The 46,106-nt window shown below is 63.2% G+C and carries 28 protein-coding genes and 5 pseudogenes; 10 read left to right on the forward strand and 23 right to left on the reverse strand.

Translation table 11 applies throughout. From position 1 onward, the window contains the following. Positions 1 to 179: 179 nt before the first annotated feature. Both NCS02_RS34470 and hpxZ read left to right on the forward strand, forming a co-directional pair. Positions 180 to 461: pseudogene (locus tag NCS02_RS34470) on the forward strand (helix-turn-helix domain-containing protein); the annotation flags it as partial. After that, a pseudogene (gene hpxZ, locus NCS02_RS34475) lies at positions 461 to 813 on the forward strand (oxalurate catabolism protein HpxZ). The pseudogenes NCS02_RS34470 and hpxZ, both read left to right, overlap by 1 nt. Before the next feature lie 219 nt (positions 814 to 1,032). Here hpxZ and NCS02_RS34480 read toward each other — a convergent pair. Together NCS02_RS34480 and NCS02_RS34485 are read right to left on the reverse strand one after the other, a co-directional pair. After that, the gene (locus tag NCS02_RS34480; RefSeq protein ID WP_350029914.1) at positions 1,033 to 1,587 is read right to left on the reverse strand and encodes an N-formylglutamate amidohydrolase; all 555 of its coding nucleotides are present in this window, start codon (positions 1,585 to 1,587) and stop codon (positions 1,033 to 1,035) included. Between the two features lie 93 nt (positions 1,588 to 1,680). Continuing rightward, positions 1,681 to 2,790 carry a porin gene (locus tag NCS02_RS34485; protein WP_284504562.1) on the reverse strand — a complete coding sequence of 370 codons (1,110 nt, stop codon included), beginning with the start codon at positions 2,788 to 2,790 and terminating at the stop codon, positions 1,681 to 1,683. Between the two features lie 352 nt (positions 2,791 to 3,142). Here NCS02_RS34485 and NCS02_RS34490 point away from each other — a divergent pair. Continuing rightward, a pseudogene (locus tag NCS02_RS34490) lies at positions 3,143 to 3,334 on the forward strand (RND transporter); the annotation flags it as partial. A 315-nt stretch (positions 3,335 to 3,649) separates the two neighbouring features. Here NCS02_RS34490 and NCS02_RS34495 read toward each other — a convergent pair. The 9 genes from NCS02_RS34495 to NCS02_RS34535 all read right to left on the reverse strand — a co-directional run bounded on the left by NCS02_RS34495 (position 3,650) and on the right by NCS02_RS34535 (position 13,817). After that, positions 3,650 to 4,975 carry an MFS transporter gene (locus tag NCS02_RS34495; protein ID WP_250520573.1) on the reverse strand — a complete coding sequence of 442 codons (1,326 nt, stop codon included), beginning with the start codon at positions 4,973 to 4,975 and terminating at the stop codon, positions 3,650 to 3,652. A 28-nt stretch (positions 4,976 to 5,003) separates the two neighbouring features. Continuing rightward, positions 5,004 to 6,233: an MFS transporter gene (locus tag NCS02_RS34500; protein ID WP_250520574.1), complete on the reverse strand. Its 1,230-nt coding sequence runs from the start codon at positions 6,231 to 6,233 to the stop codon at positions 5,004 to 5,006. Continuing rightward, positions 6,230 to 7,516, reverse strand: coding sequence for an MFS transporter (locus NCS02_RS34505; RefSeq protein ID WP_250520575.1), 1,287 nt, complete (start codon positions 7,514 to 7,516; stop codon positions 6,230 to 6,232). The genes NCS02_RS34500 and NCS02_RS34505 overlap by 4 nt, the downstream gene beginning before the upstream one ends. Next, positions 7,513 to 8,559: an amidohydrolase family protein gene (locus NCS02_RS34510; protein ID WP_250520576.1), complete on the reverse strand. Its 1,047-nt coding sequence runs from the start codon at positions 8,557 to 8,559 to the stop codon at positions 7,513 to 7,515. The genes NCS02_RS34505 and NCS02_RS34510 overlap by 4 nt, the downstream gene beginning before the upstream one ends. Before the next feature lie 13 nt (positions 8,560 to 8,572). Further along, on the reverse strand, positions 8,573 to 9,724 hold the full coding sequence (locus NCS02_RS34515; RefSeq protein WP_502800924.1) for a porin: 1,152 nt from the start codon (positions 9,722 to 9,724) through the stop codon (positions 8,573 to 8,575). A gap of 43 nt (positions 9,725 to 9,767) precedes the next feature. Beyond that, positions 9,768 to 11,147 carry an MFS transporter gene (locus tag NCS02_RS34520; RefSeq protein ID WP_250520577.1) on the reverse strand — a complete coding sequence of 460 codons (1,380 nt, stop codon included), beginning with the start codon at positions 11,145 to 11,147 and terminating at the stop codon, positions 9,768 to 9,770. Positions 11,148 to 11,230: 83 nt separating this feature from the next. Then, positions 11,231 to 12,157, reverse strand: a complete 927-nt coding sequence (locus tag NCS02_RS34525) for an SMP-30/gluconolactonase/LRE family protein (RefSeq protein WP_250504630.1) — start codon at positions 12,155 to 12,157, stop codon at positions 11,231 to 11,233. Positions 12,158 to 12,177: 20 nt separating this feature from the next. Next, positions 12,178 to 13,125 carry a hydroxyacid dehydrogenase gene (locus NCS02_RS34530; protein ID WP_250520578.1) on the reverse strand — a complete coding sequence of 316 codons (948 nt, stop codon included), beginning with the start codon at positions 13,123 to 13,125 and terminating at the stop codon, positions 12,178 to 12,180. After that, positions 13,125 to 13,817: an RraA family protein gene (locus tag NCS02_RS34535; protein ID WP_250520579.1), complete on the reverse strand. Its 693-nt coding sequence runs from the start codon at positions 13,815 to 13,817 to the stop codon at positions 13,125 to 13,127. The genes NCS02_RS34530 and NCS02_RS34535 overlap by 1 nt, the downstream gene beginning before the upstream one ends. Before the next feature lie 166 nt (positions 13,818 to 13,983). Between NCS02_RS34535 and NCS02_RS34540 the strand changes: the two genes are divergently transcribed. Continuing rightward, positions 13,984 to 14,706: an IclR family transcriptional regulator gene (locus NCS02_RS34540; RefSeq protein WP_250520580.1), complete on the forward strand. Its 723-nt coding sequence runs from the start codon at positions 13,984 to 13,986 to the stop codon at positions 14,704 to 14,706. An 11-nt stretch (positions 14,707 to 14,717) separates the two neighbouring features. On the opposite strand, the gene NCS02_RS34545 is transcribed toward NCS02_RS34540, so the two are convergent. Next, positions 14,718 to 14,966, reverse strand: coding sequence for a hypothetical protein (locus tag NCS02_RS34545; protein WP_250520581.1), 249 nt, complete (start codon positions 14,964 to 14,966; stop codon positions 14,718 to 14,720). A 637-nt stretch (positions 14,967 to 15,603) separates the two neighbouring features. Beyond that, the gene (locus tag NCS02_RS34550; protein WP_250520582.1) at positions 15,604 to 16,500 is read right to left on the reverse strand and encodes a LysR family transcriptional regulator; all 897 of its coding nucleotides are present in this window, start codon (positions 16,498 to 16,500) and stop codon (positions 15,604 to 15,606) included. A gap of 93 nt (positions 16,501 to 16,593) precedes the next feature. Here NCS02_RS34550 and NCS02_RS34555 point away from each other — a divergent pair, with 93 nt between their 5' ends. Further along, a complete protein-coding gene (locus tag NCS02_RS34555) occupies positions 16,594 to 17,592 on the forward strand; it encodes an NAD-dependent epimerase/dehydratase family protein (protein ID WP_250520583.1) in 999 nt (332 codons plus the stop codon). A gap of 516 nt (positions 17,593 to 18,108) precedes the next feature. Here NCS02_RS34555 and NCS02_RS34560 read toward each other — a convergent pair. Together NCS02_RS34560 and NCS02_RS34565 are read right to left on the reverse strand one after the other, a co-directional pair. After that, entirely contained in the window at positions 18,109 to 18,534 is a 426-nt protein-coding gene (locus NCS02_RS34560; protein WP_175983202.1) for a cupin domain-containing protein, read from the reverse strand. Between the two features lie 75 nt (positions 18,535 to 18,609). Then, a complete protein-coding gene (locus NCS02_RS34565) occupies positions 18,610 to 19,437 on the reverse strand; it encodes an AraC family transcriptional regulator (RefSeq protein WP_250520592.1) in 828 nt (275 codons plus the stop codon). A gap of 685 nt (positions 19,438 to 20,122) precedes the next feature. Between NCS02_RS34565 and NCS02_RS34570 the strand changes: the two are divergent. Together NCS02_RS34570 and hutG are read left to right on the forward strand one after the other, a co-directional pair. Beyond that, positions 20,123 to 20,395 (forward strand): annotated as a pseudogene (locus NCS02_RS34570) (formimidoylglutamate deiminase); the annotation flags it as partial. A gap of 28 nt (positions 20,396 to 20,423) precedes the next feature. After that, positions 20,424 to 21,242, forward strand: a complete 819-nt coding sequence (gene hutG, locus NCS02_RS34575; protein ID WP_250520584.1) for an N-formylglutamate deformylase — start codon at positions 20,424 to 20,426, stop codon at positions 21,240 to 21,242. A gap of 189 nt (positions 21,243 to 21,431) precedes the next feature. Here hutG and NCS02_RS34580 read toward each other — a convergent pair. The 8 genes and pseudogenes from NCS02_RS34580 to NCS02_RS34615 form a co-directional block, all read right to left on the reverse strand. Beyond that, positions 21,432 to 21,578 (reverse strand): annotated as a pseudogene (locus tag NCS02_RS34580) (SDR family NAD(P)-dependent oxidoreductase); the annotation flags it as partial. A gap of 271 nt (positions 21,579 to 21,849) precedes the next feature. Continuing rightward, positions 21,850 to 22,869, reverse strand: coding sequence for an ABC transporter substrate-binding protein (locus NCS02_RS34585; RefSeq protein WP_250520585.1), 1,020 nt, complete (start codon positions 22,867 to 22,869; stop codon positions 21,850 to 21,852). A gap of 24 nt (positions 22,870 to 22,893) precedes the next feature. Continuing rightward, on the reverse strand, positions 22,894 to 23,802 hold the full coding sequence (locus NCS02_RS34590; protein WP_008345503.1) for an SMP-30/gluconolactonase/LRE family protein: 909 nt from the start codon (positions 23,800 to 23,802) through the stop codon (positions 22,894 to 22,896). 27 nt (positions 23,803 to 23,829) lie between these two features. Beyond that, on the reverse strand, positions 23,830 to 24,816 hold the full coding sequence (locus NCS02_RS34595) for an ABC transporter permease (protein WP_175983205.1): 987 nt from the start codon (positions 24,814 to 24,816) through the stop codon (positions 23,830 to 23,832). Beyond that, complete coding sequence (locus NCS02_RS34600; protein WP_250520586.1) at positions 24,813 to 25,763, reverse strand: ABC transporter permease; 951 nt, start codon at positions 25,761 to 25,763, stop codon at positions 24,813 to 24,815. The genes NCS02_RS34595 and NCS02_RS34600 overlap by 4 nt, the downstream gene beginning before the upstream one ends. Beyond that, on the reverse strand, positions 25,760 to 27,241 hold the full coding sequence (locus NCS02_RS34605; RefSeq protein WP_250523642.1) for a sugar ABC transporter ATP-binding protein: 1,482 nt from the start codon (positions 27,239 to 27,241) through the stop codon (positions 25,760 to 25,762). The genes NCS02_RS34600 and NCS02_RS34605 overlap by 4 nt, the downstream gene beginning before the upstream one ends. Positions 27,242 to 27,274: 33 nt before the next feature. Continuing rightward, positions 27,275 to 28,309, reverse strand: a complete 1,035-nt coding sequence (locus NCS02_RS34610; protein ID WP_008345492.1) for a substrate-binding domain-containing protein — start codon at positions 28,307 to 28,309, stop codon at positions 27,275 to 27,277. Positions 28,310 to 28,519: 210 nt separating this feature from the next. Next, positions 28,520 to 28,942, reverse strand: a complete 423-nt coding sequence (locus NCS02_RS34615; protein WP_250520588.1) for a hypothetical protein — start codon at positions 28,940 to 28,942, stop codon at positions 28,520 to 28,522. A gap of 558 nt (positions 28,943 to 29,500) precedes the next feature. Between NCS02_RS34615 and NCS02_RS36570 the strand changes: the two genes are divergently transcribed. From NCS02_RS36570 to NCS02_RS34630, 3 genes are all read left to right on the forward strand, one after another. Then, complete coding sequence (locus tag NCS02_RS36570; RefSeq protein ID WP_175983208.1) at positions 29,501 to 29,680, forward strand: MbtH family protein; 180 nt, start codon at positions 29,501 to 29,503, stop codon at positions 29,678 to 29,680. A 39-nt stretch (positions 29,681 to 29,719) separates the two neighbouring features. Next, positions 29,720 to 30,601 (forward strand): cupin-like domain-containing protein, encoded by an 882-nt coding sequence (locus tag NCS02_RS34625; RefSeq protein WP_250523643.1) that lies wholly within the window; start codon positions 29,720 to 29,722, stop codon positions 30,599 to 30,601. A 200-nt stretch (positions 30,602 to 30,801) separates the two neighbouring features. After that, positions 30,802 to 46,106 (forward strand): non-ribosomal peptide synthase/polyketide synthase (locus tag NCS02_RS34630; protein WP_250523644.1); only part of this gene is annotated, 15,305 nt, incomplete at its 3' end.

Genomic DNA, 46,106 nt, shown 5'->3' on the forward strand with positions numbered 1-46,106 from the left:
AAACAGAGCCAATCACACATCAAAAACACGACATCTGTATTTAGCCGGTGGTACGACATTTCAATTTTGCTTTGACATTAAGTGTAGGTCCCAAGTTCAAATGTCGTGTTTCTGCTAAGTAGAGATGTCGCGTTTTGGCGTAGGTTCGTCGCCACACAAGCGTTTCAGGAGCGCGGGCGATGAACACGATTGGGATCATCACGATGTCGATGCGTGAACTGGACCGACTCAAGGCGATTCAGGCGGTCGCCGACGCGCGACTCAAACCCGAGCGTGCGGCCGAACGGCTGAACTTGAGCGTACGGCAAGTCGAAGGCCTGGTGTGGCGTTACCACGCGGCCGGCGTGGCCGGTCTGGTGTCAGGCAAACGCGGACGCCCGAGCAACCATCAATTGCCCAACGGCGTGGCACAGCGCGCGCTGGCGTTGATCCGCGAACGCTACGAGGACTTCGGGCCGAGCTGGCCGAGGTCGAAGCGGCCTTCGACGCGTACGAGACCGCACTCGTCACGAACGACGTCGCGATGCTCGACGCGCTGTTTTTCGATACGCCGCATACGCTGCGCTACGGCGCCACGGAAAACCTCTACGGTTACAAGGCGATCCGCGCGTTCCGGGCTGCACGACCGGGCAAGACACTGGCGCGCACGGTGACCGCGCGCGTCGTGACCACATGCGGCGATGCCTTCCCGTCGCGAACATCGAGTTCCGGCGCGATGGCGATCCGCGCATCGGCCGGCAGACTCAAACGTGCGTGAAGATGCCCGAGGGATGGCGCGTCGCCAGCGCGCATGTAAGCTCGATGGGCGCGTAGCGGCGCGCCTGGCCGACTGCCTGACCAGCAGCGGCCGTTGCGCATCACCGTGAAATGCGTCATTGCGAGGTCAATTCCGTTCGCGCGACGCAACCCGATGAATATTCGATCTGCATCGGAAGCACGTCACTTGCTGCGCAAAGTCCAGCGACGATCGGAAAGAGGGTCGACGTCCGGCAAGTCACGTCGATGCTGTGGCCGATGACCGGCTCGCCGACGTCAATCCAACGCCACGACCGCATCGAGCGCGCCGCCGACCATCGCGCGCAGCGTCGGCTGGATAGCGTCGGCTTTCTCCGGCAGATACACGAACGGCGGCGCTTCATCCATATACGCGGACTGACACATTTCCAGTTGGACCGCGTGAATCCCGTCCTGCGGCGCGCCGTAATGGCGCGTGATGAAGCCGCCCTTGAAGCGCCCGTTCGCGACCCACGTGTAATCGCTTTGCGCGGCCGCATCCGTCACCGCCCTCGTCACCGATTCCGCCGCCGTCCTCCCGTCCTGCGTGCCGATGTTCAGTTCTGGCAGCTTGCCGTCGAAAAGACGCGGCAGCACGCTCGCGATCGAGTGTCCTTCCCACAGCAGCACGTTCCCGTGCATCTCGCGCAGACGCACAAGCTCGGCGGCGATCGCATCGTGATACGGCTGCCAGTACGCTGTCACGCGACGCTGCTTTTCGGCGGCATCGGGAGCGCAGCCTTCGCGATTCACCTGCTCGCCGCGAAACGTCAGATCGGGGCACAGGCCGGTCGTCGTCTGGCAAAACCTCATCCCGCAGCCACGCCTCGATTGCGCGGTCACGCTCGCGTAATGCACCAAGCGCAAGGCACATGACTACTTCGGCCGAAAAGAAACGTCGGCGCGTCAGAAAATATGCATCATGCCGATGTACGCGCCCGTCTGGGATTGCCCCGCGAGCGGACTCGTGCCCGGATCGGCGTCGCGCGGCGTGGCGAAGACGGAGAACGTACCGTTCGCGCTGTTGCGCACGTAAGCGACCGTGCTGTACAGAAATGTGCGCTTGGTGAAGTTATAGGTCGTGCCGAGCACATAGAGCATCGCGTGGCTCGCCGGGTCATGCGATGCGTCGCCGCCGCCCTCGCCCACGTGGACATAGAAGCCCGCCGCCGTGACGGCCCAAGCGGGCGTCGCCTGATAGGTCGCGCCGAGCCAATAGTGATCGGCGGTGCTGGAGAGGCCCGCGGGCGTGTCGGGCGCGGAATAGTGCGTGTAGGCGGCCTGCACTTTCCATCGATCCACCTTCAGGTTCGCGCCCACGAAGAGTTCGCGCGACGCCTGAAATACGTTGTTCATCTGGCCATTCTGGCTGCGCAGTTCGTCATAGATGCTGCGCACGTCGAAAAGCGGCGAGTGGTAAGTCAGCATGATGCCGTCCGAGCGGCCGAACTCGCCCGCCGCGCCGGAGTTGAACGCGCCCGCCTGACCGCCCAGCGAGTACTGTCCTTGCACGTCGAACCCATGAAACACGGGGCTGTGATATTCGACGTTGTTGCTCGTCTGCTGCCAGTTGCGTCCGCGCACGAGTGATGCCGATGACACCGCCTGTTGCACGAAGGGATCGAATTCCCAGACGCCGTCGCTGTCAATGAACAGATTGCGGCCCGCCTGCAACTGCCCGTATGTCTTCGAGCTCAGTCCGACATAGGCGCGGCGCGACCAGAGACGTCCGCCCCCCGTGGTGCCGTTCATGATCTGGATCGCAGTTTCGAGATTGAACACCGACGTCAGGCCGCCGCCTAGATCTTCGTTGCCTTTGAGGCCCCACATGCTGGTGCCCCAGTCGCCGCCCTCGGCGCTCCATCGCGCGGATGTGCCGCCGGTACCGTTCGCGATGTGATTCAGATATTCGATGCCCCCGTCGAGGCGTCCATACATCGTGACGCTGGATTGCGCCATGGCGCCCGACGCGACAAAGGTGAAACCGACCACCGCTTTCCGTATACAACCTTTCATGTTCGGTTCGACTCCGTTGGGGGCCCGCTCGGATGCGCGGAACCGATGCACGCGAACATAGCACCATCGCGAGAACTCGGCACAGATCCAGTAACCGCAACGGTCAAGAACTGGAAGATGATCTCAATCGAAATCCGTTTGCTGCGTCCCGCGCAGCTAGCGATCCAACGGGCAGCCGCGAGCAGCCATACTTCAGCCGGTCGAGGTCGCCATCGGTGATGCTACTTGTTTCGCCAAGCCGGCTCGCTTTCAGTCCCGAACGTCGCTAAGACCTTAGCGCGCACGTCGGACCTCATAGTCGACACAGCTACGAAGGTAAGAACGTTCCATCCACCCTTTCGTGCTCAAGGGGACGAACCGCTATCAGGCCGGCTCGGTTGACTATCTCAATGTCGCCAGCGCGCAGACCATTGCGCTCGAGAACCAGCGCAACGGCGAGACGATCGAAGCGCGCCGACTGAATGCTAGCGTTCGACTGCTCAAGGCGCTCGGAGGCGGCTGGGATCGCACGGCGCTGCGCGACACGGCGGCCGCAGCGCAATGACACCGTTGTCGTTTTGGCACTAGCTTCTCCGACCTTCAAACCTCCGTACAGACAGGAATTAGCAAATTCCTGCTGTACGTGGAATCGAGGCATGGTCATCGGATCGACGCCTGCATTCGCGTACGCCCTGATGCGCGCCAGCGGCCTCTGACTAAGCAACCTCGGCTTTCGACGGCGCCTCAAAGAAAGACCGTTGATATTGAGGGAATGAAGGCGATCGCGATCAATCCGAGAAGCAACATACCGAGGTAAATCCAGATTCGCCTCGAAGCGCAGGCGAGCTCCAGAAAGCCGCGCCGCGCGAGATTTTCATGCTCAGGCTGCCTCCGTCTTGCCGACCATGTGCCCGGATCGCCCTTTGCGCGTCAAGAGCAGCAACGTTGCGACACTGACGAGCGTAAGGATGGCAAGCGGCATGAGCGCGAGGGAGTAACTGCCCGTTGCCTCCTTAACCCAGCCGTAGACGTTCACCATGAGGCCGCCACCAAGCAGATTTGCGATCGCGTTAATCGTTGCGAGGCCCGCCGCCGCCGCGCTGCCGGAGAGCATGTCGCCAGCGAGCGCCCAGAAAGGCCCTTTGAACGCATAAGCACCGACCAAAACGGCACAGAGCAGGCAGATCGTCGGGAGCAAGGCGCCGCTAAGCGACGTGGCGAATAGGCCCATACCGATAAGAAGCATCGGAATGACTGTGTGCCAGCGACGTTCCTTTACTCGGTCAGAGCGTCGGCCCCAATAGACCATCAACACGCACGCCAACGCGTAGGGTACGGAGTTAATGAGGCCTGTCTGCATAACGGTCAGGCCGTACGACTTGAGCAATTGTGGCTGCCACACGTTCAGGGTGCTACCCGCAGCCGACGCACAGGTATCGACAAGAGCAAGGCAAAGGACGTAGCGGTTTCGGAAGAGCTTCGTCAGCGGCATATCCAAGACTTTTTTTGGCGCCTTCGTCTCTGTCGCAAGTTCATTGGCGAGCCACGTGCGCTCTTCCTCCTTGAGCCATCTCGCTTGCTCCGGCTTATTCGTCAAGAAGAACAGGCACATCAGACCAAGAAGCACAGTCGGCAGGCCTTCAAGGATAAAAAGCCAGTGCCATCCGCGCATCCCTGCGATTCCATCCATTTGCAGAAGCAGTGCGGACAGTGGTGAACCGACGAAGTTACCAAGCGGGATCGCCACCATGAATATAGCAACGATGCGAGCGCGGTACGACGCCGGAATCCAGTACGAGAGGTACAGTAGGACCCCCGGAAAGAAACCAGCCTCGGCAGCACCGAGCAAGAAGCGCAGGACATAGAACATCGTCGCGTTTTGCACCAGCGCGGTGGCGGCAGAGACGATGCCCCATGTAATCATGATGCGGGAGATCCAAAGCCGGGCGCCATACTTTTGAAGCGCGAGATTACTCGGTACTTCACAGAAAAAGTATGAGATGAAAAACAGACTGCTCCCGAATCCGAATACTTTTGCTGACATCGCCAGGTCATGGTTCATCTGTAGCGATGCCATTCCGACGTTGCCTCGGTCAATGTAGGCGAACAGATAGCAGATCATCAAAAATGGAACGAGCCGCCATACGACCTTCCGTATGGTTTTCTGCTCAAGCTCGGATTTCGCCATGGCGCCACTAGCTTGCATTTCCGTCTCCCGATATATAGTGCGCCTTTTAGCGCTGTTCCCTAAAGCGTTGCCAGGCAACGATGGACATGATGCCCACTGCGAGCACCACGGCCATCGCCGCGAATGTGTGACGCACGCCGAGCGCCTCCGATACGGTGCCCACGAGCAGATAGCCGAACGGCATCGTGCCGTTGTAGGCCATGCCGTACATGCCGACGAGTCCGCCGCGAACGTGCTCGGGGCAGCGGCGCTGGATCGTTGCATTCGTCGATGTCGCCGCGAACGTGAGGCTGAAGCCGAGCGCGTAGAACGCGGGCATCGACGCCCCTACCGCGCTCGTCGTCGCGAGCACCATCAGCGCGACGATCGCGGTCCACGGCACCCACGCGATGAACCGCGCCGACGCGCGCGGCCCCAGCGCCGACGAGAGCAGCACCGCGGCACTCAGCGAGCCCGCGCCCGCACAGGCGAAGAACACGCCCGTAAAGCGCGCGGCGTCGTGAAACGCACGGTCCGCCAGAAGCGGCACGAGCGTCTGATAGCTCGCCGCGAACAGGCCGATGCACGCGAGAATCGGCAGATAGCGCGCGGAAAAGGCGTCTGACATCACGTAGCCGACGGCGTCGCGCAAGCTGCTGTCGGGGCGCGCGGCGCGTACGTTTGTGGACAGCCGGATCGATCGCACGCATATCGCCATGAAGCAGAGCGCCAGCGCATAAATAGCGAACGATGCCCTCGGACCCAGCGTCGGATACACGAAGCCCGCAATCGTCGGGCCGACCATGCGGCCGACGTTATAGACCATCGTATTCATCGCGACCGCGTTCGATGTCAGGCTCGTATCGCGCAGGCTCGTCAGCAGCAGCACCTGACGCGCGGGCACTTCGATCGCGCTCGAAATGCCTATCGCCAGCGCATGCGCGAGAATCAGCGGCACGTTCAGCACGTTCAATGCGGACAGCGTGATGAGACTGCCCGTCAATACGAGCGATGTCGTCAGCACGCACAGCGTCACGCGGCGCGCGTTCTCCGCGCGAATACGCGATCCGGCCACGGGCGCGACCACCAGTTGCGGCCCGTACAACAGAAAGTTGAGCAGCGCGAGGATCGCCGCCGATCCCGACAGGTGATACACGAGCAGATTCAGCGTGACGTTCTGCGTCCAGCTTCCGAGCACCGACGCAACCTGCCCGCTCAGATAGCGCCGCAGCGGCGCTTCGTTGAGGGCGGGAAAGAGCCTGCCGATCCATCCCGGCTGATTGGCGGCCGTCGTCATGCGAGCGTTTTGCCGCGCGTCTCCGGCGCGAAGTAGACGACGATCGCAGCTGCGATGAACGCGACGATGGTCGTCGACAAGCCCAGCACGAATCCGCTCGCAGTCGACGCCAACGTTCCGATGACGAGCGGCGCGATGAATCCGCCGAGCCGTCCGCCGTTGTAGGCGAGGCCCATGAGAAAGCCGCGCGAAGCCGTATTGCCGATGATTTCGGCGAGAAACGGTCCCGCGCCCGCGAAGATTCCGTTGACGCTGAAACCCGTGAAGAAGATGGCGACCATCAGCACGAGCGCATTCGACGACAGGATGTAGCCGAACACCGCCGCCGCGCCCACGAGCAGATACGCCATGAACATCGGTCGGCGGCCGAGGCGATCGACGAACGCGGAAAACAGCAGAAAGCCCGAGATTGCGCCGAATTGCAGCGCGAGCACGAACTTGAGGCTATGCACGAAATCGAGGTGCTTTACCGTGATGAGGAACGTCGGCGTCCATGTGAACACGCCCCAATAGAGGTATTGCAGAAAGAAGATGAACGTGAACGCGGTGAGAAGACCGCGAACGTTCAGCTTCGCATCGACGGAAACGGTCTTGGCTTGCGCTTTCGCCTTCTTGCGCTCGAGCCAGATGGGCGATTCGGGCGTCTTGCGCGCGACAAAGAACAGGATGAAGAAAGGCAGCGCGCCGATCAGGAACAGCACGCGCCATCCGTGGCCCGCGAGACCGTCGTTGACGCCGCTGACGATGCCCGAGATCGTGATCGCGAGAATCGCGCCGACGGGCAGGCCCATCTGCATCAGCGCGCCGCCCTTCCCGCGGCGGCTCGCGTGCCACGTTTCCGCGATGAGCGCCGCGCCCGCCGTCCACGTCCCGCCCATGCCGAGCGCGCCGAAGAAGCGGATCGTCGCAAACCAGTGCTCGTTCGGCGCGAACGCGAGCAGTCCCGAGAACAGCGAATAGATGCCGATGCAAAGCAGCGCCGTGCGAACGCGCCCCAGCCGGTCCGACACGTAGCCGAACAGGATGCCGCCGAGAATCTGCCCCGCCGCCGTGATGCTCGTGAAAAGCCCGAGCTGCGCTTTCGTCAGACCGAATTGCAGCGCAAGCGTCGGCAAAAGAAGCGAGAGCAGGAACGAGTCATAGCTCTCGAACGTCCAGCCCAGACCGGCGAGCGACAGCGAGCGCCACTCCGTGCGCGTGATGTCCTTGTAACGCTTGCCTTCGGCTTCGCTGCCGATTTCACTGCCGATGTCGCCCGATGCAACGCTAGCGCTCGTTTTCATGACTCGTCTCCTTGTAGCCGCAAGCGATACGTCGCCGCAGCGGTGCCGCTGAACAGCGCGGCTTTTTCATCCGCCGACACGGATTGCGCCAGCCGCTTGAAGGCGTTCCATAGCACGGCGTAGCTGAACATTCCTTTATCGACGGGAAAGTTGCTCTCGAACATGCAGCGCTTCGCGCCGAAAAGTTCAACGCACGTTTCGAAGTAAGGACGCCATGCAGCGGCCAATTCCTCCGATGTGGGCGGCGTTTCGCGCGACGCGAAATCGAAGCCGAACACGGTCAAGCCTGCACCACCCAGCTTCATGCGCGTGTTGGGCAGGCTCGCGAGTCGCGCGAGCTGCCGCCGCCATTCCGCTGCGACTTCCTCGCGGCTGTTCGCATACGGTCGGACGCCGAGCGGCCCGCCGAAGTGATCGATGACCACGGTGACGTCGGGCACCGCGCGAGCCAGCTCGTAAAGTTCGGACAGCTGCGTGTGATAGACCCACGCGTCCAGCGACAGGCCATGACGCGCCAACGTCTTCACGCCTTGCCGGAAGCCTGCGTTCGCCATGAGATCGCGCGGCGGCGTCACCGGGCTCGAACTCACGTCCGGGCTCGAATGCCACGCGAGCGGATTGCGGATGCCGCGCAAGCGTCCGCCCGTCACCTCACGCATCGTTTCGAGCACGGGCGCGACTGCATCGCCGAGCGCGAGATCCGCGCCGCCTACAATCGCATCGCAGGCTCGCGTCGGTCCATACGCCCCGCTCGCGAACATCGCGGCGATGCCATTGGCGAACTCCGCTTCGCCGACGGGCTTCATCGCGGCGGGACCGTGCTCGCGCAGCATCGAGCGGCACTGCACATACACGCTCGATACGATGCGATGCCCGCTGCCGACATCGCGCGCGAACTCCTCCGTCAGATAGCGTCCGCTCTGCCGGTCCCACAGATGATGATGTGCATCGACGATGCAAAGATCCGGCTCCAGAATCGGCTCCTCATGGAGCGCGAGCCATTTTTCGCGGACAGGCAAATGAGGCGCATGGACGATCTGCACGGCGGTTTCCTCGTCAGAACTTCTGGCGCAAGCCGATGGTCACGCCGGTCTGGTCATGCCCCGGCGCCACCGTACCGTAGCCGTTCACACCGAGCGCCGAGTTGTCCTTGTTGTGCGCGTAAGCGACGGTCGCATACAGGTCGGTGCGCTTCGACAGGAAGTAATCGGCGTTGATGACGGCGAGCCACGGATCCGCGCCGGTCGAATGAACGTCGTGGTAGTACCCGGCCGCAGTCAACTGGAACGACGGCGTGATCAGATACTGCGCGCCGAGCCAGTACAGGTTCGCGGCATTCGCTTCGGAGCCGTTGGCCACGGCGATGGGATTCGTCGGCAGAAATGCGTTCGATGCCCGCAGATAGCGGTAGCCGGCATAAGCCGTCACCGGACCGAAGTTGTACGTCGCGGCGGCGAGCGCGCGGCGCTCGGTGCTGGTGTTCGTCGTCTGCGTGTTGCTGTTGCGCTGTTCGTAGACTGCGGTCGCCGCGATCGGGCCGCTGGAATACGTCAGCGCGCCGCTAAAGAAGCGGCCCGTGATGAGCGCGCCCGGCACTTCCGCGCCATAGCCCGTGTCGTAGCGCGTGCTGTACATCGCCTGAGCCGTCAGGGGGCCGAACTTGCCTGTGTATTTCGCAGAGTTGTCGATGCGAGCGGCAAGCGCGTAGTCGAGCGACAGCGCCGAGTACCTCGACGAGACGCCCATCGGATCGAACGTCACCGACTGTTCGTAAATCAGTGCGTTCTGGCGGCCGAGGGTCAGCTGCTGCCCCTTGTAATTGAGACCGACCCACGCCTGGCGACCGAACAGACGCGACGTCGTAGTCGGATTCGGGCCGAGGCCGCGCGTCGATTGCGAACTCGTCCCGTCGTTGATGTTGAAGCCCGCTTCGACGTTGAAAATCGCCTTGAGCCCGCCGCCCATGTCTTCGACGCCCTTCAGCCCCCAGCGCGAACCCGACAGATTGCCGGACACTTCTCTCACCTGAGAACCGCCAGCGCTCGTGTTGTTGAGATACTCGGCGCCGACATCGGCGATACCGTACAGCGTCACGCTGCTTTGCGCACGGGCAGCGCCGGACGCGAACGTCATGCTTGCGACTACGACCGTCCCAAGCGCAAGACTGGTTCTAAGGTTGGCTTTCTTGGGAGCCTTCTTCACGGACATTTCGTCTCCGAATAGTGGTTATGAATCGATTTGATGCGTAGCTTCACGACTTACGCGCGGCGCCCGCTTCGCCGGCATTCGCGCCGGGGTCGCCGAGCCATGCGATCGTCAGCGCGCCGATCAGCAGCACGGCCGAGACCGCGAGCAGCGGCACGGTGAAGCCGCCGGACATCTGCTTGAGCGCGCCGATCATCGACGGCCCCGCGAAGCCGCCGAGATTGCCGACAGACACGATCAGCGCCAGTCCGCCAGCGGCAGCGCGGCCGGTGAGGAAGCTGGAGGGAATCGCCCAGTACGTCGCCTGGAACGCGAGAATTCCGCTGACGGTGAAACAAAGGGCGATGAGCTTCAGGAGCGGCACGTCGGTCAGCGCGCTGCACGCGAGCGCGGCGGCGGCAATCAGCAATGCGACGGCAACGTAAGGGACACGCTTCTGCGACTTGTTCGCCACGCGCGCCCACCACAGCATGGCGAACGCGCCGATGAGATAGGGAACCGCCGTCAGCCAGCCGACGACCGAATGTGCGACGCCGAACTGCTTGATGATCTGCGGCATCCACAAGCCGACGCCCACCGATCCGACGATCCCGCAGAAGTTGATGAACGCGAGCACGAACACGCGCCAGTTGGTCATGGCATCGCGCAGCGTGCTGCCGTGCTTGCTGCCGATATCCTTTTGCTCCGCGGCGAGGCGCCGGGCGAGCGTGGCCTTCTCTTCATCGCTTAGCCAGGAAGCCTTGTCGGGGCGATCGGCGAGGATGAACAGACATGCGATGCCGAGCAGCACTGCGGGCAGGCCTTCGATCAGCAGCAGCCATTGCCAGCTTTTCAAGCCGTGCAAGCCGCCCAGCTGCAGCAGCGCGCCCGATATCGGCGAGCCGATCATGTTCGCGACAGGAATGCCGACGAGGAACGCAGCCGTCACCTTGGCGCGCCACTTGCCGGGAAACCAGTGCGTGAAATACAGATAGATGCCGGGCGTGAATCCCGCTTCCGCGATACCGAGCAGAAACCGCGCGGCGGCGAAGCTCTTCGGCCCGACGACGAACGCCGTCAGCATCGAGCACACGCCCCAGGTGATCATGATGCGCGCGATCCAGACGCGGGCGCCCACCTTCTGCATGATGAGGTTGCTCGGAATCTCGAACAGGAAGTAGCCGATCGAGAAGAGTCCCGCAGCGAAGCCGAACTGTTCGCCGGTGAGACCGAGGTCCTTGTTCATCGTCAGCGCGGCGAAGCCGACATTCGTTCTGTCGAGGTAGCTGACGACGTAGCACAGGAAGATGAACGGCAGGATGCGCCGGAACGCCTTCGCGAGCGTGCGTTCGCTGGCGGCGAAATCGTCGCTCGCGAACGCGGCGCCGCTCGTCGCGTTCGTCGAGCGCTCGGCGCGCGTGTGATCGATGGTTTCCGAGAGATTCATGCTTGCTCCTCCACTGCGCTGCTTCGGCGCAATGTCTCGATAGACGCCGCGCGAGCCTTTTCGGTCCCGCGGCGCAGTAAGCCTCAGTGGGTCTTTGCCCGCTTGGGAAGCGGTCCGGGAACGGTCATGTCGGCCTTCAACATGAGCCCGTTCGTCGATTCGGTCATGAAGAGCGTCTTCATGTCCGCGCCGCCGAAACAGAGATTGGTGAGCGACACGCCTTCCTGCGCGGTCAGAATCTCCACCGGCTCGGCGCGGCGATTCAACACCCACACGCGACCGAGCCCCGGATTCGCGATGAACAGCCGGCCTTCGGCATCGATCGTGAGTCCGTCGGGGCCGCTCGGACCGTACGACGTGAAGAACTGCCCGACCTTGCTGACCGAGCCGTCCGCTTGCAGCGGAACTCGCCACACGCAATTGCCCCGCGTCATGCCGACGTAAAGCACATTTTCGTCCGGCGACAGCACGAGTCCGTTCGGGCTCGGGCAGTTGCCGAGCAGCATGTCGAGCTTGCCATCCGGCGACAGCCGATACACGCGGCCCGTCGGATCGTGCAGGCCCGACTGGCCCTGATCGGTGAAATAGAGGTTGCCGTGCGAATCGAAGGTCAGGTCGTTCACACCCTTGAAGCGCTCGGAGTTGCGGCGTTCGAGGTAGGGCTTCACTTCCCCGCGCTCGATGTCGAGCAGCATCAGGCCGTTGCGATAGTCGGTGATGAGCAGATGCGCGTCGTCGAACAGCTTCATCCCGTTGGGCTCGCCGTCGTACTGCGCGACGAGATCCCACTCGCCCGAAGGCGAAATGCGAAAGATGCGGCCGTAGGGAATATCGGTCACGTACAGATGGCCGCGCGGATCCCAGACCGGACCCTCCAGAAACGAATCGGTGGTCATGCCGCCGCGATTGGCGCGTGCCCAATCGCTCTCTGCATCCCGCTTGCGGTATTTCTCCGGCATGCGCGTGAACACCTGCGCTTCGCGCACTCCGGGCGATGTGAGATGGAACATGCTGAGCCTTCCTGCGAACGTCACGCCACCTTGCGGGCGTTTTCCTCGATGACCGCGAGCACGTTGGCCGCGGCACCCTTGCCCATGTTCACGTACGCCGCTTCGCTGACGCCGCCCACATGCGGCGAAAGAATCAGGTTCGGCACGGACTGGAACGGATGCGGATGCGTCATCGGCTCGATGGCGAAACTATCGACGCCGGCCGAACGCAATTGACCGCTCGAGAGCGCCTCGACGAGCGCCGCTTCATCGATCAGCCCGCCGCGCGCCGTGTTCACGAGAATCGCGCCGCGCTTCATGCGCGCGAGCGTGTCGCGGTCGATCATGTTGCGGTTCTCGTCCGTCAGCGGACAGTTGAGCGAGAGCACGTCGGATGCGGCGTAGATCTCGTCCATCGACGCGAGTGTGACGCCGTGCGGCGCTTCCTTCGCGAACGGATCGAAGGCGAGCACCTTCATGCCGAACGCGACGCCGATCGTCGCCACGCGACGCCCGATCGAACCGAGGCCCACGACGCCGAGCGTGCGGCCGTCGAGTTCGAAGGACTTGTGCGTCGACTTGTCCCAGTGGCCGGCGCGCATGCGAACGTCCAACTGCGGAATCGACTTCGCGCACGCAAGGATGAGCGCCCACGCGTGCTCGGCGACCGCCGCGGCATTCGCGCCGACCGCCGCCCGCACCGCGATGCCGCGCGCGGCGGCCGCGTCCTGATCGATCACGTCGATGCCGCTGCCGTGCTTCGAGATGACCTGCAGGTTTTCCGCTGCGTCCATGATGCGCGCGTCCACCTTGCCGTATCGCACGATGATCGCGACCGGCTTCGTCTTTTCGCACAGCGCCACGACGTCGTCTTCCGTCGGCTGCTTGCCCGCGAACACGACTTCGAATGCCTGAAGCATCTCGAGCGCCTGCGGTGCGATATCGGCGGCCGTCACGAGCACGACGGGCTTTTGAACGTTCGAGTCCATCACAGCGCCTCGCCTTCGGCCAGCATGCCGACCGCGCGCAGTTCCTTGTCGAGCCAGCCCGGGCGCACGTCGCCCTTGTGGATCGCCGCGATGCGCGCCGTTTCCATATCGAGCTTCTTCTGCGCGAGTTCGACGATGCGCGCGACATCGGCACGCGGAATCACGACGACGCCGTCGGCATCGCCGACCACGAGATCGCCGGGATTGACCGCCGTTCCGCCAGCGGAAATCGGATGGTTGACGAGCCCGGCCACGCTCTTCGTCGGGCCGCACGGATTCAGGCCGGCGGAAAAGATCGGATAGTCGCCGTTCGCGAGTTCGTGCGCGTCGCGCACCGCCGCGTCGATGACGATGCCCGCGATGCCGCTGACCTTCGCCTGCGTCGCCATGATCTCGCCGAGCAGCGCGCAGCTCACGTCGCCCTTGCCGTCGACGACGATCACATCGCCCGGCTTCGCGATCGCCAGTGCAGCGTGGATCGCGAGATTGTCGCCTTGACGGACCTCGACGGTGATTGCCGGTCCCGCCACTTTCATCTTCGGCGAGAGCGGCTTCACGCGGCCGTGCACGGTGCCGCGCCGGCCTGCGACGTCGGCGAGGATCGCGGCCTGGAACTTCGCCGCAGCTTCGACGAGTTCGGGGGAAACGCGGTCGATGTCTCGAATGATCGATTGATTCGTGTCGGTGCTCATGGACTAACCTCAGGACAAAGTTGTACTGTGTGCAACATGGGTGTACGAAGTGAAACCACTTTAACGTGGGGTCGATGTGCGAGCCAGTAGCGTTTACCCTTTTACTGTGCGCACCGGTGTTTTACTGTGTACAATGCATCGAGAAAATGAACGTCAAGGAGACGAGATGGGAAACGACGGGGTGATCGCGGTCGAACGAGCGCTCGGTCTGCTCGACTGCTTCAGGCTCGGCAGGGAGAAACTCTCGCTTGCCGCGCTGGCAAGCGCTTCGGGCATGCACAAGACGACTGTGTACCGGCTGATGAACTCACTGGAGCGCATGGGCTATGTCGTGCGTTCCGACGACGGCATGTACGGACTCGGCGCGCGCGTGCTTTATCTGGGCAAGCTCTATGAACAGTCGTTCCATCTGTCGTCGGTAGTCGAACCGGTGCTGTTCGCGCTCGCTTCCGCGACGAAGGAAAGCGCCTCGTACTACGTGCTCGACAATGGCAAGCGGCTATGTCTGTTTCGCGCGGAACCGTCCGAGGGGCTGCGCGAAACGCGGCTCGCGGGAACATCGCTTCCGCTCGACGACACGGCCATCGGGCAAGTCATCCGCTATTGGGGAATGCGCGAACCGCTCTTCGCCGAGCCGCCGCAGATTCCGCTCTTCACCTCGGGCGCGCGCGATGTGCATACCGCGGCGTTCGCCACGCCGGTGTTCGGTCCCGACGAAGAATTCATGGCCGCGTTGACGCTGTCCGGTCCGGCCTCGCGCCTGAGCGTGGCGCGCGAAACGGCCGAAATGATTGCCCCGCAATTGCAGGCCGCCTCCGACCTTTCCCGGCGGCTCGGCGCGAGCGTGGCCTTCTGCGAGCGCATGTACGGCACGGCCGAGCGACGCTGAGCACGCGCGCGTCATTCGCCAGCGCCTTCGTTGCACGTCGCGCCGAGCAATGCGCTCGCGGCGAGCGCCGCATCGAAGAGGAGCGAGCGCACTTTTTCGTCGTCGACATGAAAGTGGCCGATCACGCCCGAAAGCGTCAGCACGCCGACGAACGCATTGTCGATGCCGAACAGCGGCGCGGCCATCGACGCGAGCAGCGGATCGCCGACACCGGCGGACGAAGCGATGCCGGCCACGCCCGACGCGGCGAACACCTGCACGGTCTTGCGTTCGAAGCAGGCGTTCGCGATCTTTGGTCCTCAAAACTTGAGCGCCGCCGCTGCGGCGTTTGATCCGGCTTGCACCGCCTCTGTCGCGTCCATTGAGAGCCAGATTTCTCGTGTCATTACGATGGATGAGCCCGCCCGCTTTGTCGCCCGAATTTTTACGTCCAACGGCGCGCCGGCGTATCTCTATCGTTTTTCGTATGTCGCTCAGTCGATCAGAGATAAAGTCCAGGCGCACGCGTGGTGCCGAGATTCCGTACGTATTCAACCCCCTTTCGTTGACGCGCTTGAGTTCATCGGCGTGCACATGGCTGTTCGGTTCGCTCGGCAATCAGAACGCGCGGCTCTCACCTCGCTGCCCGCGTCAAGTTTCTGGATTGACCTCGCCCAGAACGGTCAAATGCCTCTTCCTCCGCTGGTAGCACGCGCTATAACATGCGCTGTCGCGTCTCGCGGAGAATCATCGATACGGGATCGAACAAATCCGTCGTGCCCATGCGAACTGGTTGCGCCGCTCGTCGAAGCTCCGCTGGAAGTGTTTCGGAAGACGGGTGCGGACTGCGCCGTGTCGATGCCTCGCGCCGACGCTCACAGTGAGGCTTGCGGATGCGCGTGTCGCCCAGTCGCGGCGTTATCGCGCGTACTGTTCGAGCGCGTCAGCAAGGGCATCGAAGGTAGCGCGGCAGCGCGGGCTCGCGCGCAGATCTTCGTGCATCGTCACCCACGTTTCGAGCCGGAGCGCGAACGCTTTCGACAGCACGCGTACGAGACCATCACGGCGCGCAATCGCGACATGACATCCGCCGATTCCCGCACCCGCGCGGATCAGTGCGAGTTGCGCGAGATCGCTATCGGCGCGCATCGAAAACAACGCGTGACGAAAACCCGGCAACGTGCGGCTCACATCGCGAATGAACGCGTTTGGCTGGTCGTAGCCGATGACCGCGTGTTCTGCGAGCGCCGCCATGCTGCGCGGCGTGCCGTGACGGTCGAGATAATCGCGCCGCGCATGAAGTCCGACCTCGATCACGCCGACTCGCCGCGCGACGAGTTGCGTCTGGCGCGGGCGCACCATGCGCACGGCAATATCCGCTTCGCGCCTCAGCAAGTCCTGCACGCGGTTCGACAGCACGAGTTCGACGATCAATCGCGGATGCCGCTCGCGCAGCGCGGCGATGACCGGCGGCAGCACTTCGACCCCGACCACTTCGCTCGCGGATACGCGCACGACGCCCTGCACGCCCGCGCCGTCGTCGCCCGTGTGGCCGCTCGCCGCGCGCTTGAGCGATGCCGCCGTACTCTGCATCGCTTCGGCGTGCGACTGTAATGCAAGCGCAACGTCGGTCGGCTGAAGCCCGTTCTGCGAGCGCGTAAATAGACTTACCATCAGCGCCCGTTCGAGCGCTTCAACGTGCCGCCCCGCCGTCGGCTGCGTGATGCCGAGCGCGCGCGCTGCACCCGACAGCGAGCCCTCGCGCAGCACTGCGAGGAACGTTCGGTAAAGCTCCCAGCCGATGTCGTCTGCCATACGTTTTTGAATATCGGATCAACGAGGTTCGCCAATTTTAATGTGTCCGCGAAGGGCGGAGAATGGCGTCATCGACAACCTGGGAGGCGTGACATGGCGCAAGGCGAAACGGTTCTGGTACTTGGGGCGACGGGCGGCATCGGCGGGGAAGTTGCGCGGCAATTGCGCGATGGGGGCTGGCGCGTGCACGGGCTGCGGCGTGGCGCGGGGGCATCGAAGGGCGACGGCATCGAATGGATTCACGGCGACGCGATGAACGCGGCCGACGTGATGCGCGCGGCACAGGGCGTATCCGTGATCGTGCACGCGGTAAATCCGCCAGGCTATAAGCGCTGGGCCGAACTGGTGCTGCCGATGATCGACAACACCATCGCGGCGGCGAAGGCGCAGGGCGCTACCATCGTGTTGCCGGGCACGGTCTACAACTTCGGGCCGGACGCGTTTCCATTCATCGACGAAGACGCGCCACAGCATCCCGTCACGCGCAAAGGCGCGATTCGCGTGGAAATGGAAGCGCGTCTGCAACGCGCGAGCAAGGAAGGCGCGCGAGTGCTGATCGTGCGCGCGGGCGATTTCTTCGGGCCAAGAGCGGGCAATAACTGGCTCGCGCAAGGACTCGTGAAGCCAGGAAAGCCGGTGGCGAAGGTCAGCAATCCGGGTGCGCGTGGCATCGGGCATCAATGGGCGTATCTGCCCGATGTCGCTCGCACGATGGTTGAACTGCTTGCGCACCGCCATTCGCTCGATGCGTTCGCGCGCTTTCACATGAGCGGTCATTCGGACGAGGACGGCACCGGCTTTGCCGACGCGATCCGTCGCGTGGTCGCGCGGCGCACCGGGCGGGCGCCCGCTGTCGTCGGCTTTCCGTGGTGGCTGCTCGCGCTTGCCGCGCCGTTCAACGTAACATTCAGGGAGCTTCAGGAAATGCGCTATCTATGGACGACGTCCGTGCATCTGAATAACGCGCGGCTCGTGCAGACGCTCGGCCACGAGCCGCATACACCGCTGGACGTGGCCGTCGAAAAGACGCTAATCGGCCTCGGATGTCTCGCGCCTGATGTTCGAGCTTCGCTATCGAGCCTCGCTCCGTAAAGCGAGCGGCCGTTAAGATCCCCGCAGTACGTGAGCCTGCCGTCCGGCTAAGCATTCTGGCTTCCGCGCAATGCGGACGATGCTCGACTGGTAGCGTATTCAGGAACGGGTTCGCTCGGCTCGAAACTGTCGCACGACGAAACCTTCGAGCCCGCCCCACGAATCGCGTGTGCCTGACCGAGGGTGATTCTTCGGGCGGTTGATTGTCTTGCCCCCTTCTCAAAGGCATATCCTGAAGATGGTGACCTGAGATGTTCTTGAAGGCGGACGGAAACGCAGACGATTAGTTGCGCTCTGTGTTTCCTCGCGATTGTCGCCGGTTCACCAGCCATGGCCGAGTGGCAGGCGCCGGGCTGTTTCGACCGGCACATGCCTTGTGTCCTCAAGCGAATCGCCGGTGGAACTACCTGGCCCCACACAAGAGCGGAGGTTGAACTGGAATCGACGCAATCGCGCCCTCGGAGAATCGCCCGTCTCCGCCCGCCACATCTCACCGGTCATACCCCGGTGGCCGGCTCAAATCCACTGGTCGTTCGCGACAGTACGCTCGCTTGCCGCGCCGTCGCCTGTGTTCACGACACCTCGCGGCTCGATAAGCAGCAGCTTGACTTCTGCGTTTGCACAGGGCTTGTGCTCGACTCCCTTCGGAACGACTCCCAACTGTCCGGCACGTAATACGATCGAACCATCGCCTGAAGGCCCTGCCCGAAAATCGATACGCAGTTCGCCATCGAGGACGATGAACGCTTCGTCGGTATCGGCATGTCGGTGCCACTCGAACTCGCCTTCGACCTTGACGACCTTGAATTGATAGTCGTTCATTTCAGCGACAACGCGCGGTTGCCAGTGATCGTTGATCTGCGCGATCTTGCCGATCAGATCGATGGTGTCGCACTGGCCGCGCGTGACCGGAGCGGTGGAATGGTTCGAGGATTGGGACATCGTTCTCTCCGTTCAAAGGTTGATGCGTTGAGGATACGCATGCTCCTTCCGGTCGTATTGAACGATCGTGGCGTTTTAGCCGCGCGGAACGCCGCCCGCGACTTGTAACCAGCGCCCTGGCGTCAGCCCAAAGGTCTTCGAAAAGTGTCGCGTCATATGACTCTGATCGGCAAAACCCGCGGCTGCAGCAGCGCAAGCGAGCGAGGTGCCAGCGAGCAGCATGTGGCGCACTGCATCGAGGCGCCGCATCGTCAGATATCGATACGGGCTCGTGCCGTAGAACCTGCGAAAATCGTGCGACAAGCTCCAGCGATCGCGACCCGTCACCGCTTCGAGTTCGTCGAGCGCGACAACGCGCGAGCAATTTGCGTGCAGATAGTCGCGTGCACGCCGCGCCGCGAGGAAGTCCCCTTTGGCTGTTCTTACAGGCGTACCAGTGACGGCGGCCAAGGCATTCGCCAACTCGGCAAGTGCATCACTCTGTTCAAGCGGCTCGAGCGTATAGCTGACATGCTGCAGCAACGCTACGGTCGCAACCTCGAGGCGCCGATCGGTAGTCACGCCACCTTCGAGGAACGGCAGCGCTTGTCCGCCGAGCACTTCCTGAAAGAGAGCGGGTTCCACGTAGACCATCCGGTATTGGAACCCCTCATCGGTGCCCGCCTGGCCATCGTGAGCCTCATCGGGATGCAGTACGAGCGTGTTGCCCGGCAGGCTGTTCCGCTGGCTGCGCCGATAGTTGAAACTCTGAACGCCAGCGAGCGTGCGGCCGATCGCGTAGGTGTCGTGGCGGTGCATGGAGTATGCGCTGCCGTGAAACCACGCTTCGATGCGCTCGACGCCTTCTATCGGCTCGGCGCGCCTTACCCAGTCGGGGGGTAAGACCGCTGCTCGTAGATTCATGATATATGGCCCCGGATGGCCGCCCTGTGCTGATGCGGTGCAGATCTCAAGGCGGTGCGCGCGCAGGCGAAAACCGAATTGTCGCACGTGCGACGACGCGCTACATGCGCCTAGCGCATTCCTACGCAGTGGGACTTCCGCGGCCCTAAACGTCGGCTTGAGGAACGTGGACGGCCGTTCGGTGTTGTGAAGATCCGCTGCCGGCCGGGAGCTTGTGGGCAGTTGCAACCACTGACTGCTTTCCAGCGACGGGTTTGAGGAGGTGACGGGCGCAAACCGACCCAGAACCGCCGTTACCTGGACAGGGTTTTGGCGTCGGGTAACGAAATACACCGGTCATTCGACTGCAGGTCCGAAATCTAAAGATGACTGAACGCGATGTCATGTCGGCCGCAGCCTGATCGAACGACGCGTCAAACCAGGCAATGTGTTCGAACGACCATCGCTGCTTCGTCCGACCAGTCGACTAACCCCGCGAGTGTCTCAAGCTGACAGTTCCAAACTCAGGAGAGAGCTAACAGCGCCTAGCGGCGTCCGATCGAAGCGACATTGGCGCTGCCCCCCCAAGGTACCGACTGCGACCTTCGCATTGCGATACTGCCGCGCCTGAACATAGCCTTAGGTAAGCGATAGTGCAAACCCTCAATTCGTCATTCCCGCGCAATGGGAATCGTATTTTTGTCCAGGCGGCGCGCGCGCGGCCGGCCGCACCGTCGGCGCCCTCGAACAGGGCGGGCGGGCGGGCTGGATCGTGCTCGATTCCGACCATCCCGCTCTCGCCGAACAGACCAGCGCGACGTGGCTTTCGTCCGCCGTCTTTTGCGAACACGGCGAAACGCCCGTGCGCGATGTCTTCGTCGGCGGCGAGCGCGTGATCCACGAGCGCCGTCATCGCGACGAAGCCAGGCATTACGCGGACTATCGCCGGGCGCTGGCGCAGCTTCTCGCCGACGCCTGAACGCAACCGTAATTCCATTGCAGGCACCATGAACGATCTCTTCTCACTCGAAGTCGGCGATGCGCCGCTGATAATCTCCATTCCTCATCTCGGCAAGCACATTCCCGACGCCCTGCGCGACCGGTACACGGATATCGCGCTGACGGTCGCGGATACTGACTGGCACCTCGACCGCCTCTACGGCTTCGCCCGCGCACTCGGCGCGACGATCCTCGGCGCGCGCGTGTCGCGCTACGTGATCGACCTGAACCGGCCATCGAACGACGAGAGCCTGTATCCCGGGCAGACCACCACGTCCCTGTGCCCGACGGAAACGTTTCGCGGCGCGCCGCTGTATCGCGAAGGCTGCGCGCCCGACGCGGCCGAGCGCGATCGCCGGGTGGCGACTTACTGGCAGCCGTATCACGACGCCCTTCAGGAAGAGCTGACGCGCCTGCGCAGCCAGCATCGCAATGTGCTGCTGTGGGAAGCGCACTCGATCGCGAGCGTTCTGCCGCGCCTTTTCGAAGGCAAGCTTCCGGACTTCAACATCGGTACGCAGGATGGCCGTACCGCCGCGCCCTCCGTGCAGGAAGCTATACAGCGCGTCGCAGCGGCGAGTCCGTTCACATGGATTGCGAACGGCCGCTTCAAGGGCGGCTTTATCACGCGGCACGCCGGCGCGCCGCAGGACGGCGTGCATGCGGTGCAACTGGAGATGTGCCAGTCCACCTATATGAGCGAAAACGCACCGTTCCACTATCTGCCCGAGGTCGCGAGGAAAGTGGAGCCGGTGGTACGCGGCATGGTGAATGGCGCGCTCGACGCAATCGTCAAGCTGACTGCGAACGCCTCGCGGGCGAAATGAGCGCGAGACGTCCTTGCCGCAGGACGTCTCGGCAATACCTTCTGAACACCACGAGCAGAGACGCTCTGGCCAATGCACGCTTGCCGAACTTCATCAGCGCTCGGAGCAGGCGATCAGGCTGGCGGGCGACGAGCCAACCGCATTCAACGCGCCGTGTACCCGCCATCGACAGGCAGCGATATCCCGCTCGATCATCTCGAGCGCGACGGCGCGGGCGACCATCGCGGCGCCCCGCGCATTGACGGCCATCACGCGGTCGAATGCGTCCGCGTCGAGTTCCAGCGGCGATTCGAGCGATGCAATGCCCGCGCAGTTCACGAGACCGTCGAACGCTTCGAAGGGCTCCATGCGTCGTCGATGAGCGAACGGTGCGCGCCGACGTATCGAGAACGACGTCGACCGGGAACTCGTCTCCCCAGTTCGTGAATGTCCAAGCGCGCACGTGCTCATTCTTGGGCGAGGCGTTGCGCGTCTTGGCGCCGGCTTCGTCGAGCGCCTTGCGGGGCTCGCCATTTCCACTTGCTCAAATCCTTCCCGCGACCAAGATCGCAACCTTTAGCCCCTTGAGAGAATCATTCGTCGTGTTTCCATCTCCGATGATACGTGCCTACTTCTTCCCATCCACGACGGCGACGACCTCGTCGCGCGTGTACTCCTTGTTCGCCAATGCACCAACCGGCGTTTTGGCCAGCACCGCGTCGAGTTCCTCCGGCTTCACTTCCAGAACCGGCATACGGATGTCGTGCGGCATCTTCTTGCCGGCGAGAAGCTGCTGCGTCACCCAGAAGGCGAACGAGGACGCGCCCGGCGGAATCGTCACCGACATCGTCTCGTAACCGCTCTTCTTCTGTTCGGCCCACCAGGCGAGTTCTTCCTGCCGGTTGCCGAGAATGATGATCGGCGTCGGCCGCCCCGCGGCCTTGAGCGCCTGCGCGGTGCCGAAGCCGTCGCCCCCTTGCGTGAGCACGCCGTCGATCTTCGGCAAAGTCGGCAGGATGCCCGCGACCTGCTTCTGCGCGACGGTCTGCGTCCAGTCCCCGTGCACCGAACCGACGATCTTCATCCCCGGATACTTCTTGAGTTCGTCGACGATTCCCTGATGAATCTCGTCGTCCACGGAGACGCCCGCGAGTCCGCGAATTTCGAGCAAGTTGCCCTTGCCGTTCAGCCGCTTCGCCAGGTAATCGACCTGCATGCGGCCCATGCCCTGAAAATCCACGGCAATGCGATACGCGCACGGCTCGGTTGCGATGCCATCGAACGATACGACCGTCACGCCCGCGCCGCACGCCTGCTTGATGACGCCGTTGAGCGCCGTGGGCGAAACGGCATCGACGGCGATGGCCTTGAAGCCTTGCAAGATGAGATTCTGAATCTGCTGAACCTGCTCTGTCGCCTGGCTTTCGGCTGTCGTGAAGCTGGGCGCCGCCGCGACGACCTTCTGCTTCACGGCCGGATCGGCGACGTTGGCCCAGCTCTTGAGCATCTGCTGGCGCCAGCTATTGCCCGCGTAGTTGTTCGACAGCGCGATCTTCATCGACGACGTATCGCCCGTCGCGACCTGCGCCGACGCGCCCGCCGATGCCGCGACCAGGCACAGCGCCACGGCCAGTGTTGTGATTCTCATGCTCGTCTCCTGTTATTGATGTTTTTACCGTCCCGCGCCACGCACGCCGACATGCAGCGAATAGATCGACGACGTCGCCGTAATGAACAGGCGATTTCGATGGATGCCGCCGAACGTGAGGTTCGCGACGACCTCGGGAATGAGGATCTTGCCGAGCAGCGTGCCGTCGGGTGCGTAGCAGTGCACGCCGTCCTCCGCGCTGGTCCAGACATTGCCGTGCTCGTCGACCCGCATGCCGTCCGGCACGCCGCTCTGCATCTCGATGAACACGCGTCCGTTACGCAATACGCCATCGCCCGATACATCGAACACGCGGATATGACGCGGCGCTTCTTCGTCGTGGGAAGCGGCCGAATCCGCGATGTAGATCTGCGATTCGTCCGGAGAAAACGCGAGGCCGTTCGGCTTCGCGAAGTCGTCGCAGACGAGATGCACACGCGCGCCGTCGGGCGATAGGCGATACACGTTGCATCGGCCGATCTCGCTCTCTGCGCGATAGCCTTCGTAGTCGCTCAAGATTCCGTAGTCGGGATCCGTGAACCAGATGTCGCCCTTCGAATCAACGACGACATCGTTCGGCGAGTTCAGCCGCTTGCCTTCGAAATGCGATGCAAGCACGGTCACGCTGCCGTCGTGCTCCGTGCGCGTCACGCGCCGCGCGCCATGCTCGCAACTCACGAGCCGCCCTTCGCGGTCGCGCGTGTTGCCGTTGCTGTAGTTCGACGGCGCGCGAAACACGCCGACGCCCATTCCCGGCGCCCAGCGCAGCATGCGGTTGTTCGGGATGTCGCTCCAGACGAACAGGTCCGTGGCCGGAAAATAGACCGGTCCTTCCGCCCAGAGGCATTCGTCCGTCACTTTGGAAAGGAACGCGTTCGGCTGCAGCAGCAGCCTGAAACGCGGATCATGCACTTCGAAATCGCTGGGTTTCATGTCTCCTCGTCCTTTGTGGATTGCGTGTCAGCGCGCCGGTTTTCCGCCGGCGGCGACCGTCACCGCGATGATGAGCACGCCGTACACGATGGAGCGCACGCCGGCATCGGCGCCGACCGCGTTGAGCGCGGCGTTAGTGAGAAACAGGAACATCGAGGCGCCCCATACGCCGACGATCGTCGCCTTGCCGCCCGTGACCAGCGTGCCGCCGATCACGACCACGGCGATCGAGATCAGCATGTACTCGACGCCCATATCGAGCGACGCGCCGCCTGATGTCGCCGCGAGCAGCAGCGCCGTGAGCGCCGCGATCATCGACGAAAGCACGTAGGCAAGGCAGCGCGTGCGATGCACGTTCACGCCCGCGAGCCACGCGGCGCGCGCGTTCTGTCCGATCGCCGAAAGCCTGCGGCCATACACGGCGCGATGAAGCAGCACCGCGAGCGAGACCGACAAGGCGAGCGCAACCAGCGCGATATACGGCACGTTGAAGAGCCGGCTCGTGGCGAATGCGCCCAGCGCGGGCGGCGGCGGCGGAAGCTGGCGCCCTTGCGTAATGGCGATCGACTGGATGATGAAGCTCGACGACAGCGTCGCGATGATCGGCGGAATGCGCAGCAGCCGGATCAGCATGTAGTTCGCGATCCCGACCGCGACGCCCACGCCGAGCGCCGCCGCGACGCCGAGCGCAATCTGGCCGTTGGAGCCGCCCATCGCGTGCATGCCGACGACGCCCGCGAGCGCGATCGTCGACGGCACCGAGAGGTCGATGTTGCCGACACCCGACGTGATGACGAGCATCTGCCCGAGACCGACCAGCACCATGAACACGCCGTAGGTGAGGGCCGTCTGCGCGACATTGCTCGCGATGCCGAAGCCGAAGATGCCGACGATACCGAACCACACGAGCACCGTGCCGACGAAAGACCACGCCCAGGGCGCTTGAACGCCCTTCAGCCGTTCCCACGCGGTATCGTTGTTGGCGAGCGCTTCACCGGAAGTCTGCGATTTCATTGCCGTTCCCCGCGTTGCAGCAGCACGCGCAAGGACAGCACGACGATCAGGATCGCGCCCTGCATGCCGACTTGCCAATCCGCCGAGATGTTGAGAAAGGCGAGGAACGACGCCGCGAGCGTGAGCGTGATGGCACCGAGCACCGCGCCGATGACCGATATGCGCCCGCCGACGAATTCGCCACCGCCGAGAATGACCGCCGCAATCGAGAGCAGCGTGTAGCGCAGCGCAAGGTTCGCGTCGGCGGAGGTCGTGAGCCCGAGCAGCGAAAGACCCGACAGCACGCCGAACACGCCCGCGATGCCGTAAAGCGTCGCCTTGCTGCGCACGAGCGACCAGCCGAAGCGCCGCATCGCGCGCGGATTGCCGCCCGCGCCGCGTATGCGCACGCCGGCCGAGGTGCGCATCAGCAGAATGTGCCCTGCGATGGCAATGAGCACCGACCACACGATCGGCGCCGCGATGAACGGCGTCTGATAGCTCATCGCCGTGCCGAGCCAGCCGGGGCTCGCGCCGCCCGGCGAAGGCAGCAGCACGATCGCGAGCCCGCTCCACACGAACGACAGCCCGAGCGTCACGACGATCGACGGAATCTGTCGCAGTTCGATCAGCGCGCCGACGGCTGCATACGCGAGCACACAGGCGACGAGCGCGAGCGCGCCGAGCCACGGCTCCTTGACGAGCAGCGTCGCGCCGATGCACGCGACGAGACTCACGAATGGACCGATGGACAAGTCGAGATCGTTGACGGTGATGATCGCGAGTTGCGCAAGCGTGGCGAGCACGATCGGCACGGCCAGATTGAGCAGCAGGCTCGACCCGAAATAGCTCATCACGGCGGGCTGCATGACGAGAATCGGCACGAGCACCGCGACGAGCGAGATGGCGGGAAGCAGCGCGCGCAGACGCGCTTGCGTGTCCCGGAACGTGATGCGCGCGGGGGTCATGCGGCCTGCTCCTCGAAGCTCGCAGCGAGCAGCGCTTCTTCCGTGCATTCGTCAGCATGCAAGACGCGCGTGACCGCCGACGAGCGAAAGACATACGTGCGGTCGCAATGCGACAGCTCTTCGTTTTCTGTCGTGTACCAGATGAACGTGCGGCCTTTCGCGGCTTCGTCGTGAACGAGCCGGTAGATGTCGCGCTTGGTGCCTACATCGACGCCGCGCGTCGGATCGTCCATCAGAATGAGCTGCGCGTCCGACGACAGCGCGCGCGCAAACAGCACCTTCTGCTGGTTGCCGCCCGAGAGCGACAGGATGCCCGCGCCCATCGGCGCGCCGCGTATGCCGATCTTCGTGCGCCACGCTTCCACGAGCGCGCGCGCCGCCGCGCGATCGACGAGTCCGCGCTTGCGCTTCGCGCCGCCGAGAAGCCACCGCAAATCGAGATTCTGCGCGATGGACCACACCGGGAACACGCCGTCGCGCCCGCGATCGCCGGCAACGAATGCGGCTTTCATGCGGCCCGCGCCGTGGCTCGTCGCTGCCTCGTAGATGGCGAGCAGCGCTTCGGTCTGACCTTGGCCCGCGAGTCCGGCGAAGCCGACGATTTCTCCGCGCGATGCCTCGATCAGCGTATGTTTCCTTCCGCCGACGTTCCAGCGGAACGGTTTGTCATCGCTTTGTGCGTTGCGTATGCGTGCGGCGGCCGGCGTTTTCTCCGCTTCCAGATGCTGGCCCATCGCCTGAATGATCGACGCACGGTTCGCCTCGTTGCCCGGCAGCACGCCGACGATGCCGCCGTCGCGCATCACCATCACACGATTCGCGACGCGCTCTATCTCGCCGAGCATGTGCGTAATCAGCAGACAGGTGATGCCGCTCTCTGCCGCGCGCCGGACGAAGGCAAGCAGTTGGTCGGCGGTATGGGCATCGAGCGACGAGGTCGGCTCGTCGAGGATCACGAGACGCACGGGCGCGTCCGTCACCGTGAACCCGCGCGCGATCTCGACCATCTGCTGTTGGGTGAGCGTCAGATCGGACACGAGTTCGTTGCCCTTCAGTCCGTTGCCCGGAAAAATCTCTTCGAGCTTGTCGCGCATGAGCGCCGTTGCCGTGCGCCGCCAGCCGCGCCCGCGCAATTGCGGATGCACGATCGTCATGTTTTCCGCGACCGTCAGGTTCGCGCACAGCGAGAGTTCCTGAAAGACGCAGCGCACGCCGGCCTTGCGCGCGGCGTTGGCGTCGTAGTGCGGCGCGCTTTGGCCGTCCACTTCGATACGGCCCTGCGTCGGCGCATACACGCCCGCGAGCACGGCCATGAGCGTCGATTTGCCCGCGCCGTTGTGTCCCGCGATGCCGACGCATTCGCCGCGCGTGAACGCGAAGTCGATGTCCGCGAGCGCGCGCACCCGGCCGAAGGTCTTGCCGACGCCTTCGAAGCGAATCAGCGTGTGCTCGTCCTCTGTATTGATAGTTGCGCCCATTCACATGCCTCCATGCGTGGCGTCATCGAATCCTTATTTCTTGTCGAGCAAGGCCACGGTCTGCGGCAGCGTATAAGTGACGTCGGCGATTCCACCCGGCGGCGTCGCGGCGAGCCTCGCCGGCAACTCCTGCTGCGAGATGGCGAGCAGCGGCACGTTAATGGTGACTTCCTTCGGAATCTTCTTGCCCGCGAGCACTTGCTGCGCCACCCAGAACGCGAACGAGACCGCGCCCGGCGGATTCGACAGCGAGCGCGACTGATAACCGGTCTTCGCCTGCTCGCTCCACCATTGCAGTTCGGGATAGGTGCTGCCGATGACCATCGGCGGCGCGGGACGATTGGCGGCCTTGAACGCCTGCGCGATGCCGAACGACATCTCGCCTTCGGTCGCCACGCCATCGACTTGCGGTAGCGTCGGGAGAATGCCGGCCACAGCCTTCTGCGCGACCGATTGCGTCCAGTCGCCGTTCACCGAACCGACGAGCTTGAGCCCCGGATGCTTCTTGAGCCCTTCGAGCACGCCTTCGTGCATGAGGTTGTCGACGGAGATGCCGGCCACGCCGCGCACTTCCAGTATGTTGCCGTGGCCATTGAGCTTCGTCGCCAGATAGTCGACGCCCTGCTCCGCCCAGCCCTTGAAGTCGAAATTGACGCGATACGCGCACGGCTCGTCGACGACGCCGTCGAACGAGACGACGACGACGCCCGCAGCGCATGCCTTCTTGATGGTGCCGTTGAGCGCGGTCGGCGAAACGGCGTCGATGACGATCGCGTTATAGCCTTGCAGGATCAGGTTCTGAACCTGCTGCGCCTGCTCCGTCACCTGATTCTCGGCGGTCGTGAAAGCGGGCGCGGCCGCGATCTTCTTGTCCGCCACCGCTTGCTGGGCGACGGCGTTCCAGCTCTTGAGCATCGACTGCCGCCACGCGTTGCCCGCGAAGCTATTCGACAGGGCGATTTTTTTCTGTGTGGTGTCGCCCGTTGCGACCTGCGCGTGCGCGGCGCCTGCGAGCATGCAGACGGCGAGCGCGAGCGCGGCTCTTGCCTGCACTCCTTCACGGAACATCGGGTTGTCTCCTTTCATTTTTCTTGTGGAGAGGCGCTGCGCGACTTCATCTACAGCACGCCCCTTCCGGGCGCATCGGGCGCGGTGCCGATGCGACGCTTCCAGTCAGTCTGCTTGATTCGTCCTGCGGTCAGGCCAATCGCGGTGGTCAGGCCACTCGATCGCGGAGCCAGTATAACGACAGTTTCGCGATTCGTGCAATTGCGCGCGTTACCGGTAACAGCGCGGCGCAGCGGCTTCGCCCCGGCTCACCAATCCCGCGGCATTGACGACGTGGATATTCTTCAGGAACGATGCCTCGCCGGGCCGCTTCTCCACATATTCGAGCGCATCGTCGCGTTCGCCGGATGCGGGCGTGTAGCGGTCGCGCCAAAGCAGCCCATGATGGGCGATGCCGGCGAGTTCGGGCCGCGCATGCAGATCGACCGTGTAGCCCGTGCCCGCGATCACGAAATCGAATTCGAACGTGCCGTCTTCCGCACGCGCGCGCACGCGGTTGTCATCGACGACGGCTTCGTGCCAGGGCCCAGCCCGATGTAGATGGAAGTTCGCATGACGCGCCACGCGTTCGATGGCGTCGGCGGGTGCAGTCGAGCCCGCGCGACGGAACCGCAGCGCCTGGCGACAGCGCACGGCATCGCGGAAAGTTATCGTATGCGCCGGGATACGCGCGTGCGCGGCTCACCGGGACCGCAGTCCATGTTTGAAGCACTCACAAACTCGGGCGAGGTGCACAGCGCACGCTCTTTCGAGTTAAGACCGAGTCTGTGCCGGTCTGCATGCAAATGCCGGGCGCTTTGGATTAGAAAACCAATCCTTGATACGCTTCTTTTATTGCGATCGAGGCCATCGGGAAGCGCTTCCATAGCTGCGTACCTCGTCCCCCAAGGGCAGCGCACGCGTCACAAGCAACTCGACGTGCCTTGCGCCGAGCGCGATGTGGGCATCGCGCAAAGCACTCGTCACGCGAGACATATCGAACTCGGTAAGGCCCCCGCAATTTCCCTTGCTACCAATCCGAAGCCGATATTAAATAGCGATGCATTCCTCACGTCTTTTACAAGGTGCTCGTCGTATCGAGTGCGCGCCACGCTCGACGCACGCTATGGCTCTCGCGACACCTCATTCAATGCTAACTCCCGGCGCTTATATTTCGTTGCAATCCGAAGCACGAACGAAGGGAGCAACAGCGTGGACAATCCATTCGACGACGATCAGGGCACATTCCGTGTGCTGATCAACGAATCGCAGCAGCGCTCGCTTTGGCCCGCTCATCTCGAGGTTCCGGACGGCTGGACGGTGGAGTATCCAGATTGTTCACGCAGGCAATGCCTGGACTACATCGAACAGAACTGGACTGCACGGTCCTGATGATTCTCGATCTGGGAGTGGGAAATGGCCAAGCGCATTGTGAAAGTGATCGACCTCGTTCCGGGACGCAGCGTTCAGCTTCCGTCCATCGATAATGAAACGCTCAGACACGGACAATTCTGGAGCGACCATGTCTGCGCTCAGAAACCTGTTGTCATCAGAGGAGCGGTGCGCAACTGGCCTGCTCTCCGGAAATGGAACGCACCCGGCTATCTCGAAGCATTGACGGATAGCGAAGTCGGCATCTCGGATGCGTTCAACGCCTCGCCCACCGGTCTCTGGTATGCAAATCTCCCGAAGCTGAAACTCAATCAGGCCATTGCGCGTCTGCGCGACGCAGGGCGGGACGAGACGCATGCGATCCGCGCGCTCCCTATTCCGTCGGAATGGAAACCCGATCTCGGCCATTATGAGTTTCTCGAAAGAGAGCACGATCGACCGCCGCGCGCATATGCACAAGACCGGCTCTTCATCTATCGGAATGCTTCGACCGAATGGCACTACCACACGACCGACGAGACGCTAACCACGCAGATCATCGGCACCAAGCGCATTTCCATGTTCAGGCTGTCCAGTGAAAACTGGCAAGCGTATGCCGTGCCGATCAAGTCCAATCTTCATCACATGAATGATGGCGCGCGCTTCTTTCCCGCGGATGGTGCACTGACGAAGTTCGAAACCACGCTTGCGCCCGGCGACGTTCTCTATATCCCACCGTTCTGGTGGCATGGCGTCGATCCCGCCGATAACGATTTCGGCATCACACTCGCTCATTGTTTCAGAACGCCGCTCAATCGCCTCGGTTCACTGAGCGATCCCGCGGTGAAAGACGTCATCCGCGCGCAGCACAGCGCCATGCTCGCGTTCCGGATGAGAGCATTCGTCGCCCTCGGTTCGCTTTCGAGGCTCGTGACTCCCTGAGTTTCACATTCCTACCCGCGGCCAATCGAGGCGCGTTTGCGTCGCTTTACGCCGCCGCATCAGTCTGACGAACACGCAAGGACCTGTGCCAGATGCAACCACGCGCGAACGCGCGTGCGCTTCTTCCACGCGTTCCGATGACGACGTTCTCGACTATCGCTTTCAGAGCACGCGCGTGCTCTCCACTACGGATCGACGCCATGCACGGTTTTCCCATCACGCCCGCTCAATCGGGCATCTTCTTTCGACAGCAACTCGATTTGCGCGATCCGCGCTTCAATCTTGCTCAACTCACGGAGATCATCGGACCGCTCGATGTCGATGCGCTTCAGGCAGCGCTGCGGCAAACCATCGACGAAGCCGAAGGCATGCGCGTGCGCCTCTTCGTCACCGACGGCTTGCCGCGTCAGACCGTTCCCGATGAGCCGTTGCACTTCACACTGCGCGTGGTCGATGTAAGCGATGCACCCGATCCGCTGGAAGCGATCGATCGCGCTGTGCAGATCGCGCTCGCCACCGCCTTCGACCTCGGCCATTGGCCGCTATTCGATGGGCAGCTCTTTCAGGCGAGCCCCACGCGCTTCTTCTTCTTTCAGCGGATTCACCATGTAGCGTTCGATGGCTTTTCGTTTTTGCTGTTCACGCAGCGGCTCGCAGCCATTTACTCGGCACTGATCCAAGGAGACGATCCCGCACCGTCCGGCTGGGCGCGTCTTGCCGATCTCCTCGATAACGACGCCGAGTATCGCGCGTCCAGCGCCTTCGAAAACGATCGGCAGTTCTGGCACGAATACATGGCGGGTTGCCCCGAGCCTGTGATCCTCTCGGCATGCATGGCGCCCGAGCCGATGCCCGCAGAAGCCTATTCGCAGGCGAGCGCGCGGATCCGTCTGTCGCCCGACACGACCGCGCGCATGCGCGATATGGCCGAACGCAACGGCACGACCTGGCCGCAAATCATGACGGCGGTAATGGCCGCCTATGTCGCACGTCTGAGCGGCCAGCCCGAAGTGGTGCTCGGGTTGCCCGTCACCGCACGCGTCGGACGTCTGGCGAGAAGCGTGCCGGGCATGTTGTCGAATGCGCTGCCGTTACGAGCGATCGTCGACGAACGCACGACCATCGTCGATCTTCTCGATGCCGTAACACGGCAAAGCCGCCGCGTACTGCGTCATCAGCGCTATCGCGTGAAAGATATCCGGCGCGATGTCGGCCGCATCGAAGCCGACAGGCCGCTCTTCGGTCCGACGGTGAACATCATGCCGGAGTACAGCCGTGCGCTGAACTTCGCGGGCTGCATCATCGGCTCGAATCGCTCGTTCTATGGCACGCCCGATGATCTCGCGCTGATCGTGCATGACCAGGGCGATGAACTTGGCATCGAATTGATGTTCGATGGCAATCCGTTGCTCTATACGCCCGAGTCCGTCGAGGCGCACGCGCGCCGCTTCACACGTCTCCTCGAACAAGTGCTCGATCGGCCCGATGCGCCGCTGCATACGCTTCAGCTCGTGTTACCTGAAAGGCAGGCGCTCCTCGAACGCTGGAACGACACGACCGCGCCGTATCCGGAGCATGAGTGCATTCATCGGCTTCTCGAGCAGCAGGCACCGCTCACGCCCGACGCCGTCGCACTCGTCTGCGATGGCGCATCGCTCACGTTTGCGCAGCTCAATGCGCGCGCGAACCGGCTCGCGCATCGGCTCATCGCGCTCGGCGTGCGTCCCGAAGGTCGCGTCGCCTTGTGTATGGAGCGCGGCATCGGCGCGATCGTCGCGTTGTTCGGCATACTCAAGTCGGGCGGCGCTTACATCCCGCTCGATCCAGCTTACCCGGGCGAACGTCTGAGTTACATACTCGGCGATGCCTCGCCTCGGTTGCTCGTCGCCGATGCAGCGGGCCGTCACGCGCTCGGTGATATCGGCGCGCTTACGGTGCTCGATCCGAATGCATCGCTCGACGATGCCCTGCCGAACGACGATCCGCATGTGCCCGCCCTCGCCTCGCATCATCTCGCGTATGTCATCTACACGTCGGGGTCCACCGGCAAGCCCAAGGGCGTGATGGTCGAGCACCGGCACGTGATGAACCTGCATCATGCGTTGCAATCGACCGTGTTCGCGCATTGCGCGCCGCATGCGGGCGTGACGCTGAACGCAAGCATCGCCTTCGATGCGTCCGTGCAGAATCTGACCGCGTTGCTGTCCGGGCATCGGCTCGTCATCGTTCCCGCCGATGTGCGCACCGACGCGATGGCGCTCGTCGATTTTCTCGACACATCCGGTATCGACGTTTTCGACTGCACGCCGACGCAACTCGAATCGCTGTTCTCGGCCGGTCTGCTCGAACGACGGCAAGCGCCACTGACCGTGCTCGTCGGCGGTGAACCGCTCACGCCGCAGACGTGGAGCCGTCTTGCGCGCGCACAAGGCATACGTGCGTTCAACGTCTATGGTCCGACCGAATGCACGGTAGATGCGACTTTCGCGGAGATCACGCATGAACAGGCGCGACCGGTTATCGGCAAGCCGCTCGCCAACACGCGCACGTATGTGCTCGACGCACGGCGTCGCACGGTGCCGCCTGGCGCGGTGGGCGAGCTGTATATCGGCGGCGCGGGTGTCGCGCGCGGCTATCTGAATCGTCCCGAGCTCACGGCCGAGCGCTTTCTCGACGATCCGTTCGTGCCAGGCGCACGCATGTACCGCACCGGCGATCTCGCCCGCTTTCATCTCGACGGCAATATCGAATTCCTCGGACGCAATGATCTGCAAATCAAGATTCGCGGCTTCCGCATCGAGCCCGGCGAGATCGAGACGCAGATCGCGAGTCATCCGGCCGTGCGCGATGCGGTGGTGATTGCGCGTTCGCGCACGCCCGGCTCGCAGGATCAGCAACTCATCGCCTATGTCACCGCACGCGATGAATTCGGCATCGATGCCAGCGACTTGCGCGAACATCTGAGGACGCGTCTTCCCGACTATATGACGCCCGCCGCGTTCGTTGCGCTCGATGCGCTGCCGCTTACGCCGAGCGGCAAGCTCGATCGCCGCGCGTTGCCCGATCCGCAAGCCGACGCCTTCGCGCTGCGTCCCTTCGAAGCACCGCAAGGTCGCACCGAAAGCGCGCTTGCCGGACTGTGGGCTGAACTGCTGGGAATCGAACGTGTCGGTCGGCATGACAATTTTTTCGCGCTCGGCGGCCACTCGCTGCTCGCGGTGACGTTGATCGAGCGCTTGCGGCGCATCGGGCTGCAAGCGAGCGTGCGAGATCTCTTCGCGACGCCCGTGCTCAGCGCATTCGCCGATGCCATCGATTACGCCGCGCCGAAGTCCGACATTGTCGTGCCGCCCAATGTCATCACGCCCGCGAACAGCGCCATCACGCCGGACATGCTGCCGCTCATCTCGCTGACGCAGACGGATATCGATCGCATCGTCGATCAAATGCCTGGCGGAATCTCTAACGTTCAGGATATCTATGCACTCGCGCCGCTTCAGGAAGGCATCCTGTTTCATCACATGCTCACGACGGAAGGCGATCCGTATCTGCAAACCGCGCGCCTCGCGTTCGACAGCCGCGCCCGTCTCGATGCATGGGTCGATGCGTTGCAACAGGTCGTCGCGCGGCATGACATTCTGCGCACTGCGTTCGTTCACGAAGGCGTGACGACGGCGGCGCAAGTCGTCCTGCGTCATGCGCCCGTGACGATCGTCGAAGTCGACGATCTGACGCATCATTTCGATGCGCGCACGCAGCGCCTCGATCTCGCTCGCGCGCCCCTGATGCAGATTGCAATCGCACGCGACGCGAGCGGGGATCGCTGGCTGATGCAATTGAACTGGCATCATCTGATCGGCGATCATGCGACGCTCGAGGTCATGCATGCGGAAATCGGCGCGATTCTCGATGGCCGCGCGCACGCGTTGGGCGCGGCGCAACCATTCCGCGACCTTGTCGCGCAGGCCCGGCTCGGGGCGAACCATGACGCGCAGGAAGCCTTTTTCCGCGACATGCTCGCCGATGTCAGCGAGCCCACGTTGCCGTTCGGCTTGACCGATGTGCATCACGACGGCTCGGCCGTCGCCGAAGCGCAGATCACGCTGCCCGCCGAACTCGATGCGCGTCTGCGCGCGCAGGCCCGGCATATCGGCGTCGGTCTCGCGAGTCTCTGTCATCTCGCGTGGGCGCGCGTGTTGAACGCGGGCAGCGCACTGGATTCCGATGGGTGCGTGGTATTCGGCACCGTGTTGCTCGGACGCATGCAGGCGGGCGTCGACCAGGCGCTCGGGCTCGTAATCAACACCTTGCCGGTTCGCTTCGACATCGACGACGCTTCCGTCGCTGACAGCGCGCGTATTGCGCATGACCGTCTCGCCGCGCTGCTGCAGCATCAGCATGCCCCGCTCGCGCTCGCTCAACGATGCAGCGGCGTCGCCGCGCCCGCGCCGCTCTTCAATGCGCTGCTCAACTATCGTCATAATCGCGCATCCGACGACCGGCACACCCCCTTCGACGGCATCGAACTGCTCGGCGCCGAAGAGCGCACCAATTATCCGCTGACGTTGTGCGTAGATGACAACGGCGATAGTCTCGGTCTCATCGCGCAGACCGTTGCGCCGCTGTCGCCCGCACAGCTCTGTGGATATATGGCGCAGGCTTTGTCGAGCCTTGCGCACGCACTCGAAGAAGCGCCGCAAACGCCGGTGAATCAGCTCGACGTCGTGCCGCCCGACACGTATGAGTTGCTGGTGAAGACATGGAACGACACGGCTTCGTATCCATCGGACATGTGCATTCACCAGCTTTTCGAGCAACAGGTCAGGCGCGTGCCCGACGCGGTCGCGCTCGTCTTCCAAGATCAATCCATGACCTATGCGCAATTCAATGCGCGAGCGAACCGGCTCGCGCATCGTCTGATCGCGCTGGGCGTGGGACCGGAAGATCGCGTCGCGTTATGCGTGGAGCGTGGCATCGGCATGATGGTCGCGTTGCTCGCGATCCTCAAGTCCGGTGGCGCTTATGTGCCGCTCGATCCCGCTTATTCGGGCGAGCGCCTGAGCCACATTCTCAGCGACTCGACGCCGCGCCTGTTGCTCGCCGACGCCCCCGGCCGCGCGGCGCTCGGCGATACGGGCGAGCTTACCGTGATCGATCCCGATGCATTGCTCGACGACGACATCTCGCAAGACGATCCGGTCACGGCCGTCGCTCCGTCGCATCTCGCATACGTGATCTACACGTCCGGTTCTACCGGCAAGCCCAAGGGTGTGATGATCGAGCACGCGCAGATCGTTCGCCTCTTCGATGCGACGCACGACTGGTTCAATTTCGATGAACGCGACGTATGGTGCCTGTTCCACTCGTTCGCCTTCGACTTCTCGGTCTGGGAAATGTGGGGCGCGCTGCGTTATGGCGGCAAGCTCGTGATCGTGCCGCAACAGCTTGCGCGCTTCGCGCCCGACTTTCTTCGACTGCTTCAGCGGGAACGCGTGACCGTACTGAATCAGACACCGAGCGCGTTTCGCGCATTGATTCAGGCGCAGGAGACGAACGATGCGCCCACCGCGTTGCGCTATGTGATATTCGGCGGCGAGGCGTTGAATCCTTCGATGCTGGAGCCGTGGTACGCGCGTCATTCGGATCGGCATCCGCGCCTCGTCAACATGTACGGCATCACCGAGACGACCGTGCATGTGACTTATCGACCGCTCGATCGCGAAGACTGCGCGGACAGCCACAGCCCGATCGGCGTGCGCATTCCTGACCTCACGATCTATCTGCTCGATGCGCAACAGCGGCTCGCGCCTGTCGGTGCGGTCGGCGAGTTGTATGTCGGCGGCGCGGGCGTGGCGCGCGGCTATCTCAATCGGCCCGAGCTGACCGCGGAGCGTTTCATCGACGATCCCTTCGTTCCGGGCGCGCGGCTCTATCGCACGGGCGATCTCGGACGGTATCGTCCCGATGGCAGTCTGGAGTTTTTCGGGCGCAACGATCATCAGGTCAAAGTTCGAGGCTTTCGTATCGAGTTGGGAGAGATCGAAGCGCAGATCGCCAGTCATCCGGCGGTGCGCGAAGCCGTCGTCATCGCGCGCGCACGCGATGAAGCGACGCAGGATCAGCAACTCATCGCCTATATCACCGGCGTTTCCGACATCGACACGAGCGACCTTCGCGAGCATCTCGGTTCGCGTCTGCCGGATTACATGGTGCCGTCCGCGTTCGTGACGCTCGATGCCTTGCCGCTTACGACGAACGGCAAGCTGGATCGACGTGCGCTGCCTGATCCGCAATGGCAGAACCTCGCCGTGTATGTCGCGCCGCGGACATCGCTCGAGACATCGCTTGCCGAGTGCTTTGCCAGCGTGCTCGGCCTCGAACGCGTGAGCATCTTCGATGACTTCTTTGCGCTTGGCGGACACTCGCTGCTCGCCACGCAACTCGTCTCGCGACTGCGCGAAGCCCTGTCGATCGAATTGTCCTTGCGCACGCTGTTCGATGCGCCGAGCGTCGCCGCGCTCGCCGACGCGTTGGAGGACACGGCTCATCGCGCCGGGGCGCGCCCGCCGTTGCAAGCGTTGCCGCGTCCCGCGCAAGTGCCGCTGTCGTTCGCGCAGGAACGCTTGTGGTTCCTCGATCAACTCGATCCGGGACAATCGACGTACAACATACCCGTCGCCGTGCGCCTTTTCGGCTCGCTCGATGTTCACGCATTCGAAACCGCGTTGAACGCGCTCGTGGCACGTCACGAGAGCCTTCGCACATCGTTCGTGGAGCACGACGGCCAAGCGATGCAATGCATAGCGTCCAGCCTGAAGATCGCGCTGCCGATCATCGAACTCGATGAACGCGTCGCCGATGAGCAAAGCGCCGAGGTCCGCCGTCTCGCGCAGATCGAAGCCTCGCGCGCCTTCGATCTTCAACATGGACCGCTGCTTCGCGCGCGATTGCTGCGGTTGTCATCCGCTGAACATGTCCTGTTGTTCACGATGCATCACATCGTCTCGGACGGCTGGTCTATCGGCGTGCTCGTTCGCGAACTCGGCGCATGCTATACGGCTGCCGTGCGCAAGGAGCCGGTTGCGCTTCCGCCCTTGCCCGTGCAGTACGCCGACTTCACGATTTGGCAGCGTGCCTGGCTCGCCGATGCGGAACTGGAACGCCAGACGCAATACTGGCGCGGTCGTCTTGCCGATCTCGCGCCGCTGGACTTGCCTCTCGACCGTCCGCGCCCCGCACAGATCAGCGGACGCGGCGCGACCTTGCCTTTCGCGCTCGGCCCCGCGCTGTGCGAACGGCTGTATGCGTTCGCGCAGCGGGAAGGCGTCACGCCTTTCATGCTGCTACTCGCCGTGTTCCAGACGCTGCTTGCGCGCCTTTCCGGACAGAACGATGTCGCCGTCGGCTCGCCCATCGCCAATCGCACGCATGCACAGATCGAGCCACTCATCGGCCTCTTCGTCAATACGCTCGTGCTGCGCGCCGATCTTTCGGGATCGCCGTCGTTGCGTACGTTGCTCACGCAAGTCCGCGAAACGACGCTCGCTGCTTACGCGCATCAGGATTTGCCGTTCGAAAAGCTCGTCGAAGCACTCGCGCCGGTTCGGGACACTAGCCGCCCCGCGTTGTTTCAGGTGATGTTCGTGTTACAAAACGCGCCGCTCGAACCACTCGCGCTGCCCGGCCTCACGCTGGAACCGCTGCCACCGGCCGAAGCCGGCGCCAAGTTCGATCTCACGTTGGACCTGACTCATACGCAAGACCATCTGACCGGCAGCCTGAACTACGCCACCGACCTCTTCGATGAACGCACCATCGCGCGCTTCGGCGAGCGCTTCGCGCGCTTGCTCGAACAGGCGCTCGATCAGCCCGATGCGCCGCTCTTTGCGCTCGACATCGTGCTGCCCGAGGAGCACGCGCTCCTCGAACGATGGAATGACACGGCAACGGCTTATCGCGACGATGTTTGCATTCAGCAACTCTTCGAAGAGCAAGTCCGGCGCACGCCGGATGCCCTCGCGCTCATCTTCGCGGACCAGTCGCTCACGTACACGCAGCTCGATGCGCGCGCGAACCAGCTTGCGCATCGGCTGATCGCGCTCGGCGTGCAAGCGGAAGATCGCGTCGCGTTCTGCATGGAACGCGGCATCGGAGGAATCGTCGCGTTGATGGCGATACTGAAGGCAGGCGGCGCGTACGTGCCGCTCGATCCCGCTTATCCGGGCGAACGCCTGACGCATATCCTCACCGATGCGATGCCTCGTCTGCTCATTGCCGATGCCGCCGGTCGCGAAGCATTGGGCGACACGGGTTCGCTCACTGTCATCGATCCGCAAGCAGCGCTCGACGACGCGTATCCGCAGGATGATCCGCACCCGAACGTCAGGCCGAGCAACCTTGCTTATGTGATCTATACATCGGGTTCGACCGGCAAGCCCAAAGGCGTGGCGATCGAGCACGGAACGCTCGTCGCGTCCACCTTCGCGCGGCACCGGTTCTATGAGCGCGCACCGAACGAACGCTTCCTGCTGCTGTCGTCGCTCGCGTTCGACAGCTCCGTCGCAGGCCTCTTCGGCACACTCACGAACGGAGGCTGTCTTGCGCTCGTCGATCTCGATACCGCGCGAGACCCGGACGCGATCATCGAACTGGTGCGGCACCGCGACATCACGCGTGTGTTGTGCGTGCCGTCGCTCGGTCAGGCCATTCTCGACAGTATGTCGTCGAGCGATGATCATAAGCTTCGCGAGATCATCGTAGCGGGCGAAGCGTGCCCGCCCGGACTCGCGAAGCAAAGCTCCACGCTGCCTCGACCGGTCGCCCTCTACAACGAATACGGTCCGACGGAAGCGACGGTTTGGGCGACCGCGTATCGGTGCCTGCCGGAAGAGTCGAACCCGGTGCCGATCGGCGGTCCCATCGCGAACACGCGCGTCTATCTGCTGGATGCCGAGCGCCGCCTGATGCCTGTCGGCGCCGTGGGCGAACTCTATGTCGGCGGCGCGGGTGTCGGACGCGGCTATCTGAACCGTCCCGAACTCACCGCCGAGCGCTTCCTCGACGATCCCTTCGTACCGGGCGGGCGCATGTATCGCACCGGCGACATCGCACGCTATCGCGCCGATGGCAACATCGAATTTCTCGGACGCAACGATCATCAAGTCAAGATTCGCGGTTTCCGTATCGAACTCGGCGAGATCGAGGCGCAGATCGCGAGTCATCCGTCGGTGCGGGAGGCTGTCGTCATCGCGCGCACGCGGCATGAAGCGACGCAGGATCAGCAACTCATCGCGTACGTCACCGGTACGGACGAGATCGACGCGGGCATCTTGCGCGAACATCTTGCATCGGGCTTGCCCGATTACATGGTGCCCTCGGCGTTCGTGGTGCTCGATGCCTTGCCGCTGACGCCCAACGGCAAGCTCGATCGTCGCGCATTGCCCGATCCGCAGTGGCAGGATCAGGCCACATATGTCGCGCCGCGCACATCGCTGGAAGAAACCCTCGCGCAATGCTTTGCCAGTGTGCTCGGCCTTCAACGTGTCGCCGTGTTCGATAACTTCTTCTCGCTGGGCGGTCATTCGCTGCTGGCCACGCAACTCGTTTCGCGCGTGCGCCAAGCGCTCTCCATCGACTTGCCGCTGCGTGCCTTGTTCGATGCGCCGAGCGTTGCAGCGCTTGCCGAAGTGCTTGCGCTCGATGAGTCACGTCGCGTCGCGAGCGCCTTGCCGCCTCTGCAAGCACGCGAGCGACCCGCTCATCTGCCGCTTTCCTTCGCGCAGGAACGTATGTGGTTCCTCGAACAACTGGATCCCGGACAATCCGCGTATAACATTCCAGTCGCGGTGCGTCTGAACGGATCGCTCGATGTGCCGTCATTCGAGACCGCGCTGAACGCGCTCGTGGAGCGTCACGAGAGCTTGCGAACCACGTTCGCGCAATACGACGGACAGGCCGTGCAATGCATCGCGCCGCACTTGCACATCGCGCTGCCGGTCATCGCGCTCGATGCGCTTGCATCTGGTGCGCAAGCCGCCGAACTGCGTCGACTCGCGCAGGACGAAGCCACGCGGGCATTCGATCTTCAGCGCGGTCCGTTGCTGCGCGCACTCCTGCTGCGCGTTGCACAAGACGAACATGTCCTGCTGTTCACGATGCATCATATCGTCTCGGATGGCTGGTCGACGGGCGTGCTCGTGCGTGAACTCGGTGCGGGCTATGCGGCTGCGTTACGCAATGAGCCTGTTTCACTGCCGCCGCTGGCCGTGCAATACGCCGACTTCACCTTGTGGCAGCGCGATTGGCTGGCGGGTGCAGAACTCGACCGTCAGACGCAATACTGGCGCAATCAGCTCGCCGAACTCGCACCGCTGAACCTGCCCGCCGATCGCCCACGTCCATCGCAAATGAGCGGACGCGGTGCGAGTGTGCCATTCGCGGTAGGTGCCGCGTTATGCGAACGGATCGACGCGCTTGCGAATCGGGAGGGCGTCACGCCGTTCATGCTGCTGCTCGCCGTGTTCCAGACGCTGCTCGCGCGACTGTCCGGTCAAAACGACATCGCCATAGGGTCGCCGATCGCAAACCGCACGCATGCGCAGACGGAACCGCTCATCGGCCTGTTCGTCAACACGCTCGTCTTGCGCGCCGATCTTTCGGGATCGCCGTCGCTGCGTGAACTGCTCGCGCAAGTGCGTGAGACCACGCTCGCCGCTTACGCGCATCAGGACTTGCCGTTCGAGAAGCTCGTCGAAGCGCTCGCGCCGGTTCGCGACACCAGCCGCACGGCGTTGTTCCAGGTCATGTTCGTCCTTCAGAACGCGCCGATGGAGCCGCTCTCGCTGCCCGGCCTGACGCTGGAAGTGATGCGCCCCGCCGATGCCGGCGCGAAGTTCGATCTCACGCTGAATCTGACGCATACACAAGATCGATTCCAAGGCACGCTCGCTTATGCGACCGACCTGTTCGATGAACAGACGATCGTGCGCTTGGGCGAACGCTTCACGCGTCTGCTCGAACAGGCGCTCGATCAACCGGATGCGCCCTTGCACGCGTTCGAACTGGTGCTGCCTGACGAGCATGCGCTGCTCGAACGATGGAACGACACGGCCGAGGCGCATCCCGAAGATGTATGCGTCCATCGTCTGTTCGAGCAGCAGGTTCGACGCTCGCCTGAAGCGACCGCGCTGGTATTCGAAGGCGAATCGCTCACGTATGCCGAACTCAATGCGCGCGCGAATCGGCTTGCGCATCGAATGATCGCGCTCGGCGTCCGGCCGGACGATCGCGTCGCGCTGTGCATGCAGCGCAGCATCGGCATGATCGTCGCGTTGATGGCGATACTCAAGGCAGGCGGCGCTTACGTGCCGCTCGATCCGGCTTATCCGGGCGAGCGCCTGAACCATATCCTCACCGATGCCGCGCCGCGTCTGCTGCTCGCCGATGCCGCGGGCCGGGAAGCATTGGGCGACACCGGCGCGCTCGACGTACTCGATATCGATGCATCGCTCGATGAAGCGCTCCCACAAGAGAACCCGCAAACGAACGTCGCACCGCATCATCTCGCCTACGTCATCTACACCTCCGGCTCCACCGGCAAGCTCAAGGGCGTGATGGTCGAACATCGCCATGTCGTGAATCTGCATTACGCGCTGCAATCGACGGTGTTCGCACGTTGCGCCGCGCGCTCCGGCATCGGTCTGAACGCGAGCATCGCGTTCGACTCTTCATTGAAGAGCCTCACGGCGCTGCTTGCAGGTCATCGACTGATCGTGATTCCCGCGGACGTGCGCACCGATAGTGCGGTGCTCATCGACTATCTGAACAACGCCGATATCGACGCGCTCGACTGCACGCCCACTCGACTCGATGTCATGCTCGCCAGCGGCTTGCTCGAACGCCGGCGGTCGAAGCTGACCTTGCTTATCGGCGGCGAAGCGATCACACAACAGACGTGGAATCGACTGGCGAACGCTGAACAGATTCGCGCGTTCAACGTCTACGGTCCGACTGAATGCACCGTCGATGCGGCGCTTACCGAGATCACGGCAGACCAGGTGCAGCCGGTCATCGGCAAGCCGATTGCCAACGCGCGCATCTATCTGCTCGATGCGCACCTTCGGCGGGTTCCGCCGGGCGCGATCGGTGAGTTGTATATAGGCGGCGCGGGTGTGTCGCGTGGTTATCTGAACCGGCCCGAACTCACGGCCGAACGTTTTATCGATGATCCGTTCATCGCGGGCGCGCGCATGTATCGAACCGGCGATATCGCGCGTTATCGCGCCGATGGCAATATCGAGTTCCTCGGACGCAACGATCATCAAGTCAAGATACGCGGCTTCCGTATCGAGCTCGGCGAGATCGAAGCGCACGTCGCCAGTCATCCGTCGGTGCGCGAGGCTGTCGTCATCGGCCGCATGCGGCATCAAAAAACGCTGGATCAGCAACTCGTCGCTTATGTTACGGCAACCGGCGATATCGACATCGAGGCACTTCGGGAACATGCACGTTCTCGTCTGCCCGACTATATGGTGCCGTCGGCTTTCGTGCTGCTCGACGCGCTGCCGCTGACACCCAACGGCAAGCTCGATCGTCGCGCTTTGCCCGATCCTGAATGGCAAAACCTTGCCGCGTATGTCGCGCCGCGCACCTTGCTCGAACACACGCTCGCGAAGTGCTTCGCCGATGTACTCGGCCTCGAGCGCGTGAGCGTCTTCGACAACTTCTTCTCGCTCGGCGGCCATTCGCTGCTTGCTACGCAACTCGTCTCGCGTTTGCGTCAGACGCTTGCGATCGAGCTGCCCTTGCGGACGCTGTTCGATGCGCCTGGCGTCGCTTTGCTTGCCGAAGCGCTGACGCTCGATGCGCCTTCGGATCGCGCGAGCATCTTGCCGCCTTTGCAGACGCGCGAGCGCCCCGCGCATCTGCCGTTGTCCTTCGCGCAGGAACGTTTATGGTTCCTCGAGCAACTCAACCCGGGTCAGTCCGCGTATCACATTCCAGTGGCCGTGCGTCTCACCGGATCGCTCGATGCTCGGGCGTTGCAGACCGCGATGAACGCGCTCATCGATCGGCATGAAGTCCTGCGCACTTGCTTCGCGCAACACGACGGCGTTCCGGTTCAACGCATCGCAATGCAAGCGCAGGTCACCGTGCCGCTGATCGCGCTCGATACGCTCGATGCCGATGCGCAGGCCACCGAAGTCCGCCGCCTCGCACAAGATGAGGCAACACGCGCATTCGATCTTGAACAGGGTCCGCTGCTCCGAGCGAGATTGCTGCGCCTGTCCGCGCGAGAGCATGTCCTGCTGTTCACGATCCATCACATCATCTACGATGGCTGGTCGACGGGCGTGCTCGTGCGTGAACTCGGCGCGTGCTACACGGCGGCGTTGTCGAACGCGCCTGCTGCGTTGCCGCCGCTCGATGTGCAGTACGCCGACTTCACCTTGTGGCAGCGCGATTGGCTCGCCGGCGCCGAGCTCGAAAGACAGACTCGGTACTGGCGCGATCGGCTCGAAGGCCTCGCGCCGCTCGATCTGCCGACCGATCACCCCCGGCCCTCGCACATCAGCGGGCGCGGTGCCAGCTTGCCCTTCGCCCTCAGCCCGGCGCTTTCCGAGCGGCTGATCGCGCTCGCGCAACGCGAAGGCGCCACGCCCTTCATGCTGCTGCTCGCCGTCTTCCAGACGCTCCTCGCGCGTTTGTCCGGGCAAACGGATATCGCGGTGGGCTCGCCGATCGCCAATCGCACGCATGCGCAAGTCGAGCCGCTCATCGGCCTGTTCATCAATACGCTCGTCATGCGCGCGGATCTCTCCGGCTCGCCTTCGTTGCGTACATTGCTCAGGCAAGTTCGCGATACGACGCTCGCTGCGTACGCGCATCAGGACTTGCCGTTCGAGAAGCTCGTCGAAGCACTCGCGCCCGCTCGCGATACTAGCCGTACGGCGCTCTTCCAGGCGATGTTCGTGTTGCAGAACGCCCCGGCGGAGCCGCTCGCCTTGCCCGGACTCACGCTCGAGTTGCTGCCTCCTTCCGAAGCCGGCGCGAAGTTCGATCTCACGTTGAAGCTCGCGCACACGCAAGGGCGCTTTACCGGTAGCCTGAGCTACGCATCCGATCTTTTCGACGAGCACACGATTGCAAGGCTCGGGGAACGCTTCGCGCGTCTGCTCGAACAAGCGCTAGAAAAACCCGATGCGCCTCTGCACGCGTTCGACATCGTGCTACCCGAAGAGCATGCATCCCTCAGGCGATGGAACGACACCGCTGCTGCGTATCCCCAGCACTTGAGTATCCATCAACTTTTTGCCCAACAGGTCCGACGCTCGCCCGATGCGATCGCGCTCGTTTTCGAAGACGAATCCCTCACGTATGCGCAACTCGATGCGCGCGCTAATCGGCTTGCGCACCATCTCATCGCGCTTGGCGTCGAACCGGAACATCGCGTCGCATTGTGCATGGAGCGCGGCATCGACATGATCGTCGCGTTGATGGCGATACTCAAGGCAGGCGCTGCATATGTGCCGCTCGATCCCGCCTCGGTCGCCGAGCGCCTCGCGTACATGCTCGACGACGCCGATGTATCGCTGCTCGTGACTCAGACATCGTTGCTCGACGGTCTTTCACGGGTCGCGCTTAACGTCTCGATTGTTTGTCCCGACGAAGAAGCGTGCCGTATCGATGCATGTCCCGATATCGATCCCGCCATTGACCTGCAGTCGCACAGCCCCGCGTATGTGATTTACACGTCCGGCTCGACCGGCAACCCCAAGGGCGTCGTGCTGAGTCATCGGAATCTATCGAACTATCTGAGCGGCGTGCTTGCGAGGATGAACGTGCTCGCGCCGTGCAAGATGGCCCTCGCTTCGACCATCGCGACCGATCTGGGCAATACGATTCTGTTCGGTGCGCTGGTCGCTGGCCACGAGCTGCATGTGCTGTCGAACGAACGCACCACTGATAGCTATCTGTTCGGGCAGTACATGCGTCAGCGCGGAATCGATGTGCTCAAGATCGTGCCCGGACATTTGCGCGCGCTCGTTGACGTTACGCTCGACACCGCGCCTGCATTGCCGACGCAATTGCTCGTGCTAGGCGGGGAAGCGACGCGCTCCGACTGGATCCGCCGCGTGCAGGCACTGAAGCCCGGCATGCGCATTCTGAATCACTATGGCCCGACCGAGACGACCGTGGGCGTGTTGACGCATGCCTATCACGATGACATCGCATACGGCATGTCGATTCCCATCGGGAGACCGTTGGCCAACACGCGAGCCTATGTTCTCGATGAATTCCTGCGTCCTGTGCCGCTCGGCGTGACGGGTGAGTTGTATATCGGCGGTACGGGTCTCGCGAGCGGCTATCTGCGGCGCGCGGCGCTCACCGCGCAGCGCTTCGTCGCCGACCCCTTCACTTCTGGCGAGCGCATGTACCGCACAGGCGATCTCGCACGTTATCGTGCCGATGGCAACATCGAGTTCCTCGGCCGCAACGATCATCA

Source organism: Caballeronia sp. NCF2, from assembly GCF_023631205.1.
Classification (GTDB): domain Bacteria; phylum Pseudomonadota; class Gammaproteobacteria; order Burkholderiales; family Burkholderiaceae; genus Caballeronia; species Caballeronia zhejiangensis.

Coding starts and splice junctions, on each gene's coding strand:
- NCS02_RS34485 (WP_284504562.1), bottom strand. CDS start 2,790: ATGAAAGGTTGTATACGGAAAGCGGTGGTCGGTTTCACCTTTGTCGCG.
- NCS02_RS34600 (WP_250520586.1), bottom strand. CDS start 25,763: ATGACCCCCGCGCGCATCACGTTCCGGGACACGCAAGCGCGTCTGCGC.
- NCS02_RS34530 (WP_250520578.1), bottom strand. CDS start 13,125: ATGGACTCGAACGTTCAAAAGCCCGTCGTGCTCGTGACGGCCGCCGAT.
- NCS02_RS34540 (WP_250520580.1), top strand. CDS start 13,984: ATGGGAAACGACGGGGTGATCGCGGTCGAACGAGCGCTCGGTCTGCTC.
- NCS02_RS34550 (WP_250520582.1), bottom strand. CDS start 16,500: ATGGCAGACGACATCGGCTGGGAGCTTTACCGAACGTTCCTCGCAGTG.
- hutG (WP_250520584.1), top strand. CDS start 20,424: ATGAACGATCTCTTCTCACTCGAAGTCGGCGATGCGCCGCTGATAATC.
- NCS02_RS34480 (WP_350029914.1), bottom strand. CDS start 1,587: ATGAGGTTTTGCCAGACGACGACCGGCCTGTGCCCCGATCTGACGTTT.
- NCS02_RS34495 (WP_250520573.1), bottom strand. CDS start 4,975: ATGCAAGCTAGTGGCGCCATGGCGAAATCCGAGCTTGAGCAGAAAACC.
- NCS02_RS34520 (WP_250520577.1), bottom strand. CDS start 11,147: ATGAATCTCTCGGAAACCATCGATCACACGCGCGCCGAGCGCTCGACG.
- NCS02_RS34505 (WP_250520575.1), bottom strand. CDS start 7,516: ATGAAAACGAGCGCTAGCGTTGCATCGGGCGACATCGGCAGTGAAATC.
- NCS02_RS34525 (WP_250504630.1), bottom strand. CDS start 12,157: ATGTTCCATCTCACATCGCCCGGAGTGCGCGAAGCGCAGGTGTTCACG.
- NCS02_RS34605 (WP_250523642.1), bottom strand. CDS start 27,241: ATGGGCGCAACTATCAATACAGAGGACGAGCACACGCTGATTCGCTTC.
- NCS02_RS34610 (WP_008345492.1), bottom strand. CDS start 28,309: ATGTTCCGTGAAGGAGTGCAGGCAAGAGCCGCGCTCGCGCTCGCCGTC.
- NCS02_RS34590 (WP_008345503.1), bottom strand. CDS start 23,802: ATGAAACCCAGCGATTTCGAAGTGCATGATCCGCGTTTCAGGCTGCTG.
- NCS02_RS34595 (WP_175983205.1), bottom strand. CDS start 24,816: ATGAAATCGCAGACTTCCGGTGAAGCGCTCGCCAACAACGATACCGCG.
- NCS02_RS34555 (WP_250520583.1), top strand. CDS start 16,594: ATGGCGCAAGGCGAAACGGTTCTGGTACTTGGGGCGACGGGCGGCATC.
- NCS02_RS34565 (WP_250520592.1), bottom strand. CDS start 19,437: ATGAATCTACGAGCAGCGGTCTTACCCCCCGACTGGGTAAGGCGCGCC.
- NCS02_RS34500 (WP_250520574.1), bottom strand. CDS start 6,233: ATGACGACGGCCGCCAATCAGCCGGGATGGATCGGCAGGCTCTTTCCC.
- NCS02_RS34515 (WP_502800924.1), bottom strand. CDS start 9,724: ATGTCCGTGAAGAAGGCTCCCAAGAAAGCCAACCTTAGAACCAGTCTT.
- NCS02_RS34585 (WP_250520585.1), bottom strand. CDS start 22,869: ATGAGAATCACAACACTGGCCGTGGCGCTGTGCCTGGTCGCGGCATCG.
- NCS02_RS34560 (WP_175983202.1), bottom strand. CDS start 18,534: ATGTCCCAATCCTCGAACCATTCCACCGCTCCGGTCACGCGCGGCCAG.
- NCS02_RS34535 (WP_250520579.1), bottom strand. CDS start 13,817: ATGAGCACCGACACGAATCAATCGATCATTCGAGACATCGACCGCGTT.